Annotated in this window: 53 protein-coding genes and 2 tRNA genes; 38 read left to right on the top strand and 17 right to left on the bottom strand. The window is 71.4% G+C overall.

Translation table 11 applies throughout. The features are described from left to right. Positions 1 to 124: 124 nt before the first annotated feature. A complete protein-coding gene (locus D0D28_RS23220; protein WP_116112344.1) occupies positions 125 to 1,165 on the bottom strand; it encodes an MBL fold metallo-hydrolase in 1,041 nt (346 codons plus the stop codon). A gap of 86 nt (positions 1,166 to 1,251) precedes the next feature. Continuing rightward, positions 1,252 to 1,797: a hypothetical protein gene (locus D0D28_RS23215; RefSeq protein ID WP_116112341.1), complete on the bottom strand. Its 546-nt coding sequence runs from the start codon at positions 1,795 to 1,797 to the stop codon at positions 1,252 to 1,254. Between the two features lie 179 nt (positions 1,798 to 1,976). Here D0D28_RS23215 and D0D28_RS23210 point away from each other — a divergent pair, with 179 nt between their 5' ends. The 4 genes from D0D28_RS23210 to D0D28_RS23195 are packed head-to-tail and all read left to right on the top strand — an operon-like array spanning position 1,977 to position 6,327. Beyond that, the gene (locus D0D28_RS23210) at positions 1,977 to 2,999 is read left to right on the top strand and encodes a methionine synthase (protein WP_116112338.1); all 1,023 of its coding nucleotides are present in this window, start codon (positions 1,977 to 1,979) and stop codon (positions 2,997 to 2,999) included. Between the two features lie 10 nt (positions 3,000 to 3,009). Beyond that, complete coding sequence (locus tag D0D28_RS23205; RefSeq protein WP_116112335.1) at positions 3,010 to 3,711, top strand: hypothetical protein; 702 nt, start codon at positions 3,010 to 3,012, stop codon at positions 3,709 to 3,711. Between the two features lie 11 nt (positions 3,712 to 3,722). Then, a complete protein-coding gene (ligA, locus tag D0D28_RS23200; RefSeq protein WP_116112332.1) occupies positions 3,723 to 5,843 on the top strand; it encodes an NAD-dependent DNA ligase LigA in 2,121 nt (706 codons plus the stop codon). Beyond that, positions 5,836 to 6,327, top strand: coding sequence for a GNAT family N-acetyltransferase (locus tag D0D28_RS23195; protein ID WP_116112330.1), 492 nt, complete (start codon positions 5,836 to 5,838; stop codon positions 6,325 to 6,327). Before ligA ends, D0D28_RS23195 begins: the two co-directional genes overlap by 8 nt. 66 nt (positions 6,328 to 6,393) lie before the next feature. On the opposite strand, the gene D0D28_RS35785 is transcribed toward D0D28_RS23195, so the two are convergent. Beyond that, positions 6,394 to 6,708 (bottom strand): hypothetical protein, encoded by a 315-nt coding sequence (locus tag D0D28_RS35785; RefSeq protein ID WP_162831161.1) that lies wholly within the window; start codon positions 6,706 to 6,708, stop codon positions 6,394 to 6,396. Positions 6,709 to 6,776: 68 nt separating this feature from the next. Between D0D28_RS35785 and D0D28_RS35780 the strand changes: the two genes are divergently transcribed. After that, positions 6,777 to 6,935 (top strand): hypothetical protein, encoded by a 159-nt coding sequence (locus D0D28_RS35780; protein WP_158224466.1) that lies wholly within the window; start codon positions 6,777 to 6,779, stop codon positions 6,933 to 6,935. Positions 6,936 to 6,938: 3 nt separating this feature from the next. On the opposite strand, the gene D0D28_RS23190 is transcribed toward D0D28_RS35780, so the two are convergent. Both D0D28_RS23190 and D0D28_RS23185 read right to left on the bottom strand, forming a co-directional pair. Beyond that, positions 6,939 to 7,814 (bottom strand): NAD(P)-dependent oxidoreductase, encoded by an 876-nt coding sequence (locus D0D28_RS23190; protein ID WP_116112328.1) that lies wholly within the window; start codon positions 7,812 to 7,814, stop codon positions 6,939 to 6,941. A gap of 32 nt (positions 7,815 to 7,846) precedes the next feature. Further along, positions 7,847 to 8,257 (bottom strand): MarR family winged helix-turn-helix transcriptional regulator, encoded by a 411-nt coding sequence (locus tag D0D28_RS23185; protein WP_094007419.1) that lies wholly within the window; start codon positions 8,255 to 8,257, stop codon positions 7,847 to 7,849. Between the two features lie 229 nt (positions 8,258 to 8,486). On the opposite strand from D0D28_RS23185, the gene D0D28_RS23180 reads away from it, so the two are divergent. Beyond that, positions 8,487 to 10,502, top strand: a complete 2,016-nt coding sequence (locus D0D28_RS23180) for an MMPL family transporter (RefSeq protein WP_116112326.1) — start codon at positions 8,487 to 8,489, stop codon at positions 10,500 to 10,502. Here D0D28_RS23180 and D0D28_RS23175 read toward each other — a convergent pair whose 3' ends face one another. Beyond that, positions 10,503 to 11,156 carry an amino acid-binding protein gene (locus tag D0D28_RS23175; RefSeq protein WP_094007417.1) on the bottom strand — a complete coding sequence of 218 codons (654 nt, stop codon included), beginning with the start codon at positions 11,154 to 11,156 and terminating at the stop codon, positions 10,503 to 10,505. It abuts the gene before it with no gap. Positions 11,157 to 11,371: 215 nt separating this feature from the next. Here D0D28_RS23175 and gatC point away from each other — a divergent pair, with 215 nt between their 5' ends. The 4 genes from gatC to D0D28_RS23155 are packed head-to-tail and all read left to right on the top strand — an operon-like array spanning position 11,372 to position 15,193. Continuing rightward, positions 11,372 to 11,671, top strand: coding sequence for an Asp-tRNA(Asn)/Glu-tRNA(Gln) amidotransferase subunit GatC (gene gatC, locus D0D28_RS23170; protein WP_017987443.1), 300 nt, complete (start codon positions 11,372 to 11,374; stop codon positions 11,669 to 11,671). Beyond that, on the top strand, positions 11,668 to 13,173 hold the full coding sequence (gene gatA / locus D0D28_RS23165; RefSeq protein WP_116112324.1) for an Asp-tRNA(Asn)/Glu-tRNA(Gln) amidotransferase subunit GatA: 1,506 nt from the start codon (positions 11,668 to 11,670) through the stop codon (positions 13,171 to 13,173). The genes gatC and gatA overlap by 4 nt, the downstream gene beginning before the upstream one ends. Beyond that, the gene (gene gatB / locus D0D28_RS23160; protein ID WP_094007415.1) at positions 13,170 to 14,675 is read left to right on the top strand and encodes an Asp-tRNA(Asn)/Glu-tRNA(Gln) amidotransferase subunit GatB; all 1,506 of its coding nucleotides are present in this window, start codon (positions 13,170 to 13,172) and stop codon (positions 14,673 to 14,675) included. Before gatA ends, gatB begins: the two co-directional genes overlap by 4 nt. Positions 14,676 to 14,677: 2 nt before the next feature. Next, entirely contained in the window at positions 14,678 to 15,193 is a 516-nt protein-coding gene (locus D0D28_RS23155; RefSeq protein ID WP_116112321.1) for a hypothetical protein, read from the top strand. A 259-nt stretch (positions 15,194 to 15,452) separates the two neighbouring features. Here the strand turns inward: D0D28_RS23155 and D0D28_RS23145 are convergent, their stop codons facing one another. Next, on the bottom strand, positions 15,453 to 16,643 hold the full coding sequence (locus D0D28_RS23145) for a PQQ-dependent sugar dehydrogenase (RefSeq protein ID WP_116112316.1): 1,191 nt from the start codon (positions 16,641 to 16,643) through the stop codon (positions 15,453 to 15,455). 53 nt (positions 16,644 to 16,696) lie between these two features. Between D0D28_RS23145 and D0D28_RS23140 the strand changes: the two genes are divergently transcribed. From D0D28_RS23140 to D0D28_RS23125, 4 genes are all read left to right on the top strand, one after another. After that, positions 16,697 to 17,611: a 2-hydroxyacid dehydrogenase gene (locus D0D28_RS23140; RefSeq protein WP_162831160.1), complete on the top strand. Its 915-nt coding sequence runs from the start codon at positions 16,697 to 16,699 to the stop codon at positions 17,609 to 17,611. Positions 17,612 to 17,629: 18 nt separating this feature from the next. Continuing rightward, positions 17,630 to 17,863: a VOC family protein gene (locus D0D28_RS23135; protein WP_338024593.1), complete on the top strand. Its 234-nt coding sequence runs from the start codon at positions 17,630 to 17,632 to the stop codon at positions 17,861 to 17,863. 94 nt (positions 17,864 to 17,957) lie between these two features. Continuing rightward, positions 17,958 to 19,034 (top strand): serine hydrolase domain-containing protein, encoded by a 1,077-nt coding sequence (locus D0D28_RS23130; protein ID WP_116112311.1) that lies wholly within the window; start codon positions 17,958 to 17,960, stop codon positions 19,032 to 19,034. A 48-nt stretch (positions 19,035 to 19,082) separates the two neighbouring features. Next, positions 19,083 to 19,703, top strand: a complete 621-nt coding sequence (locus D0D28_RS23125) for a DoxX family protein (protein ID WP_116112309.1) — start codon at positions 19,083 to 19,085, stop codon at positions 19,701 to 19,703. A 328-nt stretch (positions 19,704 to 20,031) separates the two neighbouring features. Here D0D28_RS23125 and ilvD read toward each other — a convergent pair whose 3' ends face one another. Continuing rightward, complete coding sequence (ilvD, locus tag D0D28_RS23120; protein ID WP_116112306.1) at positions 20,032 to 21,876, bottom strand: dihydroxy-acid dehydratase; 1,845 nt, start codon at positions 21,874 to 21,876, stop codon at positions 20,032 to 20,034. Positions 21,877 to 22,191: 315 nt separating this feature from the next. On the opposite strand from ilvD, the gene D0D28_RS23115 reads away from it, so the two are divergent. The 3 genes from D0D28_RS23115 to D0D28_RS23105 are packed head-to-tail and all read left to right on the top strand — an operon-like array spanning position 22,192 to position 24,562. Further along, on the top strand, positions 22,192 to 22,944 hold the full coding sequence (locus D0D28_RS23115; protein ID WP_240323318.1) for a GntR family transcriptional regulator: 753 nt from the start codon (positions 22,192 to 22,194) through the stop codon (positions 22,942 to 22,944). Continuing rightward, positions 22,941 to 24,350, top strand: a complete 1,410-nt coding sequence (locus tag D0D28_RS23110) for an amidase (RefSeq protein ID WP_116112304.1) — start codon at positions 22,941 to 22,943, stop codon at positions 24,348 to 24,350. Before D0D28_RS23115 ends, D0D28_RS23110 begins: the two co-directional genes overlap by 4 nt. Before the next feature lie 11 nt (positions 24,351 to 24,361). Further along, positions 24,362 to 24,562 carry a hypothetical protein gene (locus tag D0D28_RS23105; protein WP_094007406.1) on the top strand — a complete coding sequence of 67 codons (201 nt, stop codon included), beginning with the start codon at positions 24,362 to 24,364 and terminating at the stop codon, positions 24,560 to 24,562. Here D0D28_RS23105 and D0D28_RS23100 read toward each other — a convergent pair. After that, positions 24,559 to 24,993 (bottom strand): PH domain-containing protein, encoded by a 435-nt coding sequence (locus D0D28_RS23100; RefSeq protein WP_116112302.1) that lies wholly within the window; start codon positions 24,991 to 24,993, stop codon positions 24,559 to 24,561. The two genes, D0D28_RS23105 and D0D28_RS23100, sit on opposite strands and share 4 nt — an antisense overlap. A 307-nt stretch (positions 24,994 to 25,300) precedes the next feature. On the opposite strand from D0D28_RS23100, the gene D0D28_RS23095 reads away from it, so the two are divergent. The 4 genes from D0D28_RS23095 (at position 25,301) to D0D28_RS23080 (ending at position 29,030) form a co-directional block, all read left to right on the top strand. Continuing rightward, entirely contained in the window at positions 25,301 to 27,163 is a 1,863-nt protein-coding gene (locus D0D28_RS23095) for an acetolactate synthase large subunit (RefSeq protein ID WP_116112299.1), read from the top strand. Beyond that, on the top strand, positions 27,160 to 27,666 hold the full coding sequence (ilvN, locus tag D0D28_RS23090) for an acetolactate synthase small subunit (protein WP_094007403.1): 507 nt from the start codon (positions 27,160 to 27,162) through the stop codon (positions 27,664 to 27,666). Before D0D28_RS23095 ends, ilvN begins: the two co-directional genes overlap by 4 nt. Positions 27,667 to 27,697: 31 nt before the next feature. Next, on the top strand, positions 27,698 to 28,711 hold the full coding sequence (gene ilvC / locus D0D28_RS23085; RefSeq protein WP_094007402.1) for a ketol-acid reductoisomerase: 1,014 nt from the start codon (positions 27,698 to 27,700) through the stop codon (positions 28,709 to 28,711). Between the two features lie 76 nt (positions 28,712 to 28,787). Further along, complete coding sequence (locus tag D0D28_RS23080) at positions 28,788 to 29,030, top strand: DUF397 domain-containing protein (protein ID WP_116112296.1); 243 nt, start codon at positions 28,788 to 28,790, stop codon at positions 29,028 to 29,030. 10 nt (positions 29,031 to 29,040) lie between these two features. Here the strand turns inward: D0D28_RS23080 and D0D28_RS23075 are convergent, their stop codons facing one another. Further along, positions 29,041 to 29,865: a TIGR03620 family F420-dependent LLM class oxidoreductase gene (locus tag D0D28_RS23075; RefSeq protein ID WP_116112294.1), complete on the bottom strand. Its 825-nt coding sequence runs from the start codon at positions 29,863 to 29,865 to the stop codon at positions 29,041 to 29,043. Between the two features lie 34 nt (positions 29,866 to 29,899). Then, positions 29,900 to 30,721, bottom strand: coding sequence for a TIGR03620 family F420-dependent LLM class oxidoreductase (locus D0D28_RS23070; protein WP_162831159.1), 822 nt, complete (start codon positions 30,719 to 30,721; stop codon positions 29,900 to 29,902). A gap of 77 nt (positions 30,722 to 30,798) precedes the next feature. Here D0D28_RS23070 and D0D28_RS23065 point away from each other — a divergent pair, with 77 nt between their 5' ends. The 6 genes from D0D28_RS23065 (at position 30,799) to D0D28_RS35775 (ending at position 39,934) form a co-directional block, all read left to right on the top strand. Next, positions 30,799 to 31,353, top strand: coding sequence for a TetR/AcrR family transcriptional regulator (locus D0D28_RS23065; RefSeq protein ID WP_116112291.1), 555 nt, complete (start codon positions 30,799 to 30,801; stop codon positions 31,351 to 31,353). 72 nt (positions 31,354 to 31,425) lie between these two features. Further along, complete coding sequence (serA, locus tag D0D28_RS23060) at positions 31,426 to 33,024, top strand: phosphoglycerate dehydrogenase (RefSeq protein WP_116112288.1); 1,599 nt, start codon at positions 31,426 to 31,428, stop codon at positions 33,022 to 33,024. Positions 33,025 to 33,134: 110 nt separating this feature from the next. After that, a complete protein-coding gene (locus D0D28_RS23055; protein WP_116112285.1) occupies positions 33,135 to 36,443 on the top strand; it encodes a S8 family serine peptidase in 3,309 nt (1,102 codons plus the stop codon). 166 nt (positions 36,444 to 36,609) lie between these two features. Beyond that, on the top strand, positions 36,610 to 37,653 hold the full coding sequence (locus D0D28_RS23050) for a 3-isopropylmalate dehydrogenase (RefSeq protein ID WP_116112283.1): 1,044 nt from the start codon (positions 36,610 to 36,612) through the stop codon (positions 37,651 to 37,653). A gap of 235 nt (positions 37,654 to 37,888) precedes the next feature. Further along, positions 37,889 to 39,490, top strand: coding sequence for a citramalate synthase (gene cimA, locus D0D28_RS23045; protein ID WP_116112349.1), 1,602 nt, complete (start codon positions 37,889 to 37,891; stop codon positions 39,488 to 39,490). 165 nt (positions 39,491 to 39,655) lie between these two features. After that, complete coding sequence (locus D0D28_RS35775; RefSeq protein WP_162831158.1) at positions 39,656 to 39,934, top strand: hypothetical protein; 279 nt, start codon at positions 39,656 to 39,658, stop codon at positions 39,932 to 39,934. Positions 39,935 to 39,938: 4 nt separating this feature from the next. Here D0D28_RS35775 and D0D28_RS23040 read toward each other — a convergent pair whose 3' ends face one another. Beyond that, complete coding sequence (locus D0D28_RS23040; protein WP_116112280.1) at positions 39,939 to 40,361, bottom strand: GNAT family N-acetyltransferase; 423 nt, start codon at positions 40,359 to 40,361, stop codon at positions 39,939 to 39,941. A gap of 64 nt (positions 40,362 to 40,425) precedes the next feature. On the opposite strand from D0D28_RS23040, the gene D0D28_RS23035 reads away from it, so the two are divergent. Continuing rightward, positions 40,426 to 41,184, top strand: coding sequence for a fumarylacetoacetate hydrolase family protein (locus tag D0D28_RS23035; protein WP_116112277.1), 759 nt, complete (start codon positions 40,426 to 40,428; stop codon positions 41,182 to 41,184). A gap of 454 nt (positions 41,185 to 41,638) precedes the next feature. Here the strand turns inward: D0D28_RS23035 and D0D28_RS23030 are convergent, their stop codons facing one another. After that, complete coding sequence (locus D0D28_RS23030; protein ID WP_205413337.1) at positions 41,639 to 42,865, bottom strand: FAD-dependent oxidoreductase; 1,227 nt, start codon at positions 42,863 to 42,865, stop codon at positions 41,639 to 41,641. An 81-nt stretch (positions 42,866 to 42,946) separates the two neighbouring features. On the opposite strand from D0D28_RS23030, the gene gltX reads away from it, so the two are divergent. The 5 genes from gltX (at position 42,947) to D0D28_RS23005 (ending at position 46,255) form a co-directional block, all read left to right on the top strand. Further along, the gene (gene gltX, locus D0D28_RS23025) at positions 42,947 to 44,428 is read left to right on the top strand and encodes a glutamate--tRNA ligase (protein WP_116112275.1); all 1,482 of its coding nucleotides are present in this window, start codon (positions 42,947 to 42,949) and stop codon (positions 44,426 to 44,428) included. 179 nt (positions 44,429 to 44,607) lie between these two features. Beyond that, positions 44,608 to 45,300, top strand: a complete 693-nt coding sequence (locus D0D28_RS23020) for an HAD family hydrolase (protein WP_116112272.1) — start codon at positions 44,608 to 44,610, stop codon at positions 45,298 to 45,300. A 93-nt stretch (positions 45,301 to 45,393) separates the two neighbouring features. After that, positions 45,394 to 45,465 (top strand) — tRNA-Gln (locus D0D28_RS23015). Between the two features lie 62 nt (positions 45,466 to 45,527). Then, positions 45,528 to 45,600, top strand: a tRNA-Glu gene (locus D0D28_RS23010). 118 nt (positions 45,601 to 45,718) lie between these two features. Then, positions 45,719 to 46,255, top strand: a complete 537-nt coding sequence (locus tag D0D28_RS23005; RefSeq protein ID WP_116112270.1) for a GNAT family N-acetyltransferase — start codon at positions 45,719 to 45,721, stop codon at positions 46,253 to 46,255. 37 nt (positions 46,256 to 46,292) lie between these two features. Here the strand turns inward: D0D28_RS23005 and D0D28_RS23000 are convergent, their stop codons facing one another. Next, a complete protein-coding gene (locus tag D0D28_RS23000) occupies positions 46,293 to 46,892 on the bottom strand; it encodes a class F sortase (protein ID WP_116112268.1) in 600 nt (199 codons plus the stop codon). 4 nt (positions 46,893 to 46,896) lie between these two features. Further along, positions 46,897 to 47,607, bottom strand: coding sequence for a hypothetical protein (locus D0D28_RS22995; protein ID WP_233157408.1), 711 nt, complete (start codon positions 47,605 to 47,607; stop codon positions 46,897 to 46,899). 519 nt (positions 47,608 to 48,126) lie between these two features. Between D0D28_RS22995 and D0D28_RS22990 the strand changes: the two genes are divergently transcribed. Beyond that, a complete protein-coding gene (locus D0D28_RS22990) occupies positions 48,127 to 48,720 on the top strand; it encodes an Rv1733c family protein (protein ID WP_116112265.1) in 594 nt (197 codons plus the stop codon). Positions 48,721 to 48,806: 86 nt separating this feature from the next. Beyond that, entirely contained in the window at positions 48,807 to 49,121 is a 315-nt protein-coding gene (locus tag D0D28_RS22985) for an antibiotic biosynthesis monooxygenase family protein (protein WP_094007386.1), read from the top strand. 342 nt (positions 49,122 to 49,463) lie between these two features. Here the strand turns inward: D0D28_RS22985 and D0D28_RS22980 are convergent, their stop codons facing one another. After that, positions 49,464 to 50,090 carry an alpha-ketoglutarate-dependent dioxygenase AlkB gene (locus D0D28_RS22980; protein WP_094007380.1) on the bottom strand — a complete coding sequence of 209 codons (627 nt, stop codon included), beginning with the start codon at positions 50,088 to 50,090 and terminating at the stop codon, positions 49,464 to 49,466. Positions 50,091 to 50,129: 39 nt separating this feature from the next. Next, positions 50,130 to 50,849, bottom strand: a complete 720-nt coding sequence (locus tag D0D28_RS22975) for an IclR family transcriptional regulator (RefSeq protein ID WP_027931891.1) — start codon at positions 50,847 to 50,849, stop codon at positions 50,130 to 50,132. 128 nt (positions 50,850 to 50,977) lie between these two features. On the opposite strand from D0D28_RS22975, the gene leuC reads away from it, so the two are divergent. The 3 genes from leuC (at position 50,978) to D0D28_RS22960 (ending at position 53,860) form a co-directional block, all read left to right on the top strand. Continuing rightward, the gene (gene leuC / locus D0D28_RS22970; protein ID WP_116112263.1) at positions 50,978 to 52,393 is read left to right on the top strand and encodes a 3-isopropylmalate dehydratase large subunit; all 1,416 of its coding nucleotides are present in this window, start codon (positions 50,978 to 50,980) and stop codon (positions 52,391 to 52,393) included. Positions 52,394 to 52,409: 16 nt separating this feature from the next. After that, on the top strand, positions 52,410 to 53,012 hold the full coding sequence (gene leuD / locus D0D28_RS22965; RefSeq protein WP_094007377.1) for a 3-isopropylmalate dehydratase small subunit: 603 nt from the start codon (positions 52,410 to 52,412) through the stop codon (positions 53,010 to 53,012). A gap of 227 nt (positions 53,013 to 53,239) precedes the next feature. Next, positions 53,240 to 53,860: an HU family DNA-binding protein gene (locus D0D28_RS22960; protein ID WP_094007376.1), complete on the top strand. Its 621-nt coding sequence runs from the start codon at positions 53,240 to 53,242 to the stop codon at positions 53,858 to 53,860. Positions 53,861 to 54,109: the final 249 nt, after the last annotated feature.

Here is a 54,109-nt window from a genome sequence, read left to right as displayed (position 1 = left end):
CTTCAACCGGCTCAAACAGTTTCGCGACCTAGCCACCCGCTACGCCAAACGCGCCGCCTACTACCAAGCCGAACTCACCATCGCCGCCATCATCCTCTGGCTCCGATGACTTACAGGACACTTCCTAGGCCACCGAGTAGCGGCGCACCCCGTCCTCGACCAGGAGCATCAGCTTGCCCTGGTGCACGAGCAGGTCGAGGTGCGCGGCGGTCTCCAGGACGGCGAGCATCTGGTTGAACACGTCCAGCTCGCCGAGCTTGCGCTGCCGCCGCGTCCAGCCCAGCCGCAGCGCCGACTCGTACGCCGTCCGCGCACCGTCCACAATGGTCGTCGCGATGACGTCCAGCCGCTGGGCGTGGTGGTCCAGCAGCTCGTCGACGCGGGCGTGCACGCTGTCGGTCACCGGGCCGTGTGCCGGCAGCATCCGCCGGTCCGGCATGCCGCGCACCAGGCGCAGCGAGTCCAGGAAGTCGCGCAGCGGCATCTCCGCCACCGCGGGCTGGAACCCGATCGACGGCGTGATGTGCGGCAGCACGTGGTCGCCGGTGAACATCAGCCCGGCCGCGCCGTCGTCGAACACCACGTGCCCGGCGGTGTGCCCCGGCGTGTGCACGACGTCCAGCGAGCGGCTCGGCAGCACGGTCCGCCGGCCCGGCGTCAGCCACTCGTCGGGCAGCTCCCAGATCGAGGCCTCCGTGTTGCGGCCGTGGATTTCGAAAACCCGCACCAGCTCGTCGGCCACCGCGTCGGCGCCGCACGCCCGCAGCGCGGAGATCTGGCCGATGAGCGGCACCACGTCCGGATCGGCCGTCATGCGCAACGACGACTCCTCCAGTGAGCCCAGCGCGATCCGCCCGCCGAACTCGCGCCGCAGCGCGACCGCCTGCGTGTAGTGGTCCCGGTGCACGTGGGTGACCAGGAACTGGCTCACGTCACCGAGTTCGGCGCCCAGCCCCTTGAGCGCCGCGGCCAGCTGCTCGCGCGCCTCCGCCAGCGCCCAGCCGGAGTCGATGAGCACCAGGTCGTCGGCCTCGGTGAGGGCGTAGACGTTGACGGCCCGCAGCCCGTCGTTCGGCAGCGGCAACGGGATCCGGTGCACGCCCGGCGCCACGGTGTACAGGCCGGGCTCGCTCCACTCGGCGCTGCCTTCGGGAATTGGTTCCACGAGACCTCATCGTCCTTTCCGACCCGGGATATTTCACTTTGGAACTTCCCGGGTGGAATGTCCACCTGCCGCGGTTGAGACCCACGTCACCTTGGCCGCAGCGCGGTCTCCACGGTCAGCGCGGCGGCGATCACCAGGCTCGCCAGCGGGTCCGTGAGCTGCGCGAACACCTCGACGACGTAGCCGCGGCCGGGCTCCTCGGCCGCCCGCGCCACCTCGCTGCCCGCGGAGCCGGTGATGCGGAAGTCGCGCGGGGGCCGGTTCTCCAGCGCGCCGACCGGCCGTCCGTGGGCCGACAGGGCGAACCGGTGCGGCCCGTCGGGGGCGATCTCGCCGATCGGCGTCCCGTCGGCGCGGGTCACCAGAAAGCGTGAGTCGTGCACCCGCACTTTCAGCACGACACTTCCGCCGGAGTCGCGCACCGCGAAACAGTTCGGGCGGAACCGGGCCGATCCGGTGATCATCCGCAGCGCTTTCCGGAACGTGCCGTTCTCGGCTTCCGCGACGGTTCCCAGCGGCTGTCCGTACTGGTCCCGCACGCCGGATTCGGCCGCGCCGGCACGGTGGCTGACCACCAGGAAGGGCTCGGTGAACAGGGTGCCGCCGCCCACCTGCCGCGAACCGCTCGTCATGCCGGTCAAGGTTAGCCAGCGAAAATCAAGAACGGGAGACGACCGGTGAATTACGCGGATATGTCCGGTTGACCGGATTTCCGATTGCGGCCCCTTTTCGCCAATCGCCGCCGGTGCCATTTCCCGGCCGTCGGGGCCGGGGCGCGGGTGGCCGGGCGGCCGTGGAGGAGAATCGGGGTGTGAGCGAACACGTCTGGCCACCCGGTGCGGCCACCGCGGTGGGATCGATGCCCGGTACCGACCCGGCGGAGGCGGCCTCGGTCGTCTTCGGCGAGCTGCCCGACTTCCCGCATCTGCCGGAGCTGCCGGCCCGCGGCGTCGGCGCGGACCTGATCGGGCGGACCGCCGCGATGCTGGTCGACCTCGCGATCGAGGTCGTGCCCAGCGGCTACCGGGTCGCCGCCCGGCCGGGGCGCGACCACCGGCGGGCGGTCGACCTGCTGCGCTGGGACCTCGACGCGGTCACCGAAACGGGTGGCGCCCCGCTCATCAAGACGCAGCTGGCCGGGCCGTGGACGCTGGCCGCCGGGATCGAGCTGCCGCGCGGCCACCGCGTGCTCACCGACCGGGGCGCGGTGCGGGAGTTCACCGAATCGGTGCTGGAGGGGCTGGCCGCGCACGTCGGGGAACTGAAGGCTCGCACCGGCGCCGAGGTCGTGGTCCAGTTCGACGAGCCGACGCTGCCGGACGTGCTGGCGGGCGCCCTGCCCACGCCGTCGGGCTACGGCAACGTCCCGGCCGTGCCCGAGCCGGAGGCGCGGGACTTGCTCGGCCGCGTGATCGAACGGGCCGGTGAGCTGACCGGGCAGCCGGTCGTCGTGCACTGCTGCGCCGCGCGGCCGCCGGTCGGCCTGCTGCACGCGGCCGGTGCGGGCGCGCTGGCGATCGACGCGACGTTGCTGGCCGGGGCGCCCGCGACCCTGCTCGACGAACTCGGCGAGGCCTGGGACAGCGGGACCGTGTTGTTCCTGGGCCTGGTGCCCGCGCTGGAGCCCGCGCGGCGGCCGTCGCTGCGGGAGCTGGCGCAGCTCGCGCTGGCGCTGGCCGACCGGCTCGGGTTCGCCCGCTCGACCCTGGCCGACCGCGCGGTCCCGACGCCGACCTGCGGCTTCGCCGGGGCGAGCGCCGACTGGACGCGCCGCGCGCTGAAGCTGACCACGGATCTGGGCAAAGCGTTCGTGGAGCCACCGGAGGGCTGGTAGGACTTCGGCGATGCGATGGTTTCGACGACGCCGCGAGGACGACCTGCCCGACCCGCGCACGGCGTGGCCCGAGCAGGCGGTGCAAGGCGACCCGGTGGCGGCCGCGGAGCGGTTCTGGCGCCGCTGGGCGGAGATGCTGCCGGAGATCAGCGCGGCGCTGGGCGACCGCCAGCCGCAGCGCGTCGAGGGCGAGCTGGCCGCCGCCGTCGCCGAGCTGCACCCGAACCTGCACGTGTCACTCGAACGAGGCCAGCGGGCCATCTACGCCCTCGTGGTGAGCGGCCAGGAGGACCCCGCGCTGCGGCCGTTCACCGACGCGTGGAAGGCCGCGGCGCCGCCCGAGGACGCCATCTGGGAGTACCACGACTCGGTGCCGCCGGTGCCCGATCCGACCGGCGTGACGGTGAACCTCGGGACGCGGTCGGTCGCGCTGGCCGACGTCCGGGTCGCCGCGCAGGTCGACGAGGCCGACGGGGTCGCCGACGTCGCGGTCCACCACCCGCTGCTGGGTGAACTCGACGCGGCCACCCGGGCGGCGATGACCTTCCTGCCGCTGGACGCGACGCTCGGGGAACGCCTCGCGGCGAAACGGTTACGCAGGGTGGAGGCGGCCGAGACCGAGCCCGCCGGCGCCATCACGCTCCTGGAACTGCGTGACCTGGTCCGCGGTCTGGACGAGGAACGCCCGGAAACTGTCGGGGGTGCTGACTAAGCTGACCGACTGTGAGTGAGACTCCCGCCGCACAGGACGTCACCGAGGTTCCCGCCGAGGTCCGCGAGCGCCACGGCGCGCTCGCGGAAGAGGTGCGCGGGCACCAGTTCCGGTACTACGTGCTGGACTCGCCGGTCATCACCGACGGCGAGTTCGACGAGCTGCTCAAGGAACTGGAGCGGCTGGAGTCGGAGTACCCGGGCCTGGCCACGCCCGACTCGCCGACCCAGAACGTGGGCGGCACGTTCTCCACCGACTTCGTCGCGGTCGACCACCTCGAACGCATGATGAGCCTGGACAACGTCTTCGACGAGGAGGAGTTGCAGGCGTGGGTGGACCGGGTGGAACGCGAGGTCGGCGGGGCCACGCAGTACCTGTGCGAGCTGAAGATCGACGGGCTGGCCATCAACCTGCTGTACGAGAAGGGGCGGCTGGTCCGGGGGCTCACCCGCGGCGACGGCCGCACGGGTGAGGACGTCACGCTCAACGTCCGCACGCTGGAGCAGGTGCCGGAGACGCTGACCGGCACCGACGAGTACCCGGTGCCCGACCTCGTCGAGGTGCGCGGCGAGGTGTTCTTCCGCGTCGAGGACTTCGCCGAGCTGAACGCCCGGCTGGTCGAGGCGGGCAAGCCGCCGTTCGCGAACCCGCGCAACACCGCGGCCGGGTCGTTGCGGCAGAAGGACCCGAAGGTCACGCGCAGCCGCAAGCTGCGGCTGATCTGCCACGGGCTGGGCAAGCGCGAGGGTTTCGAGCCGGCGCGGCAGTCGGAGGCCTACGAGGCGCTGGCGGCGTGGGGGCTGCCGGTGTCCGGCCACACCAAGGTGGTCGACAAGGCGTCCGAGCTGCTGGACCACATCCGGTACTGGGGCGAGCACCGGCACGACGCCGAGCACGAGATCGACGGCATCGTGGTGAAGGTCGACCAGGTGTCGCTGCAGCGGCGGCTGGGCAGCACCTCCCGCGCGCCGCGGTGGGCCATCGCCTACAAGTACCCGCCGGAGGAGGCCACCACCCGGCTGCTCGACATCCAGGTCAACGTCGGCCGCACCGGCCGGGTCACGCCGTTCGCGGTGATGGAGCCGGTGAAGGTGGCCGGGTCGACGGTGGCGATGGCGACGCTGCACAACGCGCAGGAGGTCAAGCGCAAGGGCGTGCTGATCGGCGACCGCGTGGTGATCCGCAAGGCGGGCGACGTGATCCCCGAGGTGCTCGGTCCCGTGGTCGACGTGCGCACCGGGGACGAGCGCGAGTTCGTCATGCCCACGTTCTGCCCGGAGTGCGGCACGAAGCTGGCGCACCAGAAGGAGGGCGACGTCGACATCCGCTGCCCGAACGCGCGGTCGTGTCCCGCGCAGTTGCGGGAGCGGCTGTTCCACCTGGCCGGGCGGGGCGCGTTCGACATCGAGGTGCTCGGTTACGAGGCGGCGACGGCGCTGCTGGAGTCCGGTGTGGTCGTCGACGAGGGCGACATCTTCGATCTGGACGAGGAGAAGCTGGGGCGGGTCGAGCTGTTCCGCACGAAGGCGGGGGAGCTGTCGGCCAACGGGCGCAAGCTGCTGGCCAACCTGGACAGCGCGAAGGACCGTCCACTGTGGCGGGTGCTGGTGGCGTTGTCGATCCGGCACGTCGGCCCGACGGCGGCGCAGGCGCTGGCGCGCGAGTTCGGCTCGCTGGAGGCGATCGAGAACGCCGACGAGGCCGCGATGGCCGATGTGGACGGTGTGGGCCCGACGATCGCGAACGCGCTGCGCGAGTGGTTCGCCGTCGACTGGCACCGCGAGGTGGTGGAGAAGTGGCGCCGCGCCGGGGTCCGGATGGTGGAGGAGCGCGACGAGTCGGTGCCGCGCACGCTGGAGGGCCTGTCGATCGTGGTGACCGGTTCGCTGAACACGTTCTCCCGCGACGAGGCCAAGGAGGCGATCATGTCGCGCGGCGGCAAGGCCGCGGGATCGGTGTCGAAGAAGACGGCGTTCGTCGTGGTCGGCGACGCGCCGGGCTCCAAGTACGACAAGGCGGTCCAGCTGAAGGTCCCCATCCTCGACGAGGCCGGTTTCCAGGTGCTGCTGGACCGGGGCCCGGAAGCCGCCGCCGAGGTGGCGCTACCGACGGAGGAGCCGGGCGGTGAGTGAGGTGTCGGTGCGGCCGGCGCGGCCTGAGGAGTTCGCGGCGGTGGGGGCGCTGACCGTGTCCGCCTACGTGGCCGACGGCCTGATCGCCGCGGACGACGACTACGTGCGCGAACTGAGCGACGCCGCTCACCGCGCCGCGCACGCCGAACTGCTGGTCGCCACGGACGACGATGGCCTGCTCGGCTCGGTGACGATCGTCCGCCCGGGCACGCACTACTCGGAAATCGCCCGCGACGGCGAGCTGGAGTTCCGCATGCTGGCCACCGCAGCGGCCGCCCGGGGCCGCGGCGTCGGCGAACTCCTGACCCGCACGGTCGTCGAGAAGGCCCGCGAGATCGGCGCATCGGCGGTGGTGATGTCCAGCCTGGACGCCATGAAGACGGCCCACCGGCTGTACGAACGCCTGGGTTTCAGCCGCCTCCCCGAGCGGGATTGGGAGCCGCTGCCGGGCCGGTGGCTGCGTGCTTTCCGGCTGGCCCTGTGAGGAAACCCGCAGGAGTGTGCGCCCGTCAGATCGCAGTTGGACGACGCGCCAGGGTGGATCACGGTCTCATGTACGGCGGCGCATCACAATCACGCCGATGCCGAGGGTGAGGAAAGCTCCTGCGAAGCAGAAGTACATGCCGATTCCGTTTTGTCGTTCGTTGGGTACAGCGCACGCGAGGGGCAAGCTGATCAGGCCGATGCTGACGAAGATCACAGTCCTGTGCCGTAGCTGAGGCAGCAGTCGTCGTCTTGTTGCGAACGTGACGGTCAAAGCGCCGGCGGCGCCCATCAACGCCAGTCCCGGAACGGCGCCTGGCCAGTTGCTGCCCTGTGCCCAGGCTTCGCCTGTCAGGACACAGACGAGTCCGGCGACAGTCATCCCCCATATCCGCCGGCCGCCATGACCAGGAGGCCAAGAAGGGAGAAACGCCTCCGGATTGTGTGCGGGTGATCGACATACACGATGTGCTGGACGGTGTGGGATTGATCGAATCGCACGTCGCCATTGATCGTGTGAGCCTGGACGACCGATCCTCGAACCGTTCCTTCGACCAGGTTCCGGCATTCTGGGCGCGGTCCCTCGTCCGGCGCAAAAAACCCGCGTAGCGACTACAAACCCGAACCCCGCGCCTGAATAGCGCGGACCACCGCGGCCATGTCTTCCCTGCCGTACCCCAGCGCCACAGCCTCGCCGTAGAGGGCGTGGCACACGTCCAGCAGCGGTGACGCCAGCCCCGCCGCGCGGGCGGCCTCCGCGACCAGCCGGTTGTTCTTCAGCACGTCCGCGATGGCCGCCTGCACCTCGAAGTCCCGCGCCACCAGCTTCGCCACCTTCACCCGGGACACGTCGCTCGCCATCGGGCCCGCGTTCAGCACCTCCACGAACCGCCCCAGGTCCAGGCCCTGCCGCTCGGCGAAGTGCGTCGCCTCGGCCAGGCCCGTCACCATCGTGATCAGGTACAGGTTCACCGCGAGCTTCATCAGCAACCCGCCCGGCACCGGCCCGCACTCGACCACCTGACGGCACATCGGCGCCAGCAACGGCCCCACCTCGGCCACCGCGCCCGGCTCGCCCGCCAGCATCGCCACCAGCTGACCCGCCTCGGCCGGCTTGCGCGACCCCGACACCGGCGCCTCGACGTACCGGCCACCCGCCGCCGCGACCTCGGTCGCCAGCCCGCGTGAATACTCCGGCGACGTCGTCCCCATGTGCACGACGATCCGCCCGCCGACGTTCGCCGCGAACTCGCTCCCGCCACGGCCCAGCGCGGCATCCACCGCGGCGCCGTCGGCCAGCATCAGGAACACGACGTCCACCCGGCGGCACACCTCGGCCGCGCTCCCGGCCACCTCCGCGCCCGCCGCCCGCAGCACCTCGGCCTTGGCCGCGGTCCGGTTCCACACGACGAGCGGCGTCCCCGCGCGGACGAGGTTGAGCGCCATCGGCGTGCCCATCACGCCCAGCCCCAGGAAACCCAGCTTCATGCGAGCACCCTAGCGCGCGATTATGACACTTGTCATGACCCGCTGAGGTGGGCGATCAGCTCGATCAGCTGCCGCCGGAAGGCCGCGTCGCCGCCGAGCGCGCCGATGACGGACGAGTCGTCCCGTGCGATCTGCTCCGAGGTCGCCAGGACGTCCTCGCCCGCCGGGGTGAGCCGCGCCAGGGAGCGGCGGCCGTCCAGCGGATCGGGCACGCGAGTGACGTACCCCGACCTGGACAGCCGGTCGAGCGTGCGGCTCATCGTCTGGTCGGTCACCTGGCACCGGCGGGCCAGCGCCCGCTGCGACAGCGGCCCACCGCGCAACGTGTGCAGGGCGATCAGCCCGGCGTGCGACAGCCCGAGCGTCTCGAGCCGCGCCGTCCACCGCTGCTCGACAAGCCTCGCCGCGGCCGACAGCAAGCGCCCGGTGGGCCAGGACGCCATCCCTTCCTCACCCGGCGCCGGCGCTCCGCCGCCCGGAGGCTGCCCCGGAATCGGGGATCCCGCTGGGGATCCCGCTGGGGATCGCGGTGCCGCGCCCTGTCCCATGCGGCCCGCCACCGCGTCGCCGCGCCGTGCCCGTTTTGCCCGGCCTTCCTCTGCGGCCAACCGCACCTCCCGGTAATGTTCAGCCTGCTGAACAATTCTCCGATCCCTAGGACTGTATTAGCCCATGAGGACCGCACGCTGGCTCGTCCCCGCCCTGCTCGTCGTCGCCTGGCTGGTGCTCGGGGGACTCGGCGGCCCCTACGCCGGCAAGCTCAGCGACGTCTCCACCAACGACAACTCGGCCTTCCTCCCGGCCTCCGCCGAATCCACCCGCGCCCTTGCCGAACAGCGCACCTTCTCCACCGACGAGACCCTGCCGGCGATCGTCGTCGCCGAGCGGGCCACCGGCGTCACGCCCCAGGACAGCGCCTTCCTCACCGAGGCCGCGGGCCGCATCCAAGCCATCCCCGGCGTCACGAACGCCGCGAGCCCGCAACCCTCCCGGGACGGCCAGGCCCTCGAACTCACCGTCTCCGTCCGGGTCGGCGGCGAACCCGGCGAGGTCGTCGAGCAGATCCGCGCCCAGCTCGAAGCCGCACCCGAGGGGCTCACCGTCCTCGTCACCGGTCCGGCTGCCCAGATCGCCGACCTGGTCACCGCGTTCGGCGGCATCGACGGCCTCCTCCTGCTGGTCGCCGGCATCGTCGTGGCGTTGATCCTCGTCGTGGTCTACCGCAGCCCGCTGCTACCGCTCGTCGTCCTGCTCTCCGCCGTCTTCGCGCTCGGCCTGGCCAGCCTGGTCGTCTACGTCCTCGCCGACCACGGCGTGCTCACCCTCAACGGCCAGAGCCAGGGCATCCTGTTCATCCTCGTCTTCGGCGCGGCCACCGACTACGCGCTGCTGCTGGTCTCCCGGTTCCGCGAGCAACTCCGCGACACGGAGAACCGCTACGAAGCCGTCAAACTGGCCTGGCGCGCCACGCTCAAGCCGATCGCCGCCTCCGCCGGGACCGTCGTGCTCGGTGTGCTCTGCCTGCTGTTCTCCGACCTGCAGTCCAACCGCGGCCTCGGCCCGGTCGCCGCGATCGGCATCGCCGCCGCGTTCGGAGCCTCGGTCACCTTCCTGCCCGCCGCGCTCGCCCTGCTCGGCCGCGCCGCCTTCTGGCCGATCCGGCCCGAGCTCGGCTCACCGCACCCGGAGTCGAGCGGCATCTGGGGCCGCATCGCCGAGGCTGTCGCGCGCAAGCCCCGCGCGGTCTGGATCGGCACCACCGTCCTGCTGCTGGCCGGTGCGGCGTTCGTGCCACAGCTCAAGGCCGGCGGGGTCGCCCAGTCCGACCTCTTCCTCACCCCGGTCGACTCGGTCGCCGGTCAGGAGGTCCTGGTCGAGCACTTCCCGGGCGGCTCCGGCTCACCGACCACCATCATCACCAACGCCGGCCAGGCCGAGGCGGTCGCGCGGGCCGCGCGGGTGGACGGCGTCGCCCAGGTCGCCGCGGCGCCCAACGTGGTCAACGGCCGCGTTCAGGTCGTCGCGATCCTCACCGACGCCGCCGACTCCGAGGCCGGGCTCGGCACGGTCGGCCGCATCCGCCAGGCCGTGCACGCCGTGCCCGGCGCGGATGCGCTGGTCGGCGGCACCACCGCGACCCAGCTGGACACGCAGGAGACCTCCGAACGGGACCGCGCGGTGATCATCCCGATCGTCCTCGTGGTGATCTTCGGGGTGCTCGCGCTCCTGCTGCGGGCCCTGCTCGCGCCGTTGCTGCTGATCGCGACCGTCGTGCTGTCCTTCGCCGCCACCATGGGCGTGTCCGCGCTGGTGTTCAACCACCTGCTGGGCTTCCCGGGCGCGGACCCGGCGGTGCCGCTGTTCGGGTTCGTCTTCCTGGTGGCGCTCGGGATCGACTACAACATCTTCCTGATGACCCGGGTCCGCGAAGAAGCACTCCACACGAACACCCACGACGGCACGCTGCGCGGGCTCACGCTCACCGGCGGCGTGATCACCTCGGCGGGGGTCGTGCTCGCGGCGACGTTCGCGGCGCTGGCGGTGATCCCGATCCTGTTCCTGGCCCAGATCGCGTTCATCGTCGCGTTCGGCGTGCTGCTCGACACCCTGATCGTGCGGTCGCTGCTGGTGCCGGCCCTGACGCTGGACGTCGGGCGGCGGATCTGGTGGCCCTCGACGGTGCCGTGATCAGCCGTCGAGCACGACGGCGACGATCCCGGCCAGGTGGGCCAGGCGCGCGACCTCGGCCGCCCGGAACATCGGCCCGCCGGGGCGGCCGACGAGCAGCGCCTTGTCCGGCTTCCCGAGCGGCGTCGCGGCCAGCTCGGTGCCCAGCTCCTGCCAGGTCTCCGGCACCCACGAGTCCTCGGAGTCCAGGATCGTGGCGCGCTCCAGCGGCAGCCACGGCAGGTCGGTGATCGGCGCCTCGGGCGACGCGCTCGAGGACGCCAGCCGGTCCACACCCGCGTCGCTGACCGACACCACGATCGCCCAGCCCGCGCGGATGATCCGCGGCACGCCCTCGACCAGCACCGACAGCCCGGAGGCCGGCTGCGCGGCGATCTCCTCGACCAGTTCCAGCTCGCGGTGGGTGTCCAGCACACCGGCGTACGGCCGCACCGCGTCGACCTCGACGCCCTCCACGCTCTCCGCCGCGGTGATCACCGCGTCCGGCAGCCGCCCGGAGGGGAGTTCGACGACCATGTCGTCGATCGCGACGCCGCCGCCGCGCTCGACCACGTCCACCGAGAGGATGTCCGCCCCGATCATGCCGAGAGCCGTCGCGACCGCTCCGAGGGTTCCTGGCGTGTCCGGGAGCTGCACCCGGATCAGGAAGGACAACGTGAACCCCTCTCGGGTCCGGCGCTCCCGCCTCGCCGGGGAGCGCAACCGGCCGCTGATTGTGACAGACGAAAGCCGTCACGGGGAGCCATCGTCTGCCTACCGAGACCGGATCGCGCGCCCGCCGTGAACAACCCGGTCGAGGTCGCAAGGCCCGCCGCCATAGACTTGGAACTCACCGAAACACCGATCCGCACACCCCGGGAGTCACCCGCGTGCCCAACATTTCCCGCGACGAGGTCGCGCACCTGGCCAAGCTCGCCAGGCTCGCGGTCACCGACGACGAGCTGAACGTTTTCGCAGGTCAGCTCGACCAGATCCTGGACGCGGTGGCCAAGGTCAGCGAGGTCGCCGCCGACGACGTGCCGCCGACCTCGCACGCCGTGCCGCTCACGAACGTCTTCCGCGAGGACGTGGTCCGGCCCGGGCTCACCCAGCAGCAGGCCCTGGCCGGTGCGCCGGCCGCCGAGGAGGGCCGCTTCCGGGTGCCGCGGATCCTGGGGGAGGAACAGTGACCGACCTAACACGTCTGCCGGCCGCCGAGCTGGCCGAGAAGATCCACGCGCGCGAGGTGTCCTCGGCGAAGGTCACGCAGGCGCACCTGGACCGCATCGGCGAGGTCGACGACCACGTCCACGCGTTCCTCACGGTCGACGCCGAGGGCGCCCTCGCGGCCGCCCGCGCGGTCGACTCCGCCCTGGCCGGCGGCCAGGCCCCGGCCTCGCCGATCGCCGGTGTCCCGCTCGCCCTCAAGGACGTGCTGACCACCCGGGGCCTGCCCACGACCTGCGGGTCGAAGACCCTGGAGAACTGGATCCCGCCGTACGACGCGACGGTCACGCGCAAGCTGCGCGAAGCCGGCGTGCCGATCCTGGGCAAGACCAACATGGACGAGTTCGCGATGGGCTCCTCCACCGAGAACTCGGCGTTCGGTCCCACGCACAACCCGTGGGACCACGCCCGCATCCCGGGCGGCTCCGGCTGTGGCTCGGCCGCGTCGCTGGCCGCGTTCGAGGCGCCGCTGGCGATCGGCACCGACACCGGCGGCTCGATCCGCCAGCCGGGCGCGGTCACCGGCACGGTCGGCGTGAAGCCGACCTACGGCGGCGTGTCCCGGTACGGGCTGGTGGCGTTCTCGTCCTCGCTCGACCAGGCCGGGCCGTGCGCCCGCACCGTGCTGGACGCGGCGCTGCTGCACGAGGTCATCGCCGGGCACGACCCGCTCGACTCGACCTCGATCGACGCGCCGGTGCCGCCGGTCGTCGCCGCCGCGCGCGAGGGCATGCGCGGCGACCTCAAGGGCGTCAAGGTCGGTGTGGTCAAGGAGTTCAGCGGCGAGGGCTACCAGGCCGGGGTGCAGCGTTCGTTCGAGAACGCCGTGGACCAGCTGCGCGCGCTGGGCGCCGAGGTCGTCGAGGTGTCCTGCCCGAACTTCGTCTACGCGCTGCCGGCGTACTACCTGATCGCGCCGAGCGAGGCCTCGTCCAACCTGGCCCGCTTCGACGCGATGCGCTACGGCCTCCGCGTCGCCGACGACGGTTCGCACAGCGCCGAAGAGGTCATGTCGCTCACCCGCGAGGCCGGTTTCGGCCCCGAGGTCAAGCGCCGCATCATGCTCGGCACGTACGCGCTGTCCTCCGGCTACTACGACGCCTACTACGGCTCGGCGCAGAAGGTGCGCACGCTCGTCAAGCGCGACTTCGACGCGGCCTTCGAGAAGGTGGACGTGCTGGTCTCGCCGACCACCCCGACCACCGCGTTCAAGATCGGCGAGCGCGTCGACGACCCGATGGCCATGTACCTCGCCGACCTGTGCACCATCCCGGCGAACCTGGCCGGCAACGCCGCCATGAGCGTGCCCAGTGGACTGTCCGATGAGGACGGTCTGCCGGTCGGCCTGCAGATCATGGCCCCGGCGCTGGCCGACGACCGGCTCTACCGGGTCGGCGCCGCCTACGAGGTCGCGCGCGGCTCGATCATCGACCGGGTTCCGGAGCTGAAGGGAGTCTCGGCGTGACCGCCGTTGCCGAAGTGATGGACTACGCCGAGGTCGTCGAGCGGTTCGACCCGGTGCTCGGGCTCGAGGTCCACGTCGAGCTGAACACCAAGACGAAGATGTTCTGCGGCTGCGCCAACGAGTTCGGCGGCGAGCCCAACACCCACGTGTGCCCGACCTGCCTCGGCCTGCCCGGTGCGCTGCCGGTGCTCAACGGCAAGGGCGTCGAGGGCGCGATCCGCATCGGGCTGGCGCTCAACTGCGAGATCGCCGAGTGGTGCCGGTTCGCCCGGAAGAACTACTTCTACCCGGACATGCCGAAGAACTTCCAGACCTCGCAGTACGACGAGCCGATCGCGGTCAACGGCTACCTGGACGTGACGCTGGACGACGGCGAGGTCGTGCGCGTGGAGATCGAGCGCGCGCACATGGAGGAGGACACCGGCAAGTCGCTGCACGTCGGTGGCGCCACCGGGCGCATTCACGGCGCGGAGCACTCGCTGCTCGACTACAACCGCGCCGGCGTGCCGCTGATCGAGATCGTCACCAAGCCGATCGTCGGCATGGGTTCGCGGGCGCCCGAGGTGGCGCGCGCGTACGTGACCGCGCTGCGCGACCTGCTGCGTGCGCTGGACGTGTCCGACGTGCGGATGGACCAGGGCTCGCTGCGCTGCGACGCCAACGTGTCGCTGATGCCCAAGGGCACGACCGAGTTCGGCACCCGCACCGAGACCAAGAACGTCAACTCCTTCCGCAGCGTCGAGCGCGCCGTGCGGTACGAGATGACGCGGCAGGCCGCGGTGCTGGTCGCCGGTGGCAAGGTCACCCAGGAGACCCGGCACTTCCAGGAGTCCGACGGCACGACCTCGCCGGGCCGCACCAAGGAGACCGCCGAGGACTACCGGTACTTCCCGGAGCCCGACCTGGTCCCGATCGCGCCGTCGCGCGAGTGGGTGGAAGAGCTGCGTGGGACGCTGCCGGAGATGCCGGCCGCGCGCCGCAAGCGCATCCAGACCGAGTGGAACCTGTCCGCCGAGGAGCTGCGCGACCTGTTCAACTCGGGCGCGGTCGAGCTGGTCGAGGCGACGGTGGCCGAGGGCGCGAAACCGAACGAGGCCCGCAGCTGGTGGGTCAACTTCCTGGCGCAGGAGGCCAACGCCCGCGAGACCGAGATCACCGCGCTGCCGATCACCCCGGCGCAGGTCGCCCGGGTGGCCGCGCTGGTCGACTCCGGCGAGCTGACCAACAAACTCGCGCGCGAGGTCGTCAAGGGCGTGCTGGCCGGTGAGGGCGAGCCGGACGAGGTCGTGGAGAAGCGGGGCCTGAAGGTCGTGTCCGACGACTCGGCGCTGCTCGCCGCGGTCGACGAGGCGCTGGCCGCGCAGCCGGACATCGCGGACAAGATCCGCGGCGGCAAGGTGCAGGCCGCGGGCGCGATCGTCGGCGCGGTCATGAAGGCGACCAAGGGCCAGGCCGACGCCAAGCGCGTGCGGGAACTCATCATCGAGCGGGTGGGCGCCTGAGGATGCCGTCGAAGGTGTCCGCGGAGCCCGAGCGGTTCTCGCTCGCGCGCGTCAGCTGGCGCGAGTGGACGGGGCTGGGGGCGGGCGTGGTGGCCACGCTCGCCCTGTTCCTGCCCTGGACGAACCTGGCGGCGACGAACCAGGTCGTCGACGAAGCCCTGCGTGAGCTGCCGTCGTCGGACGTCGCGCGGGACGCCTGGACCACCGGTTTCCTGGCGTGGTGCGGGCCGTTGCTGCTGCTGGCGGCCGGGCTGGCCGTGGCGGCGTTCGGCCAGTTCCGGAAGGTGCGGGTCGCCGGGCTGCCGCACCTGTGGCTGATCTTCGCCGTGGTGGCGCTGCTGCTGATGGTCCTCGGCTGGTTCGCGATGGGCTGGCAGTTCGACGAGGACACCCGCGGCCTGCTCGACGAAGGTGGGATCGGGCTGTACGCCGGCATCGGCCGGTACCTGGGGATGCTCGGCGCGCTGGCCTCCGTGGTGGCGGCCGTGCTGGACGTGCGCGCGTTGCGGCGCCGCTGAATCGGAGACGGTCACGGCGTTCGACGCCGACGTGGCGGTGGCCGGGCTCGGCACGATGGGCGCGATGGGCGCGTGGCAGCTCGCCCGCGCCGGGGGACGTCCTCGGTTCTCGCAGTTCGGCATCGGGCACGACCGGTCGGCCGCCGGTGGCGAGTCGCGGGGCTTCCGCACCGCCTACCTGGAGGGCCCCGAGTGTGCGTCCGCGAGTCCCACGTTCCTGCGCGCGAGTTCTGCGTTCCCGTGCGCGAGTTCTGCGTTCCTAGTCCTTGCCGCTGCCGCCGCTCGGGCTGGCTTGCAGTGAGATCAGCACGACCCGGTCGTCGCTGGAGATGGGGTTTCCGCCGTCCTTGTTGACGGTTCCCACGAGTGCGAACTGGCTGTCGATCTGGTCCAGGCCGCCGTACCGGCCGTAGGCCGTGCCGTTCTTGCCGTCCATCAGCGCCTTCGGCTTGCCGCCCACCGAGCCGTCCAGCGTGATGGGCAGTTCCTGCAGGTTGGCGCCCACCGAGGTGGCGACGACGACCGCCGTGCCGCTGTCCGCGCAGCCCGCCAGCGCCGGCTTCTCCGGCCACGTCCACGTCGGCACCGCGAGGGACGCGCCCGGCACGATCGGGTACAGCGCGTCCACGGAGGTGCCCCGATCGGTGATCCACATCCGGGAACCGTCCGTCGCCTTGCACAGGCCGCCGGGGGAGTGCACGCCGCTCGCGTACACCCGTGAACCCGGCGTCGGGTTGCCCTGGGCCGCATTGCCCGCCGTGTCGATGCGCAGCACCTTGCCGGCCAGCGAGTTCGGGTCGGCCGCCGCCGACGGGTTGCCCGCGTCGCCCGTCGCGACCAGCAGGGCGCCCTTGCCGTCGGTCATGATCGCGCCCCGGTTGCCGGTCGCGCCCTTCGGGATGCCCGTCAGCACCGCCTTCGGCTGCTGGCCGCGCGTGAAGCGGACGACGCGGTTGTCGGTGGCGGTGGTGAGGTAGGCGAACACCAGCTGGTCCTCGGCGAACGTCGGGGACAGCGCGAGCCCGGTCAGGCCGCCGTCGCCGGTCGCCTGCACGTCCAGCCGGATGACCTCGGCCGGTGCGTTGCCGCTGGAAACCTGCAGCACGCGGCCCGTCCGGCGCTCGGCCGCCAGCGCGCCCGGCGCGGCGCCGGTGTTCGGCAGCGCCGCGAGCGCGGACACCGTGTCCAGGCAGGTCGCGATCACCGACTGGTCGTAGTCCGTGCAGCCCTGCGGTGGCGGGATCGATGTCTGCGGCGAGCTGGGCCGCGCCTCGTCGTCACCGCCGTCGGCCTCGGGCAGCTCGGGCTGCGGACCGGCCGGGGCGGTCAGCTCCGGGGCCGGTTCGAACGTCTGGTTCGCGGCCCGGTCGTCGAACTGGGCGCAGCCGCTCAGCAGCAGCCCGCAGGCCGCCACCAGCCACCACCGCGCCTTCCCGGTCCCGACACGCACGCCTGCCAGCCTAGGTGCCGGTGGGTGAACGACGGGTAAGTACCGTGGTGATCATGCCCGTCACCGTTCTGGTCCCCGACGAAGACGGCCTGCGTGCGCTGGGTGAGGTGGCCGGGGTGCGGCCCGTCCGCTACAGCTGGCGCGAGCCGCTGCCGCCCGAGGCCGCTGACGCGGAGGTCCTCGTCCCCGGCGCCCACCGGCCCGAGGAACGCGACGCCGTGCTCGGCGCGCTGCCGAACCTGAGGCTGATCCAGCTGCTGTCGGCGGGCGCGGAGAACTGGATCGGCACCGTGCCGGACGGGGTGCTGCTGTCCACATGCCGCGGCGCGCACGGCGGCAGCACGGCCGAATGGGTGGTCGCGGTGCTGCTGTCGATCTACCGCGAGCTGCCCGGGTTCGCCGCCGACCAGGCCGCGCACCGCTGGAACCTGCACGCCACCGACACCCTGCAGGACAAGCGGGTGCTCGTCGTCGGCGCCGGTGACCTGGGGAAACAACTCCAGCGCCGCCTCACGGCGTTCGACGCGCGGGTCACCCTGGTCGGCGTGAGCGGGCTGGCGGGCGAGCACCCGGTGGACGAGCTGCCCGGGCTGCTGGGCGGGCACGACGTCGTCGCGCTGATGGTGCCGCTCACCTCGCGCACCCGCGGGATGGTGGACGCGAAGTTCCTCGCCGCGATGCCCGACGGCGCGATCCTCGTCAACGCCGCCCGCGGCCCGGTGGTCGACACGGACGCGCTGCTCGCCGAGCTCACCGCGGGACGGCTGCGCGCCGCACTGGACGTCACCGATCCCGAGCCGCTGCCCCCGGACCATCCACTGTGGACGGCGCCGAACGTGGTGCTGACCCCGCACGTCGCGGGCTCGGTGAGGGGCAGCAAGCGGCGCTCGTACGCGGTGGTCGCCGCGGAGATAGCCCGCTATGCCGGCGGGGAGCTGCCGCAGAACCTCGTGCACGGGGAGTACTAGACGATGATCCTCCGCCACGTGACGATCGACTGCGCCGAGCCGTACGGGCTGGCCCGGAAGAACCGCGTCCACTTCGACTGGATGCCGGACGAACGGTCCCGTGACGCGGAGGTCGCGCGCCTCCTCGGGCTCGGCGCGCGCGTGCACGAGGACCACCGGACACCCGACGGGCTCGGCTGGGTCACGCTGCTCGATCCCGAAGGAAACGAGTTCTGCATCGAGCGCAGCGCGGGCGAGCGCCAACCCGCCTGACAAACCCCGGGGCGTGTCAGCGCGGAGGCGGTCCGGTGTCAGGCCGGCGGGCGAACGTAGTCGCATCAAGCCGGACCGAACACAGGAGCGCACGATGCAGCACACCGCCACCACCACCCACCGCCCCGAGTTGCAGCAGGCCGTCCAGGCCCTCGTCGACGCCGGGTTCACCGCCGCCGAGCTGTGCGTGCACGACGAGCAGGGCGACTGGACGGGCCGCGCCGGGGTGCGCGAGCTGGGCTCGGCCGACGAGGCGCCGGTCAACGGGAGGGCCTGGGCGGGCAGCGTCATGAAGACCTTCACCGCGACCTTGGTGCTCCAGCTGGTCGCCGAGGGCCGGATCGAGCTGGACGGCCCGGTGGCCGGTCACCTGCCCGGGTTCGGGCTCGACGAGCGGATCACCGTGCGGATGCTGTTGCGGCACACCAGCGGCCTCTACAACTACACCGGTGAGCTCGACGCCGACGGCACGTTCGTGATGGGGCTCCCGTCGCAGGGCAAGGCGTGGGTGGACAACCGCTTCCACGCCTACCAGCCCGAGGAGCTGGTGCGGTTCGCGCTGTCGCGGCCGCCGCGGTTCGAGCCGGGCGAGGGCCAGAGCTACTCCAACACCAACTACACCGTCGCCCTGCTGCTGATCGAGGCGGTCACCGGCAACACCTACGCCGAGGAGGCCCAGCGGCGCATCCTCGGGCCGCTCGGGCTGGCGGACACCGTGGTGTCCGCGACCTCCCCGGACCTCCCCGGCCCGCACGCCCACGGCTACTACCGCTACGAGGACGGCGGCGAGTGGCACCTCGTCGACGTCAGCCGCCAGAACCCCACCATGCTGGCCGGCGCCGGTGACCTGATCTCGACCGCCGAGGACCTGAACACCTTCATCTCCGCGTTGCTCGGCGGCCGGCTCCTGCCCACCCCGCTGCTGACCGAGATGATCACGCCGCACGGCGAGCTCAACCTCGGCCTCGGCCTGTGGGTGCAGGACCTCGGCCCGGCGGGCACGATCGTGCACCACAACGGCGGCGCCCCGGGCGGCTACGGCGCCCTGATGATCAGCACGCCGGACGGCAGCCGGACCCTGACGGCGACGCTGACCACCGGCGAGGCCGACCCGGCAGAGGTGTTCCCCGCGGCGCTGGGCGCGCTCATCATGTCGGTGTTCGGCAGCTGAACACCGGAACCTGTCGCGCTTCCGACACGGATGGCCTACCCTGCGCGGGTGACCAGCCCTCAGGACGAGCCGAAGACCCAGAACCTGTTCACGGAGTCCGGGTACTACGAGGCCACGGACACCGGCGCCACCAGCTTGCTCTCCGACGTCGAGGACCGGCCGTCGCCGCCGGTCAACCGGTACCACGGCGGGATCGACTTCGGCCTGCTCGTGCTGCGGCTCGTGCTCGGGGCGATCGTGGGCGCGCACGGGCTGCAGAAGGTGTTCGGGCTGTTCAACGGCCCCGGCATCGACGGCACGGCGCGGATGCTGGAGTCGATGGGTTACACGGCCCAGCCGACGCTGCTCGCGTGGGTCACCGGGCTGAGCGAGCTGATCGGCGCCGTGCTGATCGTGCTGGGCCTGTTCACGCAGATCGGGGCGGCCGCGCTGCTCGGCGTCACCGCGAACATCGTGTACGTCCAGTGGAGCGGCGGGTTCTTCGAGCCGCGTGGCTTCGAGTTCGAGCTGCTGCTGGCGGCCGTGGCGTTCACCCTGCTGTTCACCGGATCCGGCCGGATCGCCCTGGACGTCAACACCCCGTGGCGCCGCCGCCCGGCGCCGTTCGGGGTGTTCTTCTTCCTGATCGCCGCGGCGGCGACGGTGGTGGTGATCGCGCTGGCCCGCTAGGAAGTGGGCGCTTCGCCGTGTCGGGCGCCGGTTCAAAGATCAAGAGATGTCCTCGCCGGACGGGCAGGCTCCGGGATGACCAAGGGGTGCCTCGTCTCGCCTTGGCGAGGTGGTCGCTGGGTGGTCATCCCGTCGCCTTCCGGTTTGGGTGTATCACCTTGAGCCAGGGCCGCAAGGTGGCGTAGCTCGGCCGCCGGCGGGCGGCCTGGGTTGCGGCCCTGGCTCAAGGTGATCGTTCCGGTGTCAGGCGACGGGATGACCACCCAGCTTCCTGGGTTCAACGAGGAAGGGCCCCGGCCTGGCGGCCGGGGCCCTTCCTCTGTCGGGCTTACTTGTCCGGGTTGCGGACCGCGCCCGTGTCGGCCGAGGTGGCCATCCGGGCGTAGGCGCGCAGTGCCGCGGTCACCGGGCGCTGGCGTTCCACCGGCTGCCACGGGCGCTCCGACGCCTCCATCTTCGCGCGGCGTTCGGCCAGCACCTCGGCGTCCACCAGCAGCTCCAGCTTGCGCTCGTGCACGTCGATCAGGATCTGGTCGCCGTTTTCCACCAGGCCGATCGTCCCGCCGGACGCGGCCTCCGGCGAGATGTGCCCCACCGAGATGCCCGACGAGCCACCGGAGAACCGGCCGTCGGTGATCAGGGCGCACTTCTTGCCCAGCCCGGCGCCCTTCAGGAACGCCGTCGGGTGCAGCATCTCCTGCATGCCCGGCCCGCCGGCCGGGCCCTCGTAGCGCACCACCAGCACCTCACCCGGCTGGATCTGCTTGCCCAGGATGACCGAAACGGCCTCCTCCTGGCTCTCGACCACCCGCGCCGGGCCCTGGAACCGCCACAGCTCCTCGTCGATACCGGCGGACTTGATCACCGCGCCGTTCTCGGCCAGGTTGCCGCGCAGCACCGCGAGCCCGCCGTCCTTGGTGTAGGCGTGCTCGATGTCGCGGATGCAGCCGTTCGCCGCGTCCGTGTCCAGCTCGGTCCACCGGTTGGACGTGGAGAACGCCTCCGTGGTGCGGACCCCGCCGGGCGCGGCGTGGAACAGCTCGATCGCTTCCTCCGACGGCGACCCGCCGCGGATGTCCCACGTGGACAGCCACTGCTCCAGGGAAGGGGAGTGCACAGCAGTGACATCCCGGTTGAGCAGCCCGGCCCGGTTCAGCTCGCCCAGGATCGCCGGGATGCCACCGGCCCGGTGCACGTCCTCCATGTGGTAGTCGGAGTTCGGCGCGACCTTCGACAGGCACGGCACGCGGCGGCCGATCTCGTCGATGTCGGAGATCGTGAAGTCGACCTCGCCCTCCTGCGCCGCGGCCAGGATGTGCAGCACCGTGTTGGTCGAGCCGCCCATCGCCATGTCCAGCGCCATCGCGTTCTCGAACGCCTTGCGGTTGGCGATCGAGCGCGGCAGCACGCTGTCGTCGTCCTCGCCGTACCAGCGCTTGCACAGCTCCATCACGGTGCGGCCGGCGTCCTCGAACAGCTTGCGGCGCGCGGCGTGCGTGGCCAGCGTCGAGCCGTTGCCCGGCAGCGACAGGCCCAGCGCCTCGGTCAGGCAGTTCATCGAGTTCGCGGTGAACATGCCCGAGCACGACCCGCACGTCGGGCACGCGGACCGCTCCACAATGGACAGGCCCTCCTCGTCGACAGCGGGGTTGGCCGAGGCGGAGATGCTGGTGATCAGGTCGGTCGGCGCGTGCGCGACACCGTCGACCACGACCGCCTTGCCGGCCTCCATCGGCCCGCCGGAGACGAACACCACCGGGATGTTCAGCCGCATCGCGGCGTTGAGCATGCCCGGCGTGATCTTGTCGCAGTTGGAGATGCAGACCAGCGCGTCGGCCTGGTGCGCGTTGACCATGTACTCGACGGAGTCGGCGATGATCTCGCGCGAGGGCAGCGAGTAGAGCATGCCGCTGTGCCCCATCGCGATGCCGTCGTCCACCGCGATCGTGTGGAACTCGCGCGCCACGCCACCGGCCTCGCGGATCGCCCCGGCCACGATGTCACCGAGGTCCTTGAGGTGTACGTGCCCGGGCACGAACTGGGTGTAGGAGTTGGCGATCGCGACGATCGGCTTGCCGAAGTCGCCGTCGGTCAGCCCGGTGGCCCGCCAGAGGGACCGGGCGCCCGCGGCGTTGCGGCCATGGGTGGTTGTTCGGGAACGCAGAGCAGGCATGTCCGCCAGATTACGCCCGGCCGCGCAGGTTTCGATCAACCGGCGGCGCATCCCACACCGAATTCGGCGCATCCCGCACCGGCCGGGGTGAAACCGCAGTTCAGCGCGGGTGTCCACGGAGTGAGAAGCGGCGTAACCGGGCGCAACGGCATCGGATACCCGGCCGAAATACGCGATTCCTAGCTTTCCGGCACCCGAGCGAAAGGATCGGATATGGGCCTCGCCGAAGTTCGCCCCCGCCACGGAACCGGCGGTAACACGCCGGTGATGCCGTGGAGACCGCCCGGCAAAGCGCGCTGCCTAGCGTCGCCGGGAATGAGCACCCAGTACCGGCGCGGCGAAGCGCGGGCCCACGACGTGCGCCGCCTGCGGGACATGATCCGCGCGGCCGTCCAGGGCGGCCGCTACCCCGGCGGGCAGCTGCCCGCCGAGGCCGCGCTGATGGCCGCCCACGGCGCCTCCCGCGCCACCGTCCGCGAGGCGCTGTCCCTGCTTCGCGCCGAGGGGCTCATCGAACGCACCCAGGGCATCGGCACGCACGCGGTCGTCCGGCCGGCCGACGAGAAGCTGGTCGAGGTCCACGGCGTCATCCGGCCGGACCAGCACAGCCTGCTCAACCGCCGGACCCGGCCCCGGCTGCTCGACCGCTCCGAGATCGCCGCGCCCGCGCTGGTCGCCGACCGGCTCGGCGTGCCGGCCGGAACCCCGTGCCTGCGCCTGGAGTACGTCGCGCTGCACCAGGAGGAGCCGATCTGGCTCGCCACCAACTACGCGCTCTTCCCCGAGGCCGCGCGGCTGCGGGACACCCCGTTCGTCACCGACTGGTACGCCCTCCTGGCCGACGCCGGAGTCGAGTTCGGACAGTCGGAGTTCACAATCGGCGCCGAGCCCGCCGACCCGTTCGTCGCCGCGGCGCTGGGCATCGCGCCCGGCGCGCCCGTCCTGGTCACCGAGCAGACCATCGCCGACCCCGCCGGGCGCCCGTTCGACCTGGCCTTCATCCACATCCGCGCCGACCGGTTCCGGTTCGTCTCGCGCGGCACCCGGCTCCACGGGAGGGAAGCATGATCCAGACCGTCACCGACGCGGCCGCCGCGCTGCGCGCGGGCACCACCACCTCCGTCGCGCTCACCGAAGCCGCGATCGCCGCCGCCGACCGGCACGACGCCGAGATCGGCACCTACCTGCACCGCCTCGACGACTACGCGCTGGAGCGGGCCGCGGCGGCCGACGCCGAGCTGGCGCGCGGCGCCGGCCGCGGCCCGCTGCACGGGATCCCGTTCGGCGTCAAGGACATCATCGCGATGGCCGAGGGCCCGACCACCGCGCAGAGCCTGGTCCTCGACCCGGCGTGGGGCGCGGGCCGGGACGCGCCCGTCGTCGCGCGCCTCAAGGCCGCCGGCGCGGTGATCACGGGCAAGACCTCGACGATGGAGTTCGCCTGCGGCATGCCGGACGACACCAAGCCGTTCCCGGTGCCGCGCAACCCGTGGAACCCGGACACCTGGCCGGGCGGGTCCAGCTCCGGCACCGGCAGCGGGATCGCGGCCGGGATGTTCCTGGCCGGGCTGGGCACCGACACCGCGGGCAGCATCCGCATCCCGGCGGCCTTCTGCGGGGTCACCGGCCTGATGCCGACGTTCGGCCGGGTGCCCAAGTCCGGGTGCGTGCCGCTGGGCTACAGCCTCGACCACATCGGACCGCTCGCCCGCTCGGCCCGGGACTGCGCGGCCGTGCTGGAGGTGCTCGCCGGGCTCGACACCAGCGACCCGGACTGCGTCGACGCGCCGTTCACCGCGCCCGACTTCGACGGCGACCTGACCGGGCTGCGGATCGGCGTGGTGCGCGAAGGGCATTTCCCGGACCACGCCGACCCGGCGCTGGCGCCGGCGTTCGACGCGGCGGTCGCGGTGCTCGCCGAGCAGGGCGCGACGGTCGTCGAGGTCACGCTGCCGTACTGGAGCGAGATGATCACCGCCGACCTGGTGACGATGGGCTGCGAAGCACTGGCCTACCACCGCAACGACCTGGGCGGCCGCTGGGACGACTACTACCCGGCCACCCGCGCGATGCTGGTGACCGGCGCGATGGCCTCCGGCGCGGACTACGTGCAGGCCCAGCGGGTGCGCCGGGTCGCGCAGGACGCACTGGCCCGGCTGTTCGAGACGGTCGACGTGATCGCCGCACCCACCGCCGCGGTCGGCGCGCCGGCCTTCGCGAGCCTCACCACGCCGGGCGGGGGAGTGGACGTCGGCGAGCTGTTCTCGCTGATCTTCACGCCCTACTGGGACAGCGTCGGCAACCCGGCGCTGGCCGTGCCGATGGGGTTCACCGCCGACGGGATGCCGTTGTCGCTGCAACTGGCCGGCCCCGCGTTCGGCGAGGCGGCGATCCTGCGTGCCGGCGACGCGTTCCAGCAGAGCACCGACTGGCACCTGCGCGTGCCGCGGCCGGCCGGCGTGGCCGCGGCCTGAGAGGGGAGACCATGGACGACCTGACGATGGTGCGCGGCCTGCTCGCCGCCGCCGGCCTCACCGCGACCGAGGCGGAACTCGCCGCCTACGTCCCGGCCTACACCGGGCAGCGCGCGTCGCTCGACGCCCTCTACGACGTGCCCGAAGCCCGCTACGCCGATCCCGCGTTGCGCTTCCGCGCCGGCGCCCGGACCGAGGACTGGGCCCGCTAGTCCGCCGCCTCGTCCGGAGTTTCCTCGCGGTCGTCGGTCAGGCCGCTCGGGTCCTTCATGCGGCCCTCGCTGACCAGGGAGATCACCGGCAGGTGCCGGGTGCGCACCGACGGCAGCGCGACCTCGCCGGCGGCGGTCAGCACGGCCCGCACCTTCGCCTTGTCATTGATCGCCAGGCCCTTGAGCGCCGACCACGGCATCTCTCGGTGGCCGAACACCGTCCGCACGCTCAGGCCGCGGGCCGAGGCGACGGTGCGGGTGCGCAGCACGTACACGAACAACGCGATCGGGATGACGTACATCAGCCACAGCCCCGGCACGTCGGCGAAGGCGGCGGGGATCATGCAGACCGCCAGGAACACGACGGCGAGCAGGGTGATCAGCGGGACCCGGAAGATCGCCTTCCGGCCCTCGTGCTCGGTTTCGGCCACGACACCATGGTGCCTTCCGCGGACTGGGACGCCTCCGCCGGGTGTTGCCCAGTATCCGGGATCACGATCCCGCAGAGTTGACACCATCTGTAGCGAACCGTTAACGTCAGCGCCGTGACACCGCAGATTGGCCTCGTACTTTTCCCGCGCGTCGACGCGTAGGGACCGATCGAGCCCGCCTGCGTCGACGCGCGACCCTCGTGCGACCTACCAAGGTCGGCGGGGGTTTTTTGTTGCCCACGCCGTGCCAGATTGCCAAACCCGACCACCTGACGAGAAGCCCGACGAGACCCACGAGGCAGAACTGATGACAAGCGCCACGTCGCGATCGGAAACGAAACCCGGAGCAACTCCGGCCGCCGCGTCGCCCGCCCAGCTCGGCAACCGCCCCAAGCCAGCCCCGCCCGCCGGCACGCCGGTCCGGGTGACCGGCGCGCAGTCGCTGGTGCGGTCGCTCGAGGCGATGGGCGTGGAGGTGGTCTTCGGCATTCCGGGTGGCACGATCCTGCCGGCGTACGACCCGCTTCTGGACTCGACGAAGGTGCGGCACGTCCTCGTCCGCCACGAGCAGGGCGCGGGGCACGCGGCCACCGGGTACGCGCAGGCGACCGGCAAGGTCGGGGTCTGCATGGCGACCTCCGGCCCCGGCGCCACCAACCTGGTCACCCCGCTGGCCGACGCGAACATGGACTCCGTCCCGGTCGTCGCGATCACCGGCCAGCAGACCCGGGCGCTGATCGGCACCGACGCCTTCCAGGAAGCCGACATCTGCGGCATCACGATGCCGGTCACCAAGCACAACTTCCTGGTCACCGACCCGATCGACATCCCGAGGGTGATCGCGGAGGCGTTCCACCTGGCCTCCACCGGCCGTCCCGGCCCGGTCCTGGTCGACATCCCCAAGGACGTCCTGCAGGAGACCACATCGTTCTCCTGGCCGCCGGAGATGCACCTGCCCGGCTACCGGCCGACGCTGCGCCCGCACGGCAAGCAGGTCCGCGAGGCCGCGCGGCTCATCGCGCAGGCCCGCCGCCCGGTCCTCTACGTCGGCGGTGGCGTGATCAAGGCGCAGGCCCACGAGCAGCTCAGGCAGCTGGCCGAGCTGACCGGCATCCCCGTGGTGACCACGCTGATGGCGCGCGGCGCGTTCCCCGACTCGCACCAGCAGCACCTGGGCATGCCCGGCATGCACGGCTCGGTCGCCGCCGCCGCCGCGATGCAGCGCGCCGACCTGCTGGTGGCGCTGGGCGCCCGCTTCGACGACCGGGTGACCGGTCAGCTGTCGTCGTTTGCGCCGGAGGCCAAGGTCGTCCACGCCGACATCGACCCGGCCGAGATCTCCAAGAACCGCAAGGCCGACGTGCCGATCGTGGGGGACTGCGCGGAGATCATCACCGAGCTGATCGAGGCGGTGAAGGCCGAGACCGACCGCATCGGCGAGCCGGACCTGGCCCCGTGGTGGACCCAGATCGACGCGTGGCGCCAGACCTTCCCGGCCGGTTACGAGTGGCCCTCCGACGGCACCCTGTCGCCGCAGTACGTCATCGAGCGCATCGGTCAGATCGTCGGCCCGGACGCCGTCTACGCCGCGGGCGTGGGCCAGCACCAGATGTGGGCCGCGCAGTTCATCAAGTACGAGCACCCGCGCACCTGGCTCAACTCCGGCGGCCTCGGCACCATGGGCTACGCGGTGCCCGCCGCGATGGGCGCCAAGTTCGGGGTGCCGGACAAGCAGGTGTGGGCCATCGACGGCGACGGCTGCTTCCAGATGACCAACCAGGAGCTGGCCACCTGCGCCATCGAGGGCGCGCCGATCAAGGTCGCCGTCATCAACAACGGCAACCTGGGCATGGTCCGCCAGTGGCAGAACCTCTTCTACGCCGAGCGGTACTCCAACACCGACCTCGGCACGCACAAGCACCGCATCCCGGACTTCACGCTGCTGGCCGAGGCGCTGGGCTGCGCCGGCCTGCGGTGCGAGACCAAGGACGAGGTCGACGACGTCATCCGCCGCGCGATGGAGATCAACGACCGGCCCGTGGTGATCGACTTCGTGGTCGGCAAGGACGCCCAGGTGTGGCCCATGGTGGCGGCTGGCACCGGCAACGACGAGATCATGGCCGCGCGCGGCATCCGCCCGCTGTTCGAAGACGACGAGGTTTCGCAGTGACCACGCATACGCTGTCCGTGTTGGTGGAGAATGTCCCCGGGGTGCTCGCCAGAGTCGCCGGGTTGTTCTCCCGCCGCGGTTTCAACATCGAGTCCCTCGCCGTCGGGCCCACGGAAAACCCCGAGGTGTCCCGGATGACGATCGTGGTCGCCGTTGAGGAGCTACCGCTCGAACAGGTGACCAAGCAGCTCAACAAGCTGGTCAACGTCATCAAGATCGTGGAGCTCGAGCCCGCCGTCTCCGTGCAGCGTGAACTGCTGCTCGTCAAGGTGCGGGCCGACGCCACCGTGCGCAGCCAGGTCCTCGAGACCGTCCAGCTGTTCCGTGCGAAGGTGGTCGACGTGTCGCCCGAGGCGCTCACCATCGAGGCCACCGGCACCGGTGACAAGCTCAGTGCCCTCCTGCGCATGCTGGAGCCGTATGGCGTGCGTGAGATCGTGCAGTCCGGCATGGTCGCGGTCGGCCGGGGTCCCCGGTCGATCACCGCCTCCGCGCCTCGCTAAATTTTAGAACCGAAAGGAATTCATCCCCCTCATGTCTGTCGAAATCTTCTACGACGACGACGCCGATCTCAGCATCATCCAGGGTCGCAAGGTCGCGGTGATCGGCTACGGCAGCCAGGGCCACGCGCACGCGCTGAGCCTGCGCGACTCCGGGGTCGATGTGCGCATCGGTCTTCCGGAGGGGTCGAAGTCGCGCGCGAAGGCCGAGGAGGAGGGCCTGCGGGTGCTCACCCCGGCGGAGGCGTCCGCCGAGGCCGACCTGATCATGATCCTCGCGCCGGACACCAAGCAGCGCTTCATCTACAGCGAGGACATCGAGCCGAACCTCAAGGACGGCGACGCCCTCTTCTTCGGCCACGGCTTCAACATCCGCTACGAGCTGATCAAGCCGCCGGCCAATGTGGACGTGGCGATGGTCGCGCCGAAGGGCCCGGGCCACCTGGTCCGCCGCCAGTTCGTCGACGGCAAGGGCGTGCCCGCCCTGATCGCGGTCGAGCAGGACGCCTCCGGCAACGCGCAGGCGCTGGCGCTGTCCTACGCCGCCGCCATCGGTGGCGCCCGCGCCGGCGTCATCAAGACCACCTTCAAGGAGGAGACCGAGACCGACCTGTTCGGTGAGCAGGCCGTCCTCTGCGGTGGTGCCTCCGCGCTGGTGCAGACCGGGTTCGAGGTGCTGACCGAGGCCGGTTACGCGCCCGAGATCGCCTACTTCGAGGTGCTGCACGAGCTCAAGCTCATCGTCGACCTCATGTACGAGGGTGGCATCGCCCGGATGCGTTACTCGATCTCCGACACCGCCGAGTACGGCGACCTCACCCGCGGCCCGCGTGTCATCACGCCCGCGGTGAAGGAGGAGATGAAGAAGATCCTGGGCGAGATCCAGGACGGCACCTTCGCCCGCGAGTGGGTCGGCGAGGACGAGACCGGCCGCGCCACCTTCCGCAAGCTGCAGGAGGCCGGCGAGCAGCACCCGATCGAGGAGACCGGGAAGAAGCTGCGCGGCCTCATGTCGTGGGTGGACCGGCCGATCACCGAGACCGCCTGAGTTCTCCGCGGGAGGGACCGCTCCGGGGTGCGCCCCCGGAGCGGTCCCTTTTTCCATCCGGAGTTACCGTGATCGCGTGGACGACAAGGTGCGGGTTCGCGAGGAACTGGATCTCACCGGCGCCCGGTGGCAGGCGACCGGCGGTGAGCTGGAGTTCGCGCACGTCGAGCACACCGACGGCCTCGTCTACACGGCGCTGCGCAAGGCGACGGACCCGGACGGCACGGTGCTGGTCTTCACACCGTCCGAATGGGACGCTTTCGTGGCCGGCGCCCGCGACGACGAGCTCCTCGACCTGGCGGGCCTGACCGCCGACTGACCGGCCGCCGTCAGAGCACGAGTTCGGCCAGTCGCCGCCAGCCGTCCAGGGGCAGGCCGGGTTCGCCGGTGATCACCTGCACGCACACGTGGTCCGCGCCCGCGTCGAGATGGGCCTTGACCCGGCCGGCGATCGCCTCCTCGCCGACGGCGATGACCGACTCGACCAGCCGGTCGCTGCCCGCGAGGTCGTCGTCGGTGAAGCCGAGGCGCTTGAGGTTGACCCGGTGGTGCTCGGTCCGTTCGAGGTAAAAGCCCACTTCCGCGCGGGCGATGTCCAGGCCGCGCGCCCGGTCCAGCACCACGCCCTGCTCCACCGCGAGGTAGGCGTCCGGCCCCATGATCTCCCGTGCCAGCGCGGTGTGCTCGGGTGGCACGAAGTACGGGTGGGCGCCGTCGGTGCGTTCGGCGGCCAGCCGTAGCATGCGCGGTCCCAGGGCGGCGAGCAGCTTGCGCGGCGGTGGCACGGGCTCGGGGCTGGTGAACTCCGCGGCGTCCATTTCGTCCAGGTACGCCCGGATGCTCTCGACGGGACGCGCGCCGCGCGCGTGCCCGCCCAGGCCCAGGGTGAACCGGCCGGGATGGGCCTCGGCCAGGGTGCGCGCCCCGCCCGCGACACCGGCCGGGCTGCGCCGGTCGAAGCGGGCGACGCCGGTGGCGACCGTGATGCGGGACGTCGCACCCAGCAGCAGTGCCGCCTGGGTGAGCGCCTCGCGGCCCGGGTACTCGCCGAACCACAGGCTGTCGAACCCGAGTTCCTCGATCTCGGCGGCGTGCTCGCGCACCTGGCCGATCGGCGCGGCGTCGAAGGAGAAGGTCCAGATGCCGACGCTCACGCGGCCACCCCCAGCAGCGCCGGCGCGAGCCGCCTCAGCTGGTCCACCTCGCCGGGCAGGTCCGTCCCGGTGGGGCGATCAGCACCTGATCGGCGCCCGCGTCCAGCTGTTCCCGCACCCGCCGCGCGATCGCCTCCTCGTCGCCCCAGGCGACGGCCGCGTCCAGCAGCCGGTCGGACACCTCGTCGTAGCCGGAGTCCCGCCACCCACGGGCATAGGCCTCGACCTGCAGGATCTGGCTCACCGTCGCCCGCGCCTTCGCGCGCGCCACCGCGGGATCGGTCTCCAGCAGCACCGACTGGTGCGGGATCAGCAGCTTGCCCGGCCCGAGGATCTCCCGCGCGAACGCCGTGTGCTGGACGGGCATCGCGAACGGGTGCGCGCCGTCGGCGGCGTCCCGGGCCAGCTCCAGCATCCGCGGCCCGATCGCCGCCAGTACCCGGGGGAACGGTTCGGCCGGCGGGTTCGCCGCCGCCTCTTCGTCCATCCGCGACAGGTAGTCCCGCATCCCGCGCAGCGGTTTCGCGAACGACTGCCCGAGGTTCGCGGCCTGGAAGGGGTGCCCGATCCCCAGGCCGAGCACGAACCGCCCGGGATGGGCCTCGGCCACGGTGCGCGCCGCGGCCTGCGCGGTCACCGCGGGCCGCGACCACACGTTCGCGATCCCCGTACCCACGGTGATCCGCCCGGTCGCGCCGAGGAAGACCGCGGACCGCGCGAACGCGTCCCGCCCGCCGACGGTCTCGCCCATCCACACCGAGGCGTAGCCGAGCGCGTCGAGCCGCGCCAGCTGCTCCCGTTCCACCTCGGCGGTCGCCGGGCGACCGCCGTAGAGCCAAACACCGACTGAAGTCATCGGAATTCTTTCGGAGGGGCCCTCCGGTTCACTCTACGGAGGCAGCCGCCGGTTTGTCACGCCTAAAGTGGATCGTGATGAACAGCACCCGTCCCCTCCGCGCCGACGCCCGCCGCAACTACGAGCGGCTGCTGGCGGAGGCGCACACGGCGTTCGCCGAGTCCGGCGTGGACGCCTCGCTGGAGGAGATCGCGCGCCGGGCCGGGGTCGGGATCGGCACGCTCTACCGGCACTTCCCGACCCGGGAGGCGCTGCTGGTCGCCCTGCTCGGCGAGCGGTTCGACGCGCAGGCCCGCACCGCCGAAGAACTCCTCGAAGACCGGGACCCGCTCGCCGCCCTGCGCACCTTCGCGCGGAGCCTGCTCGACGCCGCCACCACGTTCCGCGGCCTCGCCGACGCGACCGCCGACGCGCTCGACGACGAGACCTCCGACCTGCACGCCGCCTGTGCCGGGATGCGCGCGGCCGTCGCCCGGGTGGTCGCCCGCGCGCAGGAATCCGGTCAGCTGCGCGCGGACCTGAAGCCCGACGAGGTGTTGCTGATGGTGCACGCGGCGGGCTGGGCCGGTGAGCACGCCGGTGACCCGGACCGGCTTCTCGATCTCGTCTTCACCGGCTTGCGCTCCCGTTGAGAACCCCGGTGAGCAGCGCGACTAGACTCGCGGGCGTCGTTTGAGCCCAGCCGCGTCCACGGGAGCCCCATCGTGACCAACCCCAGCAAGCCGGTCGTCCTCATCGCCGAAAAGCTCGCTCCGTCCACGCTGGCCGTGTTCGGCGACGAGGTGGAGGTCCGGCACGTGGACGGCACCGACCGCCCCGCGCTGCTGGAGGCCGTGAAGGCCGCCGACGCGCTGCTGGTCCGCTCCGCGACCAAGGTGGACGCCGAGGTGCTGGCCGCGAGCACGCGCCTGAAGGCCGTCGCCCGGGCCGGGGTCGGCCTGGACAACGTCGAGGTCCCGGCCGCCACCGAGCGCGGTGTGCTCGTGGTCAACGCGCCGACCTCGAACATCGTCTCGGCCGCCGAGCCCGCCGTGGCGCTGCTGCTCGCCGTGGCCCGCCGCATCCCGGCCGCCGACCAGAGCCTGCAGGGCGGCGCGTGGAAGCGCAGCTCGTTCAGCGGGGTCGAGCTGAACGGCAAGACCGTCGGCGTGGTCGGCTTCGGCAAGATCGGCCAGCTGTTCGCCGCGCGCCTGGCCGCGTTCGACACCAAGATCGTCGCCTACGACCCCTACGTCTCGGCCGCCCGCGCCGCCCAGCTCGGCGTCGAGCTGGTGAGCCTGGACGAGCTGCTCCAGCGCGCCGACGCGATCTCGATCCACCTCCCCAAGACCCCGGAGACCAAGGGCCTCATCGACGCCGAGGCGCTGAAGAAGACCAAGCCCGGCGTGATCATCGTCAACGCCGCGCGCGGTGGCCTGGTCGACGAGGAGGCGCTGGCCGAGGCCATCCGCAACGGCCACGTGGGCGGCGCCGGCATCGACGTGTTCGTCACCGAGCCGACCACCGAGAGCCCGCTGTTCGGCCTGCCCAACGTCGTGGTCACCCCGCACCTGGGCGCCTCGACCGCCGAGGCGCAGGACCGCGCGGGCACCGACGTCGCCCGGTCGGTGCTGCTCGCGCTGCGTGGCGACTTCGTGCCGGACGCGGTCAACGTCGCCAGCGGCGGTGTGGTGGGCGAGGAGGTCCGCCCGTACCTGCCGCTGACCCAGAAGCTGGGCACCGTGCTGGCCGCGCTGAGCCAGAAGGCGCCGTCGGCGGTGACCGTCGAGGTGCGCGGCGAGCTGTCGTCGGAGGACGTCAGCGTGCTGTCGCTGGCCGCGCTGCGGGGCGTGTTCTCCGGCGTGGTCGAGGACCAGGTCACGTTCGTCAACGCGCCGCGCCTGGCCGAGGAGTTCGGCGTGCGCACCGAGATCGTCACCGAGCCGGAGAGCCCGAACTGGCGCAGCCTGGTCACCGTGCGCGCGGTGCACGACGACGGCAGCGTGCTGTCGGTGTCGGGTTCGGTCACCGGCAACAACCAGGTGGAGAAGCTGGTCGAGGTCAACGGCCGCCACTTCGACCTGCGCGCCGAGGGCCACATGCTGCTCCTGGAGTACCCGGACCGCCCGGGCATCATGGGCCGCGTCGGCACCCTGCTGGGTGAGGCTTCGGTCAACATCGAGGCGGCGCAGATCAGCCAGACCACCGACGGGTCGGACGCGGTGATGATCCTGCGCGTCGACCGCGAGGTCGACTCCCACCTGTTGGAGCCGATCGCGGCGACCGTCGGCGCCCGCACGATCCGCGCCATCACGTTCGCGTAACGCGGAGTACCTCCCAAAGTCGGATTACTCCGATCCGCTCTAGGCGTTCCGCCGGGGCACGGGCTAAGTTCGCACCCTCGCCTTGATCCGGAGTGAGGGTGCGAACAAGCATGAGAAACAGGACCCGGCGGTCGCTCGCCGCCGTCTTCGCCGCCGCGCTCGCCGCGACCGGTTTCGCGTCGGGCAGCGCGGCGGCCCAGGACGAACCGCTCGCCGCGGGCAAGCCCGCGGCCAAGGTCGCCGACGACGGCCTGCGCGGCAAGCTGTCCCCGCGCCTGGCGTCGGCCTCGGGCCGGACGACCGCGTTCATCGAGCTGACCCACCAGCCCGCGGTGGACGCCTTCAACGCCGAGCTCGGCGCCGGCAAGGACCGCGCCAAGCAGGCGGCGAACAACGCCAAGGCCGGGGTCGCCGGGGTGGTGAACTCCGTGCTCGGCCAGCTGCGTTCGCTGGACGCCGGCACCGAGGTCCTGTACTCGACCGCGAACGCGGTGCCCGGTGTGGTGGTGACCGCCGACGCCGCGAAGATCCGCGAACTGGCCGCCCGGCCCGACGTCGCGTCGATCCGCACGGTCGTGCCGAAGACGCGCAGCAACAACAGCGCCGCCCAGCTGACCAACACGCTCACCGCGTGGCAGCAGACCGGCCGCCTCGGCGACGGCATCAAGGTCGGTGTCATCGACGACGGCATCGACTACACCCACGCCGACTTCGGCGGCCCCGGCACGAAGGCGGCCTACGACTCGGTCGACCGGGCCGCGCCGACGCCGCTGTTCCCCAACGCCAAGGTGGTCGGCGGCACCGACCTCGTCGGCGACGACTACGACGCCGGCACCGAGGGCGCGGACACCCCCAAGCCGGACCCGAACCCGATCGCGTGCGGTGAGCACGGCACGCACGTCGCCGGCACCGTCGCCGGGTACGGCGTCAACGCCGACGGCAGCACCTTCACCGGCGACTACTCGAAGCTGACCGCCGACTCGCTGAACGCGATGAAGATCGGCCCGGGCATGGCGCCCAAGGCCTCGCTGTACGCGATCAAGGTGTTCGGCTGCGAAGGCTCCACCGACGTCACTTCGCAGGCTCTGGACTGGGCGCTGGACCCGAACGGCGACGGTGACTTCGACGACCGCCTCGACATCGTCAACCTGTCGCTGGGCAGCGACTTCGGCGCGCCGGACGACCCGGACTCGCTGTTCGTGCGCAAGCTCGCCGCGAACGACGTCCTGTCGGTCATCGCCCAGGGCAACGGCGGTGACCTCTACGACGTCGGCGGTTCGCCGGGCAACACGCCGGAGGCGCTGACCGTGGCGTCCAGCCGGGACGTCTCGGTCCTGCGGGACGCGGCGGACGAGGCCGGCCCGGCCGGGATCGCCGGCCCGAAGGGCGGCCAGTACAGCCAGAACTACACCGGCTACGACACCCTCGACCGGACCGCCGCGGTGGCGAAGCTGTCGTCGGCCAACGCCGACGGCTGCGCGCCCTACTCCGACGCCGACAAGGCCGCCGTCGCGGGCAGGTTCGCGTGGCTGGAGTGGGACGACAACGACGCCACCCGCGCCTGCGGTTCGGCCGTGCGCGCCAACAACGCGCAGGCCGCCGGCGCCGCCGGGGTCCTGCTGTCCTCGGGCCTGGAGCACTTCGCCGCCGGCATCGCGGGCAACTCGGCCATCCCGATGTTCCAGTTCACCGCCTCGGCGACCAGCCAGATCCGCCCGGCGCTGGACGCGGGCACGCTGACCGTCCGCCTCTACGGCGCCGGCCGCGCGAGCCTGCAGACCTACGACCCGGCGATCGTGGACACCCCGAGCTCGTTCACCTCGCGCGGCGTGCGCGGCCCGGCCGTCAAGCCGGACGTGTCCGCGCCCGGTGACACGATCTCGTCGGCCCTGCGCGGCAGCGGCAACAACCGCACGGTCCTGTCCGGCACGTCGATGGCCACGCCGCGGACCGCGGGCGTCACCGCGCTGCTGCGGCAGGCGCACCCCGACTGGTCCGTCGAGGAGATCAAGGCCCTGGTGATGAACACCGCCGGGCACGACATCGTCGCCGACGGCAAGACCTACGCGCCGCAGCGCGTCGGCGCCGGCCGGGTGGACACCCAGGCCGCGCTGAACGACCAGGTGCTGGCCTACTCGCGGGACGACCGGGGCGCGGTCAGCGTCACCTTCGGCACCGTCGAGGTGGACCGGCCGACCACGCTCACCAAGACCATCCAGGTGGTCAACAAGGGCACCAGCTGGGCCCGCTACAACGTGGCCTACGAGGGCATCACCAACCTGCCCGGCGTGCAGTACCAGCTGTCGGACCGCTCGGTGACGGTGCCGCCGCGGGGCACCGCCTCGGTGCGCGTCACCCTGCGGATCACCGATCCCACGGCGCTGCGCAAGGTCATCGACCCGACGGTCGCGACCGAGCAGGCCGGGATGGCCCGTCAGTTCGTCGCCGACGCCTCCGGCCGGGTCGTGCTCAGCCCGCCGCCCGGCGGCAACACCCCGTCGCTGCGCGTGCCGGTCTACGCGGCGCCGAAGCCGGTGTCGTCGATCGACACCCCGCGGTCGCTGAACTTCACCGGCGACACCGCGCGGTTCACGCTCACCGGCCGCGGCGTCGACCAGGGCACCGGCAGCCAGCGCTACGAGTCGCTGATCAGCGTCCTGGAGCTGCAGGGTTCCTCGCCGCGGCTGCCCGAATGCCGGGGCAGGCTGACCGACGGCTGCACCATCAACGAGACCGCCAAGGGCGGTGACCTGCAGTACGTCGGCGCCGCGTCGACCATCGCCCAGTCGCGGCGGGAGGGCCACGCCGACCAGGCGCTGCTCGCCTTCGGGATCTCGACCTGGGGCAACTGGGCGAACCTGGGCAGCAACACGATCCCGTTCGTCGACATCGACACCACCGGCGACGGGGTGCCGGACTTCGAGTCCTACGTCACCAAGGCGAGCGGCACCGACGTCTGGCTGGTCAACACCGTCGACCTGAACGCCGCGGGCTTCCCGAGCGTGGACATCCAGGCGGTCAACGGACAGCTCGGGGACGTGGACACCAACGTGTTCGACACCAACGTCGTGCTGCTGCCGGTCAGCATCGCGGCGCTGGGCATCGATCCGGACGCGGCCTCGCACAAGATCAGCTACACCGTCGGCACCACCGGGTACTACGTGGCGCCCAGCAGTGCGAACGGGCTCATCGACGCCATCAGCACGCCGATGACGTTCGACGCGCTCGCGCCGGGCTACTCGGTCTCCGGCGCCGTCGGCGCCGCGCTGAGCTACTCGGCGAAGCCGGGCACCGTGCTGGAGGTCACCCGCAACCCGGCGTCGACCGACACGGTGCTCGGGCTGCTCGCGCTCAAGCACCACAACGGCAACGGCAACCGGGTGAGCGTGATCCGGGTGAACGGGGGGTCGTTGGGCTGACGACCGGGGCGAATCCACCGTCCGGGTGTCTCACTTGTCGGGAGATTCCGTCATAAGGGTGGTGCCGCTTCGGCTCGTTGGCGACAGCCGGTAACCTGCCGTCGCTGGAGTATGTGGGCAAACGGGTGCGAACGAGCCCCGTGGCCCTGATCGACGGAGGTGTCTGATGCGGCTGGCGGTGATCCCAGGTGATGGGATCGGACCCGAAGTGATCACCGAGGCCCTGAAGGTACTCGGCGAGGTCGCTCCGACAGTGGAGTACACGAACTACGACCTCGGCGCGGCCCGCTGGCACGCCACCGGCGAACTGCTCCCCGAGTCGGTTCTGGGCGAGCTCCGGCAGCACGACGCGATCCTGCTGGGCGCGGTCGGCGACCCGACCGTGCCCAGCGGGATCCTGGAGCGCGGCCTGCTGCTGCGCCTGCGGTTCGAGCTGGACCACCACGTGAACCTGCGCCCGGCCAAGCTGTACCCGGGTGTGCGCGGCCCGCTGGGCGACCCGAACGCCGAGATCGACATGGTGGTCGTGCGGGAGGGCACCGAGGGCCCGTACGCGGGCAACGGCGGCCTGCTGCGCAAGGACACCGAGCACGAGATCGCCACCGAGGTGAGCGTCAACACCGCGTTCGGCATCCGCCGCGTGGTGGCCGACGCGTTCAAGCGGGCCGAGGAGCGGCCGCGCAAGCACCTCACGCTGGTGCACAAGACCAACGTGCTGCTGCACGCCGGGTCGTTGTGGTCGCGGATCGTCGAGGAGGTGTCGCTGGAGCACCCGGAGGTCACGGTCTCCTACTCGCACGTCGACGCCGCCACGATCCACATGGTCACCGACCCGGGCCGCTTCGACGTGATCGTCACCGACAACCTGTTCGGCGACATCATCACCGACCTGCCGGCCGCGGTCACCGGCGGCATCGGCCTCGCGGCCAGCGGCAACCTCGACATCACGCGCCGGAACCCGAGCATGTTCGAGCCGGTGCACGGCAGCGCGCCGGACATCGCCGGGCAGGGCATCGCCGACCCGACCGCCGCCGTGCTGTCGGTGTCGCTGCTGCTGGACCACCTGGGGCAGCGCGAGGCGGCCCGCCGCATCGAGGCGTCCGTCGCCTTCGACCTGGCCACGCGCGACCAGGCCAACCCGGGCACCACACAGGCGATCGGCGACCGCCTGGCCGCCCTGGTCTCGTCGAACGCGCGACCGGTCGCCTGACCGGTTTTTCCGCCGTGGCGGCCATTCCCGATCCGGGGGTGGCCGCCACGGCGTTTTTTGCCCTTTCGCGCGCCGGTGTGGCATGATGCGGGTATGGCTTCATCTTTCGCCGTGATCATTATCGGCAGGCGCGCCGGGTAGTGTCCGCATCGGACACCTGGCGCGCAGACCTCTCGCATCCGCGGGAGGTTTTTTTGTTGCCCGTGAAGCCTCCCACCACGCATAGGAGATGACCGTGACCCGCACGGAGCCAGCCGGACTGCCGCTCGGTGACGACTTCCACCTGTACGACACGACGTTGCGGGACGGTGCCCAGCGTGAAGGCATCTCCTACTCGGTGGCGGACAAGCTCGCGGTCGCGCGTCTGCTGGACGAGCTGGGTGTGGGCTTCATCGAGGGCGGCTGGCCGGGCGCGCTGCCGAAGGACACCGAGTTCTTCGCCCGCGCCGCCGAGGGCGAGCTGATCCTCAAGCACGCCGCGCTCGTCGCGTTCGGATCGACCCGCAAGGCCGGCGCGAAGGCGTCCGAGGACGCCCAGGTGCGCGCGCTGCTCGACTCGCGGGCGCCGGTGGTGACGCTGGTCGCGAAGTCCGACCGGCGGCACATCGAGCGCGCGCTGCGCGTCGACGTCGACGAGGCGTGCGCGATGGTGGCCGACACGGTGTCGTTCCTGGTCGGCGAAGGCCGTCGCGTCTTCCTCGACGCCGAGCACTTCTTCGACGGTTACGCGTTCGACCCGGACACCTCCCTGCGGGTGCTGGAGGCCGGGTACACCGCGGGCGCGGACGTCGTCGTGCTGTGCGACACCAACGGCGGTCAGCTGCCGCTCGGGATCGCCGACACCGTGCGGGAAGTCGCCGCGCGCACCGGCTTCCGGCTCGGCATCCACTGCCAGGACGACACGTCCTGCGCCGTGGCCAACAGCATCGCGGCGGTCCAGGCCGGCGCGACGCACGTGCAGTGCACCGCGAACGGGTACGGGGAGCGGGCCGGCAACGCCGACCTGTTCGCCGTGACGGGGAACCTCGTGACCAAGCTCGGCATGGACGTGCTCCCGACCGGGGCCGAGGCCGAGCTGACCCGCGTCTCCCATGCCCTTGCCGAAATCGCGAACATCGCCCCCGACACCCACCAGGCCTACGTCGGGTCGTCGGCCTTCGCCCACAAGGCGGGGCTGCACGCGAGCGCGATCAAGGTGGATCCGTTGTTGTACAACCACATCGATCCGTCTTCCGTCGGCAACGACATGCGGGTCCTGGTCACCGAGATGGCCGGCAGGGCCAGCCTCGAGCTCAAGGGACGTGAGCTCGGGGTGGACCTTGCCGGCCGGCCGGACGCGGTCACGAGCGTGGTGGCGAAGGTGAAGGAGCTGGAGGCCGAGGGCTGGTCGTTCGAGGCCGCCGACGCCTCGCTGGAACTGCTGCTGCGCAAGGAGGTCGACGGCCCGGCCGAGCCGCCGTTCACGCTGGAGTCGTACCGGGTCGTGCTGGACCACCGCGGTGACGGCGAAGTGATCTCCGAGGCGACGGTGAAGGTGCACGTGGCGGGGGAGCGGGTGATCGCCACCGCCGAGGGCAACGGCCCGGTGCACGCGCTGGACGCGGCGCTGCGGAAAGCGCTGTCCCCGTCGCTGTCCTGGTTGGACAGCGTCGAGCTGGCCGATTACAAGGTCCGGATCCTGCCCAGCCACCCGGGCTCCGACGCGGTCACCCGGGTGCTGCTGAAGTCCAGCGACGGCGACCAGGAGTGGACGACGGTCGGCGTGCACGGCAGCATCGTGGAAGCCAGCTGGCTCGCGTTGTGCGACGCGCTGGCGCACAAGAGCTCCCGCTGCTGAGGCGGGACTCGCCTCCCTGCGCTCGTCGTGCGTGAGCCGCCAGGGTGGTGCCGCGGAGCCGTGGCGGGCAATCCTCGACGACCTCCCGCGCGCCGGATGCGCGGCTACCGGGGTGGTCCAGCGAGTTCGCCGCGCGCTGGCGCTGACCGCGGCGCGTTCCCCGTCATGGCAAGCGGTTCCCGGCACGCGCACCGCCGCGCTCGACACCCTCGTGGGGCCTGGCCGGCGGTCGCCGAGGGCACGAGCCCGACGACGTCCGAGGGCATCCCGTGGGCGCTCGACGTGCTCTTCGCCGCCGCCGACGGCTGGTGGGACCGCGGCGGCTTGCGCAGCCGGTGGGAGTGGCTGGACCTGTTGCGCGCTGCCGGCTTCCGCGAGCCGGGTTTCGCCGCCCTGCACGCGGGCCACCACGACCCGGGTGGCGTGGTGTGGGCGTCCAAGTGAGGTGTCAGTCGAACCGGACGAACGAGCGGAGGGTGCCCGGGCCGTAGTCGCGGATCTCGGTGTAGCCGAGGGCTTTGTAGAACGCGCGCTGGGCCGGTTCGTCGTCGGTGAGCAGCACCTTCTGCCGGACCGCCGCGTAACGGTCGAGCACGGCCCGCACCAGGAGCCGTCCGATGCCGCGGCGGTGTTCTCCCGGGTGCACCAGCACGTCCTGCAGGTAGCAGATCGTCGCGTCGTCGGACAGGGCGCGGGCCAGGCCGACCAGGCGCCCGGCGCGGCGCGCGGTGACCACATAGGACGAGCCGGCGATCGCGGCGCGCAGCAGCTCGGGATCCCGGGTGTAGGCCGACCAGCCCACGGAGTCGTACAACGCGAGCAGTTCGGCGGCGGCCGGGCCCGGTTCTTCCGCGACGAGGAGGTCTGCCACACCTCGATCATGGCGGTTCCCAGGCCGCCGTGCCCGGGTGGGGGCGGCTGACTAGGCTGGGTGCGTGCGTCTAGCTCGAGTTGCTCATGCCGGTGGGGTCGCCTTCGCTTCCGTCGACGGCGACGAGCTCCTGGAAATCGCCGACCACCCCTTCGGACAGCCGAACTACACGGGCAAGCGGTTCTCGCTCGCCGACGTGCGGCTGCTCGCGCCGATCCTCCCGTCGAAGGTGATCGCGATCGGCCGGAACTACGCCGAGCACGCGGCCGAGTTCGGCAACGAGGTGCCGGAGTCGCCGATGATGTTCCTCAAGCCGTCGACCAGCGTCATCGGGCCGAACGCCGCCATCAAGCTGCCCGCCGCGTCGCAGCGGGTGGACTTCGAGGGCGAGCTCGCCGTGGTCATCGGACAGCCGATCCGCAACGTGAAGGCCGCCCAGGCCCCGGCGGCGATCCTCGGCTACACGATCGCCGACGACGTCAGCGCGAGGGACCTGCAGAAGTCGGACGGCCAGTGGGGCCGTGCCAAGGGCTTCGACACGTTCTGCCCGCTCGGCCCGTGGATCGAGACCGCCGTGGACGCGTCCGACCTGGCCATCCGCACCGAGGTCGACGGTGAGCTCAAGCAGGACTCGCGGACTTCGCTGCTGATCCACAAGATCCCGGAGCTGGTGGAGTTCGTGTCGGGCGTGATGACCCTCCTGCCCGGGGACGTCATCCTCACCGGCACGCCGGCCGGGGTCGGGCAGATCACGGACGGACAGACGGTGTCGATCACGATCGAGGGCATCGGAACGCTGACCAACCCGGTGCAGAACGCCTGAGCAAGGCCCAAAAGTGGAGCCGGGTGGTCGTCCCAGAGATCTTTTCCCTGCGCTTCGCGCGGGGGCGCCTACGGCGCCGGAAGGTCACCTTGGGTGGACCTCCCCCGCCCCCGATGCCTGATTGTGTTTCGGTCGCCGAGCAGGCGTGTCAAGGCGGGAAAGAGTACCTTGACACGCCTGGTCGGCGACCAAAGATCGGCTGTGGATCGGGGGCGGGGGAGGTCTGGGGCGTGGTCGGTCTTCTTGCGTTGCCGGCCGGCGGTTTGTTGGGCTGCCGCGCGGTCAGCCGGGTGCCGGGCCGCTTGCGTTGCCGGCTTGAGGTTCGCAGGGCTGCCGCGCGGTCAGCCGGGTGCCGGGCCGCTTGCGTTGCCGGCTTGAGGTTCGCAGGGCTGCCGCGCGGTCAGCCGGGTGCCGGGCCGCTTGCGTCGCCGGCCGCCGGGTTCGCGCTCCTGCCTCAATCCCGCCGGGCCCACTTCGGTGCGTGTTCCGGCAGCAAGCCCACCCCGATGACGTAAGCGGGAATCCGCCGCGCGACCGGGATCGCGTTCATCACCGCCACCAGGGCGCGCGGCGGCCCGTTTCGCCGTCCCTCGATCACCGGGCGGATCACCATCCGGTGCATCGTCCGCTGGATCGCCTGCACCACCAGCGTCGGCAGCAGGCGGCGTCGCCGGATGCGTTCCAAGTCACCTCCGCTGACCCGGCCCGGCCGCACCGGTCCCGCCAGCAACCGGGCCGTCGCGACCGCGTCCTGCACCGCCAGGTTGATCCCCACGCCCCCGATCGGCGACATCGCGTGCGCCGCGTCCCCGATGCACAGCACCCCCTCGCGGTGCCAGCGCGGTAGCAGGTTGAGCCGCACGTCCAAGTGCTTCACGTCGTCCATCGACGTGATCGCGTCCACCCGGTCCGCCTGCTGCGGCAGCACCTTGCGGATCCGGTCGCGGAACGCCTCCACCCCCTCCGCGCGCAACCGGCCGTCGAGGCCCTTCGCCGCGAGGTACGCGATCTGGAAGTAGCCCTCCCGCGGGATGACCACCGCGAAGTGCCCGTCACGCATCCCGGGCGTCAGCTCCGCCTTCTCGTCCCCGTCCCGCGGCAGCCGGAACCACCACGTGTCGATCGGCACCGGGAACTCCCGCGGCCGCAGCCCCGCCTCCCGCCGCACCACCGACCAGCGCCCGTCGCACCCCACCGTCAGGTCCGCCCGGATCTCACCCGTCGTCCCCTCCGCCGTCCGGTACCGCACCCCGGCGACCCGGCCCGCCTCCGAGATCAGCGACGTCACCTCGGTGTTCATCCGCAGGTGGAACGTGGGCTCGGCCCGGCCCGCCTCGGCCAGGAGGTCCAGCAGGTCCCACTGCGGAACCATCGCGACATACGGGTGCGCGACCTTCAGCTTGCGGAAATCCGCGATCGTCAGCGCGGGCGGCCCCGGCACCGACACCGTGTCCAGCCTGCTCTGCGGCAGCTTGCCGAACCGCTCGCCGAGCCCCAGCTCGTCCAGCAGCGTCAGCGTCGACGGGTGCACCGTGTCGCCCCGGAAGTCCCGCAGGAAGTCGGCGTGCTTCTCCAGCACCGTCACCTCGACCCCGGCCCGCGCGAGCAGCAGCCCGAGCACCATTCCAGCCGGTCCGCCCCCGGCGACGAGGCAGGTCGTGCGCTCGCTCATGGCCACCATCCCCTTAATTCATCTCCTGTTGAATAAGACCAGCATGGCGCTCTCCGAACGCCTGGTCAAGCGGGATAGGCTGAACGGGTTATGACTGAGACAGTCCGCGCCCGCTTCTGCCCGTCGCCCACCGGAACCCCGCACGTGGGGCTCATCCGCACGGCGCTGTTCAACTGGGCCTTCGCCCGGCACCACGGTGGCAGCCTGGTGTTCCGCATCGAGGACACCGACGCCGCCCGGGACAGCGAGGAGTCCTACCAGCAACTGCTGGAGGCGCTGCGCTGGCTCGGTCTGGACTGGGACGAGGGTCCCGACGCCGGTGGCGAGTACGGCCCGTACCGGCAGAGTGAGCGCCGCGACATCTACGCCGACATCGCGCGCCGCCTGCTCGAAGCCGGCGAGCTGTACGAGGCGTTCTCCACCAACGAGGAGGTCGCCGAGCGCCGCCGGGCCAAGGGGCAGGACCCGCAGCTCGGCTACGACAACTTCGACCGCGACCTCACCCCGGAGCAGCGCGCGGCCTACCGCGCCGAGGGCCGGGTCCCGGTGCTGCGCCTGCGCATGCCGGACGAGGACCTGGCCTGGGGCGACCTGGTGCGCGGCGAGATCAGCTTCCCGGCCGGCTCCATCCCGGACCCGGTCCTGGTGCGCGCCAACGGCGACCCGCTCTACACGCTGACCAACCCGGTCGACGACGCGCTGATGCGGATCACGCACGTCCTGCGCGGCGAGGACCTGCTCCCGTCCACGCCTCGCCAGATCGCGCTGTACCGCGCGCTGGAGCGGATCGGCGTGGCGGAGTTCACGCCCGAGTTCGGCCACCTGCCGTACGTGATGGGCGAGGGCAACCGCAAACTGTCCAAACGCGACCCGCAGTCCAACCTGTTCAACTACCGCGACCGCGGCTTCATCCGCGAGGGCCTGCTGAACTACCTGGCCCTGCTCGGCTGGTCGATCGCCGACGACCGGGACACCTTCACCGTCGACGAGCTGGTGCGGGCGTTCGAGATCTCCAAGGTGAGCGCCAACCCGGCCCGCTTCGACGTCAAGAAGGCCGAGGCGATCAACGGCGTGCACGTCCGCGCGCTGGACGCCGAGGACTTCGCGCAGCGCGTGGTGCCCTACCTCCAGGCGGCCGGGGTCCTGCCCGCCGAACCGTCCGAAGAGCAGCTCACCACGTGGCGCACCATCGCGCCGCTGGTGCAGGAGCGGGTGACCGTCCTGGGCGACGCGGCGCCGCTGGTGCGGTTCCTGTTCGTGCCGGAGGCGGAGTTCGCGCCCGAGGAGGACGCGGCCGCCAAGAACCTCAAGCCGGACGCCGAACCCGTGCTGCGCGCGTCGATCGAGGCGCTGGAGGCGCTGCCGTCGTGGGAGACCGCGGCCATCGAGCAGGCGCTCAAGGACGCCTTGGTCGAGGGCCTGGGCCTCAAGCCGCGCAAGGCTTTCGCCCCGGTTCGCGTCGCCATCACCGGTCGCACCGTGTCGCCGCCGCTGTACGAGTCGATGGAGCTGCTCGGGCGGGAAGTTTCACTCGGACGTCTGCGTAACGCTCTGCCCGGCAACGCAGAGTAGAACCGATCGCGGTCGAATCGACGCGTTGAATCACCTTGTCGGCCGAACCGCTCAGCGTAGTTCTCGCCTAGCCTCGCTGGGTGGATTTTGCGCGTCCCGGCACACCTACCCGCGTCCGTGTCCCCGAGCCCGGTCTGGGGGATCCGGCGGATCCGTGGAGACCGTCCAGCCTGCGGCTGGTGTGCCTGGACATCGACGACACGTTGATCGACTTCACCTCCGCGGGCAAGCGCGCGCTGTCGCTGCTCATCGGCCGCGGCGACCTGTGGCCGCTGTGGGAGCGCATCACCGACTGGCACGTCGCCCGCGTGGTCGCGGGTGAGATCGACTACGCGTCCATGCACCAACGGCGCACCCAGTGCTTCCTCGCCGAGATCGGCATCGTGCTGGAAGCGGAGGACGTGGCCCGGTTCGAGTGCCGCCGCAAGGAGGTGCTGCGCACCTCGTGGCGCCTGTTCGACGACGTCCTGCCGTGCCTGGAGTGGCTGCGCGCGGCGGACGTCCTCATCGCCGCTGTGACCAACGCCTCCGGCGCCCACCAGCGGGCCAAGCTCGCCGACCTGGGGCTCACCCGCTTCTTCGACCACGTCGCCATCGCCGGGGAGGTCGGCGCCGCCAAGCCCGATCCGGTGATGTTCCACTCCGTGTGCGCGGTGCTCGACTGCGACCCGAGTGAGGCCGCCCACGTGGGGGACAAGCTGCACACCGACGCCGTGGGCGCCCGCGACGCCGGCCTGGAGGGCGTCTGGCTCGATCGCACCGGGGGTGACACGGCGGTGCCGGAGGGTGTGCACGTCATCGGCGGCCTGGACGAGCTCCCGCAGCTGCTGGTCAGCGAGTTCGCGCGGATCGGCGTGCCGGCCCAGCGCTGAACCCCACCCCCCGGTTACGCACCGCTGACGGGGCTAGGCTATATTTCTTCCCAGCGGAGCTGCTCCGAGTCGCGAATCGGAGTGGCAAACCGTTGGGGTATGGTGTAATTGGCAGCACGACAGATTCTGGCTCTGTTAGTCTAGGTTCGAGTCCTGGTACCCCAGCTGCAAGAGGAAAAACCCGCTCTGGTAAGGTTCCTCTCGCAACACGGAAGACCAACTTCCTAGCCCCCGTCGTCTAGCGGCCTAGGACGCCGGCCTCTCACGCCGGTAGCGTGGGTTCGAATCCCATCGGGGGTACACCGAAGGACCGCCAGCCACCAGGCTGGCGGTTTTTTCTTGTCCTGGCACGAAAAGCGCTCGTCCACCTTGGACAACTCACGTGACAGGCCGCCGGGGCGGCGCTTAACCTCCGGGCATGGCCGAGATCACGAACCTCCGGATCGCCCACACCGCCGATCTCGGCGCACCGGTCCTCCGCGCGGCCCACGACCTCTTGTCCGAGGTGTTCGACGGCGACCTGACCGAACACGACTGGGAGCACGCCCTGGGCGGCGTGCACGCGCTGCTGTGGGAGGGGCCGGAACTGGTCGCCCACGCGTCCGTGGTGCAGCGCCGGATGATCCACCAGGGGCGTGCCTGGCGCACCGGCTACGTGGAGGCCGTCGGAGTGCGTGCCGACCGCCGCAGGCGCGGCTACGGCGGCCTGGTGATGGCGCCACTGGAGCGTGTGATTCGCGAGGCGTACGAGGTGGGTGTGCTCAGCGCGTCGGATGAGGCGATCCCGTTCTACCGCGCACGCGGCTGGATGTGCTGGCGCGGGCCGCTGTCGGCGCTGACGCCGTCCGGGATCACGCCCACGCCCGAAGAAGCGGGCGGGGTCTTCGTGTTCGGGGGGTCGCTCGACCTCGACGGGGAGCTGACCTGCGACTGGCGCGACGGGGACGTCTGGTGAGCCGGTGGCACCGCGGCGGGCCGCGGTGCCACCGGAGTCACGCCAGGTTCGCGTAGACGACGATGTTGTCGGTGTAGCTGTGCTCGGCGTGGTCGAACACGCCACCGCACGTGATGAGCCGCAGCTGCGGCTTGTCGGTGTTGCCGTAGACCGCGTCCTGCGGGAACTGGTCCTTGGGCACCTGCGTGGTGTGGTCGACCACGAACCTCAGCTGCTGGCCGTCGCTGCGGTCGACGAAGATCTCGTCACCCGGCCGGACGTCCTTGAGCTTGTAGAAGATGCCCGGCTGGCGGTTGCCGTCGACGTGACCCAGGATGATCGCCGGGCCGACGTCGCCGGGCACGGGGGACAGGCGGTACCAGGCGGCCTGCATCGGCTTGTCGACCGAGGGCACCGCGATCTCGCCGTCCTTGTTCACCGCGACCGAGATGAGCGAGGACTCGGCGCCGATCTTCGGGATCCGCACCTGGGTCGGCCGCAGCTTGTCGTACGGCTTGGTCACCGGGACCGACGTGGTGGGCGCCGCCGTCTGCGTGGGCTGGGGATCGGAGCCGCAGCCGGTCAGGACGAGGGCGAGCAGAACCGCCGGGGCGGCCGCGAGAACGCGACCGCCCCGGCCGGCGAACGGGTTGCGCATGGCGTCAGAACCGGGCGGTGCCGCCGGCGCCGGTCTCCACGCCCTGCTTGGGCGCGAACGAGACCTGGGCGTCGCCACCGTTGCTCTGCTGCCACTCGTCGGCCTCGCCCGAGCCGGGGACCGGAGCCACGCCGCCACCGGAGGACCCGCCGCCCTGCGGGGCGCCCGCGCAGGTCCAGTCGGCGGTGACGTTGCCGGCGTCGAAGGACTTGCCCTCGTGCAGCTGCACCAGGTAGTCCCAGTACCGGCCGTCCTGCTCCTCCTGGTACGGGCCGTCGAGGATGTCGAAGTCCGGCGACCACACGTCGGTCGGCTGGCCGGCGGCGCACGCGATGATCAGCACGCCGGTGCCGTCGCCGAGGTCGATGCCGTAGGCGACGTCGTCCTGGTACGGCGGCTCCTCCGGGGTGCTGCTCTCGGAGGTCGACGTCGGCTGGCTCGACTCCGTCGTGCCGGGCGATGTCGTGGTGGACGTCGTGGCCGGGCTGCTGGTGAGGCTCGGCTGGCTGGTCGCCGTGGCGGCCGAGGACGTCTCGCTCGTCGTCTCGGCGGCCGAGCTGGGCGCGGAGGTTTCGGTGCTCTCCGGCGCCGCGGAGGTCGTGGTGGTGACCTCCGGGGTCGTGCTCTCCTCGGCGAGCGCGGCCGGAGCCATGGTGAGGCTGATCAGCGCACCGCTGATCACGGCCGCCGCGAGGCGGCCCAAGGGCTTACGCAAAGTGACTCCACTGGTGTTTTCGAGACGCGCGGTGACCCCGACCGCCCCCGGCGCGCGCGTCATCACTCTTCTGGCTGAGGCGCACGCGTGATCCTGCCCGATTTCGATCACGGGGAGAAACGAAAACGGGTGTGATGAAAATTGTCGCGGAAATGTGTAACGCGAACGCCCTAATCGACGATCGCGAATCAGCGCGTTACATCAACGGACGATAACAGTCCGTCGCCGCCGCGACCAGGCTCGCTCCGCTGGAAAATATCCCACGAGATCGGCCGGGATCGTGGATCGCCAGGTCCAGGCGATCACTGAGCGTGTCCTCCCGTGCTGGGGGAAAGCCCTTTCGGTCGATGTCGTGAACCGTTCACCGGTGCCAGCATGGAGACATCCCGATCTTGTTCCGCTGTGAGGGGTGGCTCACAGCGGTCTTGGTCTCGTTTCAGTGCCAATTCGGGTACGGGCGCGGCACAGTGGGTATCGCGATTGTGCCTGCCGAGGTAGCAGAGGAAGGGGGATTCGACCGTGACCGGACCAATCGGGCGTTTCTGGCGGCGCCTGCACATCGGTCGCAACCCGTTGGCCAGAACGTCCGACCGGGTCGAGGCTGCGCTGCTGTTCGTGGTGATGCTGGGGCTGCTGGTCGCGATTCCGCTGGCGTTGTTCGCCGGGTCCCAGACGTACGGGGGTCAGCTGGCGGTGTCCGAGGAGCAGCGCGCGTCGCGCCACCTCGTGACCGCGACGCTGATCGAGGACGCGCCGACGCCGGTGCCGGCGACGGAGGGCGCGTTCTCGACGAGCGGCTCGGCCGGGGTCCACGCGACGTGGACGTACAACGGCGGGGAGCCGAAGACGGGCATCGTGGCGGCCGACCCGGGCGCGACCGCCGGGACGACGGTCCCGGTGTGGATCAACGAGGCCGGGGACCCGGTGCCCGCGCCGATCAGCTCCACGGACGCGGCCACGACCGGCGCGCTGGCGGGAATCTTCGCCTGGCTCGTGGCGGCTCTCGTGCTGACCGCGACGTACTGGATCACGCGCTTCGTGCTGGACCGCAGGCGTGCCGCGAGGTGGGAAGCCGAATGGGCCGCGCTCGGCGACCGCTGGGCGCGTTCCTGACTGTTCACTGGGGTTTCCTGAGGTGGCGTGTGTTCTCCGTCTCGCCCCGTTGATCTCCAGCGCGGTCGAGGTTCCAGAATTCAATCATGGTTGAAAACGGGGTCACGTTCATCAACGTCATCGAACTGCCCGCCGGCGAGGTGGACGCGTTCGTCGAGCAGTGGCGGGAACGCGCGAAGCTGATGCGGGACGCGCCGGGGTTCCGGGACTCCCGGTTGCACCGGGCCAAGCTGCCGGACGCGCGCTTCCAACTGGTCAACGTGGCGCACTGGGACAGCGCCGAGGCGTGGCGAGCGGCGACTACGAACCCAGCCTTCCAGGCGGCGATGGGGGACGTGCCGGGAAGCGTTGCGCCGAACCCGGCCCTCTACGACGTGGTAGTGGAGTACGGACAACCCTGACCGCGCAGACGGAATCCTTCGTGGCGGAGGGCGCGGGCGGCATGATTTCTGGCGGGCCTGTGCGGTCCCTCCGCGGCGTGGTGGGTGGTGTTCGCCGCTGTCTGTTGCCGAGTGGTGAGCGCACACCGTGCGGTCGGTGTCGTCCTCGTGGGGTGGGTCGCGGTGTCTGCCGCTGCGCCTGGGAGTTCAGCGCACCCTGCGCGGTCGGCGTGATTGCCTGGCGAGTCCGCGCCGTCCCTCCGCGGCGTGGGGCGCGGTGTCCGCTGCTGGTCGTTGCCGAGCGGTGAGCGTTCCGCCGTGGCGGGCGGCCTTCGCCGCTGCCCGCCGCCGGTCTCGAAGAGTTCAGCGCACCCCGCGCGGCCGGAACTGGATGCTGATCCTCGGCCCGGCCGGGCGGCTCGTCTTCGGGATCGCGTGCTCCCACGTCCGCTGGCACGAACCGCCCATCACGATGAGGTCGCCGGGGCCCAGCAGCTGCCGCACGGTCGCTCCGCCGCCGCGGGGGCGCAGCAGCATGCTTCGCTGCGCGCCGACCGACACGATGGCCACCATGGTGTCCTCGCTCGAACCCCGGCCGATCGTGTCCCCGTGCCACGCCACGCTGTCCCGGCCGTCGCGGTAGAAACACAGCCCCGCCGTGCGGAACGGCTCACCCAGCTCGTCGCCGTAGTGCCGGCTCAGCGCCTCCCGCGCCTCCTCCAGCACCGGGTCCGGCAGGCGCTCGCCCTCGCCGTAGAAGCACAACAGCCGCGGCACGTCGACCACCCGGTCGTACATCCGGCGCCGCTCCGCGTGCCACGGCACGTCCGCCGCCAAGCGCTCGAACAACAGGTCCGCGCCCGTCAGCCAGCCCGGCCGCAGATCGATCCACGCGCCGTCGCCCAGTTCCGTCCGCCGCGTCGCGGTCAGGGACCCGAGCGAGCATTCCTCGGCCTGACCGAACAGCGACCCCTGCAGCCCTGCGGTCATCCCGCAAGGCTACCCCAAATCGAACGTCTGTTCTAGTCGCTACAGCCGTTCCTGCAACGCCTCCGCCGCCGCCAGCAGATCCGCCGCCCACCGCGCGCCCGGCTTGCGCCCGATCCGTTCCACCGGACCGGAAACCGACACCGCCGCGATCACGTTGCCCGCGGAATCCCGCACCGGCGCGGAAACGCTCGCCACGCCCGGCTCGCGCTCGGCCACGCTCTGCGCCCACCCGCGGCGCCGCACCTCGAGCAGGGTCCGTTCCCCGAACACCGCGTCCGCCAGGATCGTGCGCTGCGTGTGCGGATCCGACCACGCCGCGAGAACCTTCGCGCCCGAGCCGGCCGTCATGGACAGTCGTGTGCCGATCGGCACGGTGTCGCGCAGGCCACTCATCGGCTCGGCGGTCGCCACGCACACGCGCTGGACCCCGTCGCGCCGGTACAACTGCACGCTCTCCCCGGTGATGTCGCGCAGCTTCGGCAGCACCGAACTGGCCGCGTCCAGCAACGGATCCGCTGTCCCGCCCGCGAGTTCGGCGAGCGCGGAACCCGGGCGCCAGCGGCCGTCCGGCCCGCGCCGGAGGAGGCGGTGCACCTCGAGCCCGACGGCGAGGCGGTGCGCGGTCGCGCGCGGCAGCCCGGTCCGGGTGCACAGTTCCGCGAGCCCGCACGGATCCTCGGCCACGGCCTGCAGCACGGCCACGGCCTTGTCCAGAACGCCGATACCGCTCTGCTGGTCAGAAGAGCTATGCTGTCCCACGACGCGATACTAGCTTCCCGGGATTTGGGAAGTCCAGAATCTGGGAAAATCGAACCCGAGGTCGCTGACGTTCCCGCGACGGTCCCCGGGTTCCTTTGCTCCCAATCAACCTCGTGGGAGGAGCACACATGACCACCACGCGGCCGCGGACACTGGCCGAGAAGGTGTGGGAGGCGCACACGGTGCGCCGCGGTGAAGGAGCGGAACCCGACCTGCTCTACATCGACCTGCACCTGGTGCACGAAGTCACCAGCCCGCAGGCGTTCGACGGTCTCCGCCTGGCGGGGCGCAAGGTGCGCCGCCCGGATCTGACCATCGCGACCGAGGACCACAACGTCCCGACCGTCGACATCGAACTCCCGATCGCCGACCCGGTGTCCCGCACCCAGGTCGAGACGCTTCGGAAGAACTGCGCGGAGTTCGGCGTCCGGCTGCACCCGATGGGCGACGCCGAGCAGGGCATCGTGCACGTCATCGGCCCGCAGCTGGGCCTGACCCAGCCCGGTATGACGGTCGTGTGCGGTGACAGCCACACCTCCACCCACGGCGCCTTCGGCGCGATGGCGTTCGGCATCGGCACCTCCGAGGTCGAGCACGTGCTGGCCACCCAGACCCTGCCGCTGCGGCCGTTCAAGACGATGGCGATCAACGTGGACGGACAGCTCCGCCCGGGCGTCACCGCGAAGGACGTCATCCTCGCTGTCATCGCCAAGATCGGCACCGGCGGCGGCCAGGGCTACGTCCTGGAGTACCGGGGCAGCGCGATCGAGGCGCTGTCGATGGAAGCCCGGATGACCATCTGCAACATGTCGATCGAGGCGGGCGCCCGCGCCGGCATGATCGCCCCGGACGAGACCACCTTCGCCTACCTGAAGGGCCGCCCGCACGCCCCGAAGGGCGCCGACTGGGACGCCGCGGTCGAGAACTGGAAGTCGCTGCGCACCGACGAGGGCGCCGAGTTCGACGCCGAGGTCCACCTCGACGCCGACACCCTGACCCCGTTCGTGACCTGGGGCACCAACCCCGGCCAGGGCCTGCCGCTGAGCGAGTCGGTGCCGGACCCGGAGCAGATCGCCGACGAGAACGAGCGGTACGCCGCCGAGAAGGCCCTGTCCTATATGGACCTGAAGCCGGGCACGCCGCTGCGGGAGATCAAGGTCGACACCGTCTTCCTCGGCTCGTGCACCAACGGCCGGATCGAGGACCTGGGGGCCGCCGCGGACGTGCTCCAGGGCCGCAAGGTGGCGCAGGGCGTCCGGATGCTCGTCGTGCCCGGCTCGATGCGGGTGCGCCAGGCCGCCGAGGCCGAGGGGCTGGACAAGGTCTTCCTCGACGCCGGCGCCGAGTGGCGGCAGGCGGGCTGCTCGATGTGCCTGGGCATGAACCCGGACCAGCTGGCCCCCGGCGAGCGCAGCGCCTCCACCTCCAACCGCAACTTCGAGGGCAGGCAGGGCAAGGGTGGCCGCACCCACCTCGTCTCGCCGCTCGTCGCGGCCGCCACGGCCGTCCGCGGCACGCTGTCCAGCCCCGAAGACCTGAACTGAAGGAGCCCACACCACCATGGAGCCGTTCCAGAAGCACACCGGCATCGGAGTGCCCCTGCGCAGGTCCAACGTGGACACTGACCAGATCATCCCGGCCGTCTACCTGAAGCGGGTCAGCCGCACCGGTTTCGAGGACGGCCTGTTCGCCGCCTGGCGGAGCGACGAGTCGTTCATCCTGAACCAGGAGCCGTTCAAGGCCGGCAGCGTGCTGGTCGCCGGTCCTGACTTCGGCACCGGGTCCTCGCGCGAACACGCTGTCTGGGCATTGATGAACTACGGCTTCCGCGTCGTCATCTCCTCCCGCTTCGCCGACATCTTCCGCGGCAACTCCGGCAAGCAGGGTCTGGTGGCCGCCCAGTGCGAGCAGTCGGACGTCGAGCAGCTGTGGAAGATCCTCGAGAACGACCCCGGCACGGAGGTCACGGTCGACCTGGAGGCGAAGACCGTGCGGGCCAAGGACTTCCAGACGACCTTCTCGATCGACGACTACACCCGCTGGCGGCTGCTGGAGGGGCTCGATGACATCGCTCTCACCCTGCGACACGCCGAGGACATCGACCGGTTCGAGGCCGGCCGTCCCAGCTGGAAGCCGGTGACCACCCCGGTGGCCGCCGGCTAGCACGAATTCCCTGCTCAGCAAGGGATTCGCACCCGGCCATCGGCCGGGCACACCACGCCGAACGGCGCGCGGAAGGGCCCGCGAGGGTCGCTCAGGAGGCGGAAACCACGCCCCGCCTGCAGAAAAATTCCGCGCGCCGTTTGGAATTTTGGGCGAGTTGGTAATACCGTGTGCGTGAAGTCGGCCGATGTGGCCGTGTGACACGTAGTTCTTCATGGAGGACTGGAATGGCCAACAAGGCCCAGCTGATCGAGGCGCTCTCCGAGCGTCTGGGCGACAAGAAGGTTGCTTCCCAGGCGGTCGACAACCTGGTGGACATCATCATTCGCACCGTGCAGAAGGGCGAGAAGGTCAACATCACCGGTTTCGGGGTGTTCGAGAAGCGCGCCCGCGCGGCCCGCACCGCTCGCAACCCGCGCACCGGTGAGACGGTCAAGGTGAAGAAGACCAACGTCCCGGCCTTCCGCGCCGGTACGACCTTCAAGGACGTCATCAGCGGTGCCAAGAAGCTGCCGAAGGCCACGGCGGCGAAGCGCACGACGACGACTTCGACCCGCAGCGCTGCCGCTTCGACCCGCAGCACCGGCACCACGACCCGTGCCGCGTCGTCGCGGTCCACCACCGCGAAGGCGACGACCACGCGTCCCACCGCGACCCGCAGCACCAGCACGCGCACCCGCGCCGCGGCCGCCACCAAGACCGCCGCGCCGAAGGCCACGGCTTCGAAGACCACGGCGGCGAAGTCCACCGCGGCGAAGAAGACGACCGCCACGAAGGCGGCCCCGAAGGCCACCGCCGCGAAGACCACCGCGGCGAAGAAGAGCACCACGACCCGGAAGAAGAAGTAAGAGCTATCGCGATTGCTTCTCGGCAGGGCCCCCGCGGATCCGCGGGGGCCCTGCCGCGTTCCGGGAGCGGCGCGCCAGCGCCGTGCAGTGAACCCAAGGTAGCTGGGTGGTCATCCCGTCGTCTGACACTGGACGATCACCTTGAGCCAGGGCCGCAACCCGGGCCGCCAACCGGCGGCCGACCATGCCAACCTTGCGGCCCTGGCTCAAGGTGATATGCACAAACCGGAAGGCGACGGGATGACCACC

It is taken from the genome of Amycolatopsis ruanii (assembly GCF_003385175.1).
Taxonomy (GTDB): Bacteria; Actinomycetota; Actinomycetes; order Mycobacteriales; family Pseudonocardiaceae; genus Amycolatopsis_E; species Amycolatopsis_E thermalba.
This window is presented reverse-complemented; position numbering and strand designations above follow the sequence as displayed.

What these genes read in the sequence shown, in the direction of transcription:
- D0D28_RS23130 (WP_116112311.1), top strand. Translation starts at nt 17,958, where the DNA reads ATGCAGCACACCGCCACCACCACCCACCGCCCCGAGTTGCAGCAGGCC.
- ilvC (WP_094007402.1), top strand. Translation starts at nt 27,698, where the DNA reads ATGTCTGTCGAAATCTTCTACGACGACGACGCCGATCTCAGCATCATC.
- D0D28_RS23180 (WP_116112326.1), top strand. Translation starts at nt 8,487, where the DNA reads ATGAGGACCGCACGCTGGCTCGTCCCCGCCCTGCTCGTCGTCGCCTGG.
- D0D28_RS23095 (WP_116112299.1), top strand. Translation starts at nt 25,301, where the DNA reads ATGACAAGCGCCACGTCGCGATCGGAAACGAAACCCGGAGCAACTCCG.
- D0D28_RS23105 (WP_094007406.1), top strand. Translation starts at nt 24,362, where the DNA reads ATGGACGACCTGACGATGGTGCGCGGCCTGCTCGCCGCCGCCGGCCTC.
- D0D28_RS22980 (WP_094007380.1), bottom strand. Translation starts at nt 50,090, where the DNA reads ATGACCGCAGGGCTGCAGGGGTCGCTGTTCGGTCAGGCCGAGGAATGC.
- D0D28_RS22985 (WP_094007386.1), top strand. Translation starts at nt 48,807, where the DNA reads ATGGTTGAAAACGGGGTCACGTTCATCAACGTCATCGAACTGCCCGCC.
- D0D28_RS23070 (WP_162831159.1), bottom strand. Translation starts at nt 30,721, where the DNA reads ATGACTTCAGTCGGTGTTTGGCTCTACGGCGGTCGCCCGGCGACCGCC.
- leuD (WP_094007377.1), top strand. Translation starts at nt 52,410, where the DNA reads ATGGAGCCGTTCCAGAAGCACACCGGCATCGGAGTGCCCCTGCGCAGG.
- D0D28_RS22960 (WP_094007376.1), top strand. Translation starts at nt 53,240, where the DNA reads ATGGCCAACAAGGCCCAGCTGATCGAGGCGCTCTCCGAGCGTCTGGGC.
- D0D28_RS23140 (WP_162831160.1), top strand. Translation starts at nt 16,697, where the DNA reads ATGCCCGTCACCGTTCTGGTCCCCGACGAAGACGGCCTGCGTGCGCTG.
- D0D28_RS23055 (WP_116112285.1), top strand. Translation starts at nt 33,135, where the DNA reads ATGAGAAACAGGACCCGGCGGTCGCTCGCCGCCGTCTTCGCCGCCGCG.
- gltX (WP_116112275.1), top strand. Translation starts at nt 42,947, where the DNA reads ATGACTGAGACAGTCCGCGCCCGCTTCTGCCCGTCGCCCACCGGAACC.
- D0D28_RS23065 (WP_116112291.1), top strand. Translation starts at nt 30,799, where the DNA reads ATGAACAGCACCCGTCCCCTCCGCGCCGACGCCCGCCGCAACTACGAG.
- D0D28_RS23190 (WP_116112328.1), bottom strand. Translation starts at nt 7,814, where the DNA reads ATGAAGCTGGGTTTCCTGGGGCTGGGCGTGATGGGCACGCCGATGGCG.
- D0D28_RS35775 (WP_162831158.1), top strand. Translation starts at nt 39,656, where the DNA reads ATGGCAAGCGGTTCCCGGCACGCGCACCGCCGCGCTCGACACCCTCGT.
- D0D28_RS23185 (WP_094007419.1), bottom strand. Translation starts at nt 8,257, where the DNA reads ATGGCGTCCTGGCCCACCGGGCGCTTGCTGTCGGCCGCGGCGAGGCTT.
- D0D28_RS35785 (WP_162831161.1), bottom strand. Translation starts at nt 6,708, where the DNA reads ATGACTGTCGCCGGACTCGTCTGTGTCCTGACAGGCGAAGCCTGGGCA.
- D0D28_RS23215 (WP_116112341.1), bottom strand. Translation starts at nt 1,797, where the DNA reads ATGACGAGCGGTTCGCGGCAGGTGGGCGGCGGCACCCTGTTCACCGAG.
- D0D28_RS23205 (WP_116112335.1), top strand. Translation starts at nt 3,010, where the DNA reads ATGCGATGGTTTCGACGACGCCGCGAGGACGACCTGCCCGACCCGCGC.
- leuC (WP_116112263.1), top strand. Translation starts at nt 50,978, where the DNA reads ATGACCACCACGCGGCCGCGGACACTGGCCGAGAAGGTGTGGGAGGCG.
- D0D28_RS23110 (WP_116112304.1), top strand. Translation starts at nt 22,941, where the DNA reads ATGATCCAGACCGTCACCGACGCGGCCGCCGCGCTGCGCGCGGGCACC.
- ilvD (WP_116112306.1), bottom strand. Translation starts at nt 21,876, where the DNA reads ATGCCTGCTCTGCGTTCCCGAACAACCACCCATGGCCGCAACGCCGCG.
- D0D28_RS23115 (WP_240323318.1), top strand. Translation starts at nt 22,192, where the DNA reads ATGAGCACCCAGTACCGGCGCGGCGAAGCGCGGGCCCACGACGTGCGC.
- D0D28_RS23155 (WP_116112321.1), top strand. Translation starts at nt 14,678, where the DNA reads ATGCCGTCGAAGGTGTCCGCGGAGCCCGAGCGGTTCTCGCTCGCGCGC.
- D0D28_RS23030 (WP_205413337.1), bottom strand. Translation starts at nt 42,865, where the DNA reads ATGGTGGCCATGAGCGAGCGCACGACCTGCCTCGTCGCCGGGGGCGGA.
- D0D28_RS23005 (WP_116112270.1), top strand. Translation starts at nt 45,719, where the DNA reads ATGGCCGAGATCACGAACCTCCGGATCGCCCACACCGCCGATCTCGGC.
- D0D28_RS23000 (WP_116112268.1), bottom strand. Translation starts at nt 46,892, where the DNA reads ATGCGCAACCCGTTCGCCGGCCGGGGCGGTCGCGTTCTCGCGGCCGCC.
- D0D28_RS23050 (WP_116112283.1), top strand. Translation starts at nt 36,610, where the DNA reads ATGCGGCTGGCGGTGATCCCAGGTGATGGGATCGGACCCGAAGTGATC.